This window comes from Vibrio sp. THAF190c (assembly GCF_009363355.1).
Classification (GTDB): Bacteria; Pseudomonadota; Gammaproteobacteria; order Enterobacterales; family Vibrionaceae; genus Vibrio; species Vibrio fortis_A.
Genome location: NZ_CP045342.1, coordinates 57,672 through 99,578, shown reverse-complemented (window position 1 = coordinate 99,578; position 41,907 = coordinate 57,672). Strand labels below are relative to the sequence as shown.

Genomic DNA, 41,907 nt, shown 5'->3' with positions numbered 1-41,907 from the left:
GGGGTATGAAGCCCAACGGTACGAAAACGTACGCTAAGCAAAATCCTCTTGGTCAGTTGGCTGTTTTAATGGCCTAAGTTCCCCGTTTATCACTTGTTCGGCCAACGTAAATGAGTAATGACCTAACATGTTCACGTGTTTATAGCTGAGGGGAGATAGACGCGCCATATCTTCATCTTTCAGATCTGCTCCCTGAATTTCTAAATGGGTTATAGCTGCTTGCATGTAAATTGTATTCCATAACACGACGGCATTGGTTACCAGTCCTAGTGATCCTAATTGATCTTCTTGCCCTTCACGGTAACGTTTCCGTATCTCACCTCTTTGACCGTGACAAATTGCTCTCGCAACGGCATGGCGACTTTCGCCGCGATTAAGCTGTGTCAGTATCCGTCTGCGATAATCTTCGTCATCAATGTAATTGAGCAGATATAACGTTTTGTTGATGCGACCAGCCTCTATGATGGCTTGAGCTAAGCTAGATGGACGGTCACTTTTGAGCAGAGAACGAATAAGCTCTGATGCTTGTACTGTCCCCAGTTTAAGAGAGCCAGCTATACGCATCATATCGTCCCAGTGTTGTTCTATTTTGTGGGTATTAACACAGCTTCTGGCAAGCTCTTCAAGAGCGCCATAATTTGCTTCTTTGTCCACTCGCCAGAATACGGATTCTCCTGCATCAGCTAATCTTGGTGAAAACTGATACCCCAACAACCAAAAAAGCCCAAACACCAGATCGCTTGATCCTGCGGTATCTGTCATAATTTCTACTGGATTGAGACCCGTCTGTTGTTCCAATAGACCTTCAAGAACAAAAATGGAATCACGTAAGGTCCCGGGAATGACTATTCCGTGAAAGCCTGAAAACTGATCCGAGACAAAGTTATACCAAGTTATTCCGCGACTAGAGCCGAAGTATTTTCTGTTCGCACCGGAATTGATTGTGCGGGTTGGAGTGACAAACCTCATTCCATCTGCTGAAGCCACTTCTCCGCCTCCCCATTGATGGGCGAGTGAGAGTGACGATTGATAGTCAACCAACTTAGCGTTAGCTTTAACGAGAGTTTCAGCTCGAAGATAATTTTGTTTAACCCAACTGAGTCTATGTCTTGTCAAAGCGGGAACGTGAGATTTTATTAGCGGTTCCAAACCGATATTACACGCTTCGGCCAGTAGCACTGCGCAAATGCTGACTGTAATGTCGTTGGCTCGAGCGTTGGATTCACTTATATGTGTGAACTCATCGGCAAACCCTGTGTGAGCATTAATCTCAAGTAATAGCTCCGTCAAATCAACACGGGGAAGCAATGCTTCAATTTGCTTCGAAAGATGCTGTAAACTCGGTGGGTTATCCAGCTTGTCTATGTGTGTAATAGTTAACGTTGGGCGTTTACCCGAATCATCGATTTTTACAGCTTGGTTGTCATCAAAGTGTTCCGAGACTTGTCGATAGGTTGCATCAAGTTGTTGAGTTAAAGCGGTAATAGCTTCTTTGGGATTAATGGGATGCCCTAATGAGCGGCACACCTGAATGCGATTTATTTGCCACTCGTGACCTTGCAGTAGCTTAGCTCTTGGATCTCCCCAGCGATCGCTATTTGCTACAAAAATGTCACGACGACGCAAGCTATCTTGTAACTTATCTAAAAAGCATAGGGTATAACCACGTTTATTAACTCGCCCCTCTTTGTCCATTACAAGGCGCTTCCAAGGATTAGACACAATATCCATGGGTGCACCGTCGAGAATTTGTTTACGAGAGTCGAGTAATTGACTCAAATAATCATGAGCCTCTAATGTCATAACGCCAGCAGGTGCAGCTTCAAAGTCGATATCTTTGAATAACGAAGGTAAAAATCGTCTTACACGACCATACTGTTCAACCATTTCTTCGTGAAAGTTATCATCGTAGGGGCGAGCCAACTCTTTGATGGTGGTGATGGACTTTTCTAAGCTTTCACGGGAAAGTTTCTGGAAAATAGCAGATCGTAGATCCTCATCTTCCACGGTATCATTGAGTAACAGGACACAAACATTGGCCAGTGTAAGTGCGGATTTGTCCAGGTCTTTAAGCGTTCGTAATCGCTTTTTCTGACCTAACTTTTTTGCCTCACCTGCGATTTGAGTGATGAGCATATCCAATACGTCTAGCGCTTCATCGAGTGCAATGATTTCATACGCTTTGACGAACGCCACTAAGATAGCTTTCCGCTTATTGGTTGGCATACGCGCGATTTTATAAGCCGAAATCATCCCAGCGTAACGGGCAATATGCTTAAATCGAATCGGAGGGATCCCTGTGAAATCGAGGGACTGTATCCCAAAGGATTTAAGCGCTTTATAACGACCTACCGACTCGTTAAACGCAGGACTACTTATGTTGACTGGCCCTTTTCGATATCGGTCAAAATGTGTCGTTCTTGATGTATCTGAGAGCTGGAGTAAGCAGTCTAACTGCTCACCTTGCTCACAGTCAGGTAATGCTGCTAAGCGCTCCCATAGACGGTTTTCGGAACGCTCTCTTATTTGGGAGATTAGCCGAGTTAAGGTAGACGCTCCAGGTAAAAGAATTTTGTGTTGGATTAACCATCCCGTTGCCAGGTCAAAAAGCAAACTAGGACGTTCATTACTTATCCAGCTCCGCGTGTACAAAAGACGGATAAGCCTAAATGACCAAGGCCAAGAAAACTCGCGATAGTGATATTGGGTGCGAATAAGGCTAGCATGCTCCCTTCGGGTCGTTTCCCGATGAGCATAATCATTGAGGATCGCAATATTCGTGATACCAAGTTGTCTTGCTACAAACCGTTGCGTATTTTTCGGTACTTGCGTTAAGTCGGTCAAAAAAGTGCCAAGAAAACGTGCACAACCTAATTGTAGGGCAACCCCAAAGCGATTATGTTCACCACGCCGCATTCTGATAAATACTAAATCTGCTTCATCTAAGTGGAAATATCTAGCGAGTTGGACATCATTCGGTTCACCTTGAAACTGCCCGTAACTACTTTTTTGTTCATTGGTTAAGAAATCTACGGGCATTTCAATCCTTATCTGTATAGGCCAAACGAAAAGTACAAACCTTCGTCAGCCAAATCACTAAAATTTCCGTATAAATAATAACCGTGTCTTAGCCTGCACAACAAGAGAGTGATTTCACATCCTTGCTAAAGGTCTGAGCACATAATTTTAACCCTTCAACCATAGTGAGATAAGGGAACAACTGTTCAGCCAAGTCTTTAACCGTCATTTGATTGCGAATGGCTAACGCGGCGCTCTGGATGATCTCTCCTCCTTCGTGGGCGAGAAGCTGTGCACCAATGAGTCGCTCTGTATCGGCATCGATGACTAGCTTGATAAAACCGTCCGTTTCAAAATTTGCCAATGCCCTTGGAACGTTTTCCATCTCCAAAACTCGAAAATCGGTAATGATCCCTTGAGCTGTGGCTTGTGCCTCAGTCAGTCCTACGATTGCCACTTGCGGATCGGTAAATATCACTGACGGCATGGCGGATAAATCCAGGTTAACATTACCGCCTGTCATATTAATGCCTGCACGGCTGCCAGCCGCGGCGGCTACATAAACAAATTGCGGCATGTTACTGCAATCACCCGCTGCATAAATGTGGGAGACAGAAGTTTCCATTCGCGAATTCACTTTAATGCAGCCATTCTTATCTGTTTCAACACCTGCTAAATCAAGGTTGAGTTTGGCAGTATTAGCGTGACGTCCAGTGCTCACCAGTAATTTATCACTGCTTAATTGACCATTGTTGGTTTTCAGCTTGAACTGTTTTCCATCGAAACGTATCTCACTAGCCTGGGTATGAGTCAGCACACGGATACCTTCTTTTTCAAATGACTTAGCTAACTGTTCACCCAATAAGGGATCTTCTTTGTATAGCAGGGTATGTCTTGCCAATAGAGTCACTTCAGCACCCAACCGTCGGTATGCTTGGGCAACTTCTAGTGCCACTACTGATGAGCCGATGACAATTAAATGCTCAGGTGTTTGCTCTGCGAACAGAGCTTCGTTTGATGTCCAGAAAGGTGTATCTGCCAACCCGTCGATTGGAGGAATAGTAGGTGTAGAGCCTGTTGCTATAAGGAATCGGTCAGCAATCACTTCCACCTCTTGACCATCAGGTTTGCTTACCACCAATGTCCGTGCATCTTTAAAGCTTGCATACCCCTTTATGAGGCTCAGTGCGGGGTTGTTATCCAAAATATTCTGGTATTTAGCAGCCCTTAACTCATTAACACGAGACGTTTGTTGTTTTGCCAACAAGGAACGACTAAGTAATGGAGCATGATCTTCCAACCCAGCAAAAGGGTTGCTGCGTTGTTGTTGGGCTAATTGTGCCGCTCGAATCAGTATTTTTGATGGCACACACCCTACGTTCACGCAGCAGCCGCCAATAACCTCATTGGCCTCTATAATCGTCACCCTAGCACCGCCTTCAGCAGCTTTAATTGCGCAGGCAAAAGCGGCCGAGCCACTACCAATAATGGCAACGTGAAGTTGATCACTTCCACTACACTTAGCTTCACCACCACTGCAACAGGATGATTTGGCTTGATTTACTGTCACTTCTTCAGCGTCAAAGGCAGATTGCTCATTATTCATTTATTCTATCCTGTTGGTTAGGAGGGCAACAATCGGACTTCTGTTGTTCCCCTTTATTTCGGTATAAGGCGTAAGCGGTCAGGCCAACAAAGAATGCCAACGCAGGAAGCAACGCATAATCCAGATAACCCAGTAACCCAGATAAACCAATCGCTCCCAGCAATATGACCAGTACAGGGGTAAAACAGCACAATGCGGCAATAACCGTTCCTGCTATACTCAACCTCAATGACTTGCGCTGTCTATTCATGGCAATCTACTCTTTCACTAGCGAGGGATAACCTGCATTAGTAGTGGCGTCGATTAAGGCTTTTGTATTGGTCATCTCATCGTCAAAGGTGACTTTTGCCAGTCGTTCCTCGAACTTCACCTCAACATCGATGACGCCATTCACCTTCTCCAGTGACTTAGTCACTGTGATGGGGCAAACAGGGCAATTCATGGTTGGCACTTCCAGGGTGATAGTCTGTGGTTTGGCAATGACACCGAAAGTAGTCAGGAGCAGTCCTGTCGTAAGTAACAGCTTTTTCATTTTAATCACCTTTTCCTTTTCTATTTAAACTATCCATAAGACCCAGTAATTACTGGTCACTAAAATCAGCGCCACTAGTGCTGCCAGCCAAAACATTACTTTTCGGCGCTTTTGCACCTGGGGGACAGCACAAGCTTCCCCTGGCTGGCATTCTGATTGAGGACGATAGAGCTTCCAGCCTGCCCAGCCAAATAAGCTAACGACAGCCAGAATAAAGAAGGGGCGATAAGGTTCAAATAAAGTTAGGTTTCCGACCCAGGAGCCACTGATACCGAGCAATAGTAATACCAAGGGGCCTGCGCAGCATAAACCTGCGCCGATAGAGGCTACCACGCCCCCGATGAGGGGAAGGTTACTCGCCTTATTTTCCATGACTTACTCCATATTTTCTCTATCTATGAAGTAAGTCTAATCTCCGTACCTACATACGGAGTCAAATTTATTTTTTATCTTTTGGTAGAAGTGTTTCGACAATGGGGCAAGATGATTCAGAGGGATTGCACTTACATTGTGTTACTAGGTTATCAAGTACGCTTTCAAGACGGCATAGATCCGCTATCTTTCCCCTGACACTGACCAGTTTATTTTCAGCTATTTCTTGTACCGATATACAATTGTCATCTCCTAACTTAAGCAGGTTGGCAATTTCCTCCAGTGTGAAACCCAGCTCTTGTGCACGTTTGATGAACAGAACTCGTTCTAAGGTTGTCTCAGGATAGTCCCGATATCCTTGTTCAGGTTTTAACGGCTGTGTGATCAACCCCCGACGCTCGTAATAGCGAATGGTTTCAACATTGACATTTGCACTTGTGGCTAAGTCACTAATCTTCATACTAGCTCCGGCGAACTTCATTTATACGCCCTTTGAGTATACCCTACGATCACAGATAAAAGGTGGCAGTTTTTATATATTTGTCATAACCTATATGACACACCAAATAAGATCATAACTTAAATGTCACTTAGGGCAGATTATGTACATCTTTGGCTATCTTAGAGCATCAACAAGCGACCAAAATGCAAAACGCGCACAGAGCACCTTACAGAAATTTGTGCAGGATAAAGGATTTCGTATAGCTGGATGGTACATTGAAAATGAATCAGGTGCTTCGTTACAAAGACCCGAGCTTCTTCGTTTACTTGATGATGCAGCGAAAGGCGATGCAATCATCATTGAACAGATAGACAGGCTTTCTCGTCTGGATGAGAAAAGCTGGTTCACATTAAAAGAAATGCTGCACGAGAAAGAACTCAAAGTGATTAGCTTGGATCTGCCAACCAGTCATATCGCGTTCTCTCCCCAAATTACCGATGAATTTACCGGATCGATGATCAAAGCAATAAATAGCATGATGATGGATATGCTAGCTGCTATCGCAAGAAAAGATTACCAAGATCGCCGCCGCCGTCAGGCTGAAGGAATAAAGAAAGCCAAACAGGAAGGGAAATATCGAGGACGGCAAGCCGATTCGGAGCTGCACGAAAAAATCTATCAGCTACGAGTTATCAATAAGCTGAGTATCAGTGATACCGCGAAACTCACCAATGTTTCAGATCGTACAGTCATTCGCGTTGCTAAGAAGTTGGCAAGTGAGCGTTCTGCGGAATAAGAAGCTTAGCGTACGTTTTCGTTCCATTGGGCTTCATACCCGGTACCTGAGCTGTTCGCGCTCGTAGCGGTAACTTTCATTTGCTCCGAAAAAATGCCATAAACATCGGCATAGAAGCTCGTTTTTCTATGGTTTGGATCTAAAGATTCTGAAAACTTAACTTCAGAAGGTGCTTCTACTCTGTGATACTCCGGCTCAACTATCACGACATAATTAAAATTAACGGTATTATATTGACGTGCAGGAACGCCCGAAGATCTGTGATAGAATGCGCTCCAATTTAATGAATTAGTCCCCGTATAAGTGCCAGGCTCTGGCGTACCGTTGGGTGTTTCAAGATTAATGTAGTAGTGAAGCTTGTTGTCTACGGTATTTGTGGTTGAACTCGAGTCGAATAAATTACCTGAATACTTTCGTCCTCTCCCTCTACCTCTGCATGACGGAGCGTTCTCATCCCAACCAGGGTCTATGTAGTGTGTTTGCTCACCGCCCGTTCTGCCAGCCGATGAGAAATAAGTACCGTGATAGCGGCAATGTCCTGTGTTTGAATTATGACTCGATATGACTTGTAATGTGGTGTGGAAAGAGCTGCCACTATTGTAATATTTTCCATAATTAATTCTATTAGACACCTTGTCGATTTTAACCTTCATAACGAACGAATCATTAGAATTAGATTTTGACATTCGAACCGCAGTTATAGGTTTATTCAGAGTATGGGCAACTCCCCAGTATAGATTAGATGAAGGCTTAAATTGATGTGGCGACGTGACCATACTTTGAGAATCGCTCGAAGAAATCACAGAGCCATCTTGCTTTTTAAGCTGGTTCAGAGATGGGTTATAAATAAAAACATTGTTAGGAGCGTTATCGACAACATCGGCATTAACGCCCATTGAAATTGTCATCAACGACAAAAGTATCAGCTTTTTCATACGATTTCCTAAATTACCGGTTCAAACATCAGAGTTAACGTATCCTCGTAGCTCAAATCAGTAGCAACAGTCGTTGTTGAATCACTTCTGTCATACTCAAGTTCAAACCTCACTTTCGCGATGCCATCGCCACCAAAGAAGCCATTAGCGTCTCTAGCAAGATCAATCGTGGTCGTAACACCGCTTTGCAAAGAATGCGTCCCATTAGCACCGACAATGCTAGCCTCAACTTCATAAACAATGTCTTGAATGTCGGCAATCCCAGGGTAGCTACCTAGACATTCGTTGCAGTTCATCTTAAATTCAGAACCGGCACCGTTAGTGCTCGTCGCTGTAACCATCATCTGAGGTGAAAAAATGCCATAAATATCGGCATAGAAGCTTGTTTTTCTGTGGTTTGGATCTAAAGATTCTGAAAATCTAACTTCAGAAGGAGCCTCTACTCTGTGATACTCAGGTTCAACGATAACGGTATAGTTGAAGTTAACGGTATTCACGCGATGAACAGGTTCGGCCGGGCTATTTCGAATCCTTGTTCTCCAATTAATTTGTCCTTGTCCCGTATAGGTGCCAGCTTCTGGTGTACCATCGGGCGTTTCAACCATTATTACGTGTGAAAATTCATTAGAAACTGTATTGGTGTATTTATTGCTATTGGTTAAGGTTGTATAGGAGCTCGCCCTCGTCATCCTGGCTTGGCCAGTACACGCTGGGGCAGTTTCATCCCATCCAGAATAGTTATATGTGGTCTCGGTACCGAATGTACCGTTGCTTGAAGACTGTTGTATCGCGCCTACGCAATTACCGGTATTAACATGATGCCCATCCAAGTTTTTAGGATTAGCGAACCCACTCCAGGAACTATAGTAGGGCTTATGAGCAATGATGTTCTTTGCAGTACGAATTTTTGCTTTCAAGAAGAAACTGTCACCCGAGCCCGGCTTGGTCATACGAATACCAGCCACCGGATTATCAAAAATATGACCTATTCCCCACCAATATGAGCTAAAGGGGTTTCCTGGGTTAAATCTATGTGAACCAGTAGTGTGTGTGAACACATAAGAAGGGTTTACCTCTGTACCATCTTGGGTTTTTAATGTCCCAGTTGATGGTGTGTAAACAAATAAAAAATTAGGCAAGTTGTCAGTAACATCTGCTAATGCCCCGTATGATGTTATTGCAAGTAGCAAAAAGAGTGCTTTCTTCATATTGAGGCCTCTACAAGAAATGATGCATGACCACGACAGTATGCTCCGCTTAACCCTGAAAGGTCTTTAGTTGCAGCAACGCTGATCTTGCCGCTTGTTTTTCCTGTTAGCCCACTTGTGCTCAGATTTGTCAAAGACACAGTGTCGTTTAGGCCCATTTGCTGCCCATTGAGCACAATCTCATAATCAGTTTCTACGACGAAATCAATGATGTCAGAGGACTCCGGACCATCTATGCACGAAAACCCCTCGTCAACGAGTGTTATGTCCAGTCCATATGTAATTACTGCCGATTCAAAAGTGCTTTCTATATCGTAGCTGTACAGATTTGGCGAAAACTTTTTTGTTTTGCTGTTGTATCTCATCGCCGCATACTGATCTATAACAACATTCATCGACCAATTTGTTTCGCTCGCAGGAATGACATTTTTTACAGTAACGTTTGTAGACACTGGCCCTGCCGCTGAGACAGACAACGCCGCTGTAAGTGGTATTAGACTAAATAAGTTTCTTAATTTCATCGTCAGACATCTCCACTTTCCAATCTGGGTTGCTAGGCGCCGTTAAAATGAGCTTAGTTGCGCTTTCAAGTATGTTTTTAGGCACGCTAAAGGTTCTGGTGTGATGAACTCTAAAAGAGGAAACACATTTTTTATCACTTGAATCGCATTTATGAATTTCGCCTTTTATAACGCTGTTGCCGGTATTTTCTATTTCTACTTCGTCTTTTAGTGAAGTGAATTCGAACGACAATTTAGGGTCTTTTGGCATGACGGTAACGATACCCCCAATTCCGACCATCAGTTTCATCGTGTTTGGTTCGCCAGGGACGCCAGATGGTACGTATGAGACGCTATACAACTTGTCGGTTTTCGCACTGCACGAGTTCTCAAACAAATTAAAATTTACACGTCTTTCTTCTTTAGGCCCCAGAATCCCCTTAGATGGGCTCACAATCATGCCAACATTCTTAAATTTTCCATCTTTGTAGCTGCTTTTCTTGCCTGTTAGTTTTCTTGAATCGTCATACAGGTATTCTCCCGACTCGATAGTTAGGAAAACTCGGTCATTGGTTTCGTTTAAAATTTTTGTATAAGTATTAGGCTCGTCGCAAGAAACAAACAGTTCAGTAGTGTTGACCTGAACAGCAAATGCAGAAAATGCGATTTGAGAAAGCACAGTAAGGCATGCGGCTTTGATTATTTTTGACATATCACTTCTCCAATATTCTTAATGAATTCACTGTATTCAAGCTTTTCTGTTGAGCAGGTTTTGTCTGCTTTAAGGTCAAATTCTTTTCCTACTCTGGCTTTACCAAAGAAGTATCCAAATTCATCTACCTGAAATTCAGAGCAGCCATCGCACTCAATCGCTTTGTCGTTCGAGTTTCCATAAAACATGCTAACCGTATAAGCATCTGGCTCTATTTCAAAAATCCCGTACTTGCCAGAGGTGAATAAGAACGACGTCGGGGAGTTGAGCATCACCTTGTCAGTTCCCGACGAAAGTTTAAATTGGTATTCCGTGTATTCATCTATTGGATGGACTAATGTTCCTTTAATTTCTCTTTGAGAAGTCATCGAACCTTCTTGGAAAGCAGAAACGACAATTTGATTTTTCTCTTCTTCAGTGGCAATTAAAAGCGTACGAGAGTTTCGACTCGTCATACCAACATTGTTTTTTGTGGCGTATAAAGAGCCTGACATGTTCAAGTTACTACTTGTTCTTTCGCTGTCGTGATACACCGATAAAGTACCGTTAGAGTAATCATTCGATGATGATGTAGACATTCTAAAAAATGCGCCGTCATTCGATGACTGGCTTCCCCTATAACCAGCGGAAGCATTTACGGACATATTTTGGGCCGGCTTAAATGAAGAGTTATGCTCTGCACTGAAATCTTCATAGTTTTTGGACCTTGAGTAATAAAGAGTGGATGAACCGTAATCGCCAAAAGGTATGTTTACCGAAGTGTAGACACTATAATCGTTGTAACTTCTTCCACTAGAGTAATCAAACTCGCTATATCTGCCACCAACGGTAAGATTGAAATGGTCAAATCTATTTGAGATGTTAGCGTTCAACAAACGAGTTTCATCGCTATCATTTATGGAGCGAGTGTACGATATCGACCCGCCTGCCTCCTTGAATCTGAATGAAGCTGAGGCGGTCACGCTCTGCCCCTTTTGTTTAGAGTAATCTGATAAAAACCCGTCTTTTCTCTCAAGAACGGTGTCTGTATAGCTCAACCTTAGCCAATTCATTAATGATACATCGGCAGAGTAGGCCGAAAGCTCATTGTTAACGAGCGAATAATCAATGCCACCGGACACATCTTCGTTGTAGTAATAGTCGATGCCATTTAAGTAAAGAACATTTTCAAAGTCAGTGGCTGCCAATGTACTAATAGCCATCGACTCATATGGACGATATATGGTGTCAACACCATAAACGATTTCATCTCCGACGGTGTTTTTCGAATCACCGCGATCTGAGTCGTTCTCAAGATCCTCTTTTTCAAACCCATAGGAGAAAACTGAATAATAGTGGTCTCCAGTTTTAATATTATATTTTGAGTTATTGATTACCGTTCTTACGTTTTTTTCGTAAACTCTTTGTCCTACTTTGACTTCAAATGTTGCTTCGTATCTACCAGTTGGTAGTTTTTCAAGACTAATCTCATTAGTTCCTGAATCCAGTTCTGTTTGGTATACGACTTTGTCTTCCACCGTGACAACAAGAAGCGATGAGTTTACTGGTGAGAAAACGTCAATTGTTCCGAATTTCGATTTGTTTTTAGAAAGGCTTTGGTTTTTAAAAAAAGATACGCCGTAGTATGAGTCGGAACCATGCCCAATAGATGAGTATTTTGAAAGACTAGGAACAAGATCTTTGGTTGATATGTATCCTGCAATTGCAGAATGTGTATCAAAATCTCTTAGAAGATATGCGTCTTCTAATTCGGTATCCGATTCATTAAGGTAAAGGCTTGAAACCAATGCGGTGTTGCCAATAGATAGAGCAGTGTCAATATCTGCTGAATAAAAGTCGCTACTTTCCTGATCTTTTACATCATCTCTATTATAGTAGAAATTGTAGTTTGTAATTAAAGACGCATCAGTGCTTGATACTCTTATATTATCTCTTACTAGGTCTCCACCATAAAAATTCTCACCAAGATAAATGGTGGCAGTTTTTTGCATAGTATCAATTTGAGCGACAATTTCGTTATCGCCAACGATACAAACTCGATCTAGATATTGGCACTCGTCTCTAACGATAATACCTTTCTCAAGCGATTGAATAACATTTCCTAGACCGTCTTCACTAATTGAATCAGAAAAAAGTAAAGTTGAATTTTCCAGATCGTCTTTTTCTTCAATTTTCAGGTAGCCTTTGTGGTATATAGCATCAACTTGAATACTAGAACCCTCAAACTCTACCGTAATTTTACCTCTGTTTGGTTCAAAAAATGACTCAAAACCTTCTGGTATTTGTTCTGCAACTGCACCTTGAGAGTATAACGCTAACGCAATCATTGCATACAAAGCGTTGATCTTCATATCTACCCCCCTAGTAGTATATAAAAATAAACAAATAGGCCCATAAAGAGCCTATTTTTATAGCATTAACTGACAAATTTAATTTTCAATTTAGACTTAAAAATTAAATGCCGGCTGTGATTACGAAAGAGGCAGAGATAGAGATGTTTGTATCGTTGTCTTTGTCCCACTCATCCGCTTCTACTGTGCCCGAAAGAGAAACATTGATGCTTTCTGTTGTAGTAGCACCTGAAGCTTTAATAGTCTTGACGTAAGAGTTACCTTCCTCTGTCTCAGTGATGTTTTGCTCACCAACTTTAAAGGTAAGAGACACTGGGTCTGCACCAACGGATGGAGTTAGACCACTAACTGAAACGTCTGACATGTATACTTCTAGTGAGTCAAGATTGTCAGTGCCGTTGTCACTTGCAGCCGTAAGAGTAAACGCAGGCGATGACAGGTTAAGCTGGTCAGCAACTGACGTGTCCTTAGTTACACTAAGTGCCTTAGTTAGAGAACCAACAGCGCTGCTACCATCTTTAAGAGTCCAAGTAGTCGACGCAGTTGGTGCCGTCACTGGAATGTTACCAGTCCATGTTACAGAAAAAGATTCACTAGAAGGTGCTGCTAGTGCTGCGCTCGAAACGATTGATGTTGTTAATAGTGCTAATAGTGTTTTTTTCATAATGCATTCTTCCTTATTGAAAATATCTTCTAGGGCTCAGATAAATTTCTATCTCAATGTTTCTGAGCTGTTTGAATGCTATTAATAAAAAATCTTTGGTTCAAGCTAATGAATAAGCAAAAAACACCCAAAAACGTCCAAAAAAAAGGCAGTTGTTACAAGTTTTTTAACTGTTTGTCACATCTTCTCATTTTTTAGAATTATTAATATAGATCTATATTTGTCTATCTTTTGTGAACTAATACAGTGTATTGATGGCTATTAATATTTGTATTCATAGTAAATGAGACGTGGTGCGATGTTGTTATTTATAAGCAAAGACTAAACTAGCGTGCTAGTACGGTCTGTCAGTAACAAATCCTTACTAGTGCATAAAATGTGATATTGTGCAGTTATTTATTTTTTTATTGGAATGGTCATAACATCCGATCATTAAAATGACCATTGTCATGGTTGTTTTTTATACTTAAAAATAAAAAAACGCCCCTATTTTGGGCGCTTCGGTTCATCACAATACTATCTTTTAGAGGCATCCTCATTATCATCTATTTTTAAGCACAAAACTCCTGATATGAGAACCATAACTAAGACCCAAGATAGGGGATTGGCTAAAAGCCTAATTAACATTTCCATATGCCGCCTCATATGATCTAGATATATGTTTTTATATCAGCGAATAGTATTTAGCCGCTTATTATCCGACCACAAGTGAGAGCAAATGCAATGAATTATAAAATAAAAGTCCCTTTTAATTATTGGAATTACTATTACAACGCACGGGGTCACATTTAGGGGGCTTTAGAAGATATAAGTTAGCGTTGTAACATCTAAAACAAAAAAGCATCTCGTGGACGCTCTGTAGAGCTCGAGATGCTTTGTGTTCCGCAGGTTGAGGCGAGGGGAGTTTTTACTTTTCTATCATATGTTATACGAACGACAATTTGAGCCTTGCCTTATTTTAAATAGGGTCTGAGTGATACCTTCTTATCTTTTTAACTTCGGAGATAGCACTAAAAAATGCGTTAACCACTGCCGGATCAAAGTGCTTTCCGGAGTTGTCTCTTATAAAGTCAAAAGCCTCCTCTTCCGGCCATGCTCTTTTATAGACTCTCTCTTGAGTCAGCGCATCGAACACATCAGCAATCGCAACTATTCTTGCAGAGAGCGGTATTTTTTCTCCCTTAAGCCCATATGGGTATCCAGTTCCATCCCATTTTTCGTGGTGAGACAGAGCAACTTCTCTGGCCATCGTTAGAAGCTCAGAGTCAGGGTGGACCCCAATAATTTCAGCGCCAAACTTGGGGTGGCTTCTCATGACTTTCCATTCACTGTCATCCAGCTTTCCTGGCTTACCAAGAATGTGATCTGGGATACCAATCTTACCTATATCGTGCATCGGGGCCGCATCACAAAGAATCTCAATCCACGCTTTTGATACTGGTAACTTTTGGCCAATTACACGGCTATACAAACTTATTCTTTGGATATGATTTGCTGTCTCATTGTCTTTGAATTCAGCCGCATGACCCAATCTGCTGATTATCTCATATCTTGAGGCTCTCACTTTTTCATTGGATTTTCTTCCAACATGCAACGTTAAGAGGGTGAAAGGGATATTAAACGATAACATCGCAAGCATTACTGCCGATACGCTAAATCTAAGACTATTGACGTCGTAATACGCTTCGCTCAGGTCCACGCTCGCTGCTATGCCGATATTTGCCTCTTCATACCATCTCGACATCAATAGGGCTTCATTTCCATCGTAACCAGTAATCTTGTTTAGTTGCCCTTCGTGAAACGAATTCGAATGGATTACTTGTTTTCCAAAAGACAGCAGCTGTTCATCTGACGCTTCGAATCGCGTCTCAGACAAGATTTCGCCTTCACTTGAAAAGAGAAGAACCTCGCCGGTCTTACCGAAACTATGCTCTCTTGATATAAATACATTTCCCAATTCAGAAGTCACTTCGACGTAATAGACGGCGATGACGTTATTGTGCTCATCGAAAATAGGCGAAACATTGAAGAAGACAGTGCTATCTTCATAGAACAAAGCAGTAATACTCGTGCGCTCTTTACCCAACGCATCCATGAAAGCGCCATTGGCAGAACGATCGATGACAACATCTTTTGCTGATATATTGCTGTCGAACATCGCGACACCGGTTCTATCAAAGATCATTCTTACCTTATTGTCTTGGCCGACTAAACGCTCTATCTCTTTTCTTCGCTCAGTTCGTACTGCAGGTTTTCTTGCCTCAACATAGCCATACAGTTTGTTGGAGAATGATGGTGTTCTAACTACGTCATCGAATTGCATTAAAGACTCATTGGCTTTGAATCTTAAATCGAGAAAAGCTGAGCTTAGAAAGCCATCCATCATTTCGTTAAGATGTCTTTCTACATTGATCTTGTTTTGGTCCAGTACCGTCCAACCACCAATAATACTAACTGCTGAAAACGTAATCATTGCTGACATGACAGCATAAGAAAAACTCTTCTTGCCAAATCTAAGTGGGTTGTCATCGGACCGACTTTTTTTAAATAGGGTGATGATGATCGCTATCATTATCACGAATAAAGAACCAAACAGAACCAGCAAGAATCTTATCTTGTATTCAAAGTCTTCCTCAATTGTGTTCTGCAGTTCAATTCCATAAGAATTATCAACATACACTTCTACCTTTCCTATCAAGATACCGTTGAAAACTACATTAGATGAGGCATGCGGAAGAACAGTGATTACTTGTGGAATTGACGAATCGTAAAAGGGTTTATCGTTGTGAGAATAGTATGAGAAAAAATCTTCATCGGTATCGAAGTCTATGACTCTAACACCTCTTATCTCTTTCGTTTTTAATACGTCTGCTTTGAGTATTTCAGCAAGCTGAGGCTTGTTGAGAGTGTACAAAAATGAGGCGCTTATGGTTGCTAATTTTTCCGAGACAAATCTAGGGTCTATTCTTTGACTACTTGGGTTATAAGAGCTAGAAATTAAAGCAAATGCGACAATCGGCACGAGCAAGCTTAACAATAAAATTTTTCTTCCTGTGCCCATAGTCAATCCTTATATGAGTCCATGATTCTCTGTATGTCCCCTCTATCCTTAATCGTTTGGATAGCGGAGTTAATGTCGCCAAGCAAATGTTGTTTTTTTTTCGACAACCTCAGCTTGAGTTGATATGTGCTTATTGGCTTAGAGCTAATCAAGTATCCATAATCCAACTCTTTTTGTATGACATCGATTGGAAATATCGCAAAGTCACATCTGCCCAGTTTCAACTGCATTATCATTTGCTGTTCGGTGATTGCTTTGAAGTAATCGGTTGACTCGTAACCTTTGTGTTCAATGGTGTCAAAACCCAAAACAGAGCAGGGCCGATCATGCTCAAAGTCGTTTAAGCTCAATTCCAATTCGGGAGAGCGCAATCTGCTTGGCAGGTACGCGACGACTTCTTTTGACGCGTAAAAAGGGATGGAATAGACACTGGATTCCGCTTCACCCGGTTCGGTTCTCCACGTATCGTCTATCCCTGGTTCGATATCGATAACTTGATTCAGCATGTATCTTCTTAACCTGGCTTGCGGTGCAAATTTATAGGAAAAAGAGATGCCAGTTATCTTGGATACCTCATTAAGAATGTCGATATAGGCGCCAGTCGGTTGCTCACCCTTTTTGGGCAGCAGCCAATACGGCTGTCTATCTTGCTCTATAAGGCCAACTGTTAGGTTTGTTGATGCGTCCATAGCGAAAGATGGTGCAGACATTAAGACAGACAGTTGTGTCGCTATTATAAGATTTTTCATTGTGCGCTCTGTAACTTTGAAGGGTTGTGTTGTGTTCACGTTTTGTATAAGCAGTAACGTTTTCTTATAGTACGAAAGATCGTAAAGGATGGCATCCCTTATTTTTACGAAGTTAATATTAAAAATATCATTAGTAGGCAGCCATCACATAAAGAGGATAAGTGTGATTGATTCTGGATTTAGCCCCGCTGAATTACGCAACAAAACGGTATGGAGGCAACGGTAAAAACAAGCATCAACTTCATAGATTGATAAACAGTAACAAAACCGAGTTAATCACAACTCGGCTTTGTTTATCTCGTCTATGCAATCACATGTTTGACTGTATTTATTTAGTTAACAATAAACTTGCTACCTGAACTAAACGTCCAGTCAGAACCATTGAATGCTTTCATTGAGGCTGCATCTGATTGGCAACGACGCTTGTTATAGCTATAGCCTACACCAATGAAGCGGCCGTCTTTTCGATAGCACAAATCAACCACAGAGCCATCTTGTAGCAAAGTGGTAATTTGTTTACTTGGTGGAATTAAGCTCGAGTCAACAACTTGATAATCTGAGCTTTTGTAGTCAACTATGCCTTCAACGCTATTGTTTACACCGATAGCACAATGACCATCGTCAGCAAAACCAAAAATGTCGTAACCTTTGTAATGCGAGCGACAAACTGTTCGTTCTTCACCGCCAATATTCACAGCAAGCGGTGCTACAGCATTACGATGAGCCGTCCAAGCTTCATCTTCAGGGAAGGTGTAAGGAATGGGTTTCTTAACAGATAGCATCTGGTTTCGACTTGAGAAAGACCAAGGTTTACCATTCGATGCCGTCATATTCCCCGAGCAGCGACGACCATTTAGGCTATAACCGACACCCGTCCACGGACTTTGATGACGAAAACACAATTGACCCGTCTCACCCAAGCTTGGCAGAGTTACCAAAACATCACCATTGATTTCATTTTTGGTTAAATCAATAACCTGAAAATTAATGGATTTCGCATTCTGTTGGCCATGAAGAGAGTTGTATTCGCCAATTTGACAGTGATCATCTTCAACAACACCAAATACGCTGGTAACAGAAGAGGTCTCTTGGTCAACGTCGTTAAAACGACATACCGGCATTGGCTCGCCATCGATAGTAACGGTTAATAAATCAGAGACATCGTAATTGTCAGCCATGTCGTGACGGTAAGTTGTCCAACCAACGTCTGCAGGGAAGGTCGTCGCCAAGTCATTGATATGGGTTTGGTTTTCATAAGTATCTGGGTTGAATACATAGCGCGTGTAGTTGATGTCTTCAAACAAGTACTGCACAGGTATAGTCGGCTCGTCATATTGACTACTGATTAGCTCTCGAACTTCATCTGAAATAGCAACGCCCCAATAATCCATAAAGCCAACTAAGCTATAGCCTAAAATTGGAGAACCATATTTCACCATAAAGTCAGGTGGGGTTAAGCGATTTCGGGTTGTTTTCTCATTCGGGTGAATACCCATGCGTTGTAAAATTACTTCTTGATTCAGTTTTTTGAAAAAATCAGGATCAGCGAGTTGCAATTGACGATATAGAACTAAGCGCACACCGGCAGCAGCCTTATCGCCATATTTACTTCCTGCTTTTATAACATTATAGGCATCGTAAAAGCGGTCGATATTGTCGAACACTAAACGACTATAATGAGCAGTGCCTTCAGCATAGGCGTGTGCATAATGGTTTGTAGAATATAGGTTATTTGAAACTTCGGTACTTTTGCCTTTTTCAATTTTCCAACCGGTATAACCAGAATGGAAGTTGTGGCCAAGCTCGTGATTGATATGCCATGCGTTATCTTCTACAGGCTTGCCGACTAACTTCTGTTTAGGGCCTGCCATAATGGGATAGCCCGAGTGCCACGATCCAATTTTAATCTGGATATCAGTAACAAAAATGACTTGTAATGCTGGATCTAGCGCAGCAAATTCAGGCTGGGAGTCATCAACCCCTTTGTGCTCAATGGAGCGATTAATTACTTTACTCCACACTTGCTGTCTTTGCTCTAATGCGTCAGCTGCGCTGTACAGTTCATGCGCAGGCACGACCGCTGAGACATGTTCAGCTTCCAAAATCCCCCAAGGAGCGCCACTGTCCATTTGATCAGCAAACTGCTCAGTGGATGTAAACTCTGATTTGTAAACCGGAGCCTCAATAACACCGCCCTCAATGGTTATTCGCGTTTTAAAATCACCAGCATTGTCATATTGATGATTCTGTAAAGAAATCAGGCCACCGTATGCTGAGCTGATTGTAAACTCACCCGGTGTTAGAGCTTGCGATGCACTAACTATAGGTGAACGCATTAGACCATCACGTGCAGTTAAATTATCTTTGTGCTGATTGACACGTATCGTGGCCAATGATTTGCCATTCCATTGTCCAGATACTACCTCGACTTTGATCTTAATATTTTCGCCAGGGACGGCATAAAGCCCCGGTAACTTATAATCAATAAACGACGGAATCTGTGACGAACGAATGGTATGGTCCAGATCGATTGACTTGGGTTCGCTAATACGTGGTGTATCGGGCTTAATTAGCCCTGGTACCGGTACGTACTGACCTTTGTGGTCATCAATCGGTTCAAGAACTATATCAGGCATCGCTCGTTGATTTGCACGCAATTGATTTAGGTTGTTATAGATCGCAAGCAAGGCGAATTGATAAGAGTTGTCTGCGTTTTTAGTCAGCGGAAATTGAAAGTCTTGTGCGTGAATTTCGTCAGTTAAAAACGCAAGAAACTCATCGCTAGCCCCTCCCGCGGTTGCATAAACCAGCGTATTTATTTCCGAGCTACCTGCATTGGTTGGGTTTGATTTGATAGCAGAAAGCAAGTCGTACAACTCGCTATCATTGTTGGCAAGGGCTCCGCCACTCATCAATATAGATGGCATGGCAATTATCGTTGCCAAAAGAGTTTTAGATATTTTACTCATTGTTTTCCTAACTTTTACCAAATTAAAGAAAAACAAAGCCAATATTCCGGGCTCTACGAGAGAAAATAATTCGGTAGCAAAGTAAGTACAGAGCTAAGAAAATGACTTTGTTTTGTGTCCTGTAACAAATAATTACGAGGGGTAACGTAGCACTGCTATTAGTCAGATTCCCAGATGATTTTAATAAAACCTAGGCATGATGCATGTTGGTTTTTTCACCTTCAAATTGTTGTTAGTTGTATTCTATGTTAAACGTCAAAGGTGGCCTCGTTCTAAGTAGAGCTGCGCCTCCTCATAGAAGAACAAACGTAGCAATTCGCTTAATCTTAAAACTCTGTTTCGTACACTCTTTGGTGATAGCTGAACCCTTGAATTGAGTTCCGTTGAAGTAGCAATAAAGCCATTCGAATCTGCGTAACCGTGACGAAAATACATGCCTTAACGCACACAAAACATCTTGAAATCATCAATTGTCAATTATCGTAATTTAACTTGCTGTTAAATATCTGCACAATCAAGCCCATTGAACTGGGGAACTTTTTGTGCGGGAACTCGAATGAACCCCATAGCATTCATTGGGCCGATGCACAGCCGCTTCATCTTGAGAAAGGGGAGCATGAGGCGGCAATTTTTTTACCTCACTCAGATATTAATTGTTCATAGATAAGTCTAGCCACTTACATTTTTGCTCAAGCATTCGCTTGAGCTTTTTTTTGTCTACAATCAGAAAAAAGGCCTCTCAATTGAGAGGCCTTGTTTTATTTAAAGAAGGATAGTTCCTGCTTTTGTTGTTCAGATAAGCAAGATAGCTCATCGGCTGTTTGAGAAATCTGATTGATACCAGCCACATTCTCACTTACAAGCTGCAGTAGGGATTCAATACTAACTCCGACTTGCTCTGTAACCGCTCTTTGCTCTTCAGCGGCTGCGGCTACCATCGAGTTGGCCTCGTTAATCTTGTCAATGGAGAGAGCAATGCCATTAATTGAATGACTTGCATCTAGCATCACCGTTCTATTATTTTCCATCTCATGTAGGCTTTTCGACATGCGCTCATTGGCATCGTTCGCTCGATTTTGAAGTGACTCGATAATGCCTTGAATCTCTTCAGTGGATTTTTGTGTTCGGCTTGCTAGTGTTCGAACTTCGTCAGCCACAACCGCAAACCCTCGACCTTGTTCGCCCGCTCTGGCCGCCTCAATGGCCGCATTTAGAGCCAGTAGATTTGTTTGATTGGATATGTCTTCGATAACGCTAATCACTTCGCCAATTTTATCGGACTCTTTAGCAAGAACCTCAATAGTACCCGCCGTTTCTAAGATAGCCTTGCTCAAATCAAGGCTGTTTTGGTAACTGCTTTCGAAAGCCATCTTGCCATCGTTTGATAACCCGATCGCTTCTTTCGCCGCACTTTCCGCACTGGCTGCATTTTCAGAAACATCTTTTGCTGTACACGATAGTTCGCTAATCGAGTGCGAGATTAAGTCAGCTTGGCTATTTTCTTCTGCTGCATTTTGTGTTGCTTGAAGCATTACTGTTGATAACTCAGTAGAGGAAGACGCTACACTGTCACCAACAGAGATGAGTGACTCTGATATCTCGCTCAGTTTGTCTATGGTTAAGTTAATGTCGTTGCAAAGAAACCCAAGCTCGTTTTTTTGGTCAACATTCGCCCTGACATCAAGCTCACCATTCGATACTTTTTTCATTGTTGAGCGAATGATGTCTATTGGTGAGGTGATAAGCCTTGAAACAAAGTAGGGGATGAATATCGTCATCACCAACAGTGAAACAACAAGCATTACGCCAAACGGCGCGCTTTCGCGTTCAATATCCCTTCTTTTTTTAATCGCCAGCTGTGTCTTTGCATGATAGCTGTCAAATAAACGATTGATTGCCGTGCTCGCTGCTTCTGTCGCGCTTTTCATACGATGTCTAGCTGCATCGTCTCTGATCATTATCAAGTGAAGGTTTTCGTTGCTTACAGACTCAATCAGAGACTCTATCGATTTCTTAACCAAAAGCTCGCTTTCCCCTTCAGCATTAGTCAAAATTGAGCTTATTAACTTTCGTTGCTTATCGATTTCTAACTTTGCTTCAGATTCAGTTTCCGCCGTCAGTACCGCGGTCTTAATACTGAATATCGATAAGTTGAGCTTAGAAACGGCGGTAGAGTTATTTGATGAATTGAGAGTCAGTGAAATTATCTCTTCTATTTGTCTACTCATGTCAACGACGGTGTAAATGATCGCCGAAAAGAGAGTGAAGCCGGTTAGCATTGCAGGCAACATCACTTGCGATCTTATCGATAGGTTTTGAAAGTACTTTTTCATTTTACACTCCATAGTCATAAAAAAAGCGCTCAATAGAGCGCTTTTTATTTTTTAATTCGGCTTAGGCGTATACGCCCTCAGCCTTTTCCTTTGGGGTAACAAGTGAGCCTAACTTCCCGCCACGCATTGCACAGGCGTTAGCTAGAAGCACAGCATATGCGGTTTTGATAAATACAAAGTGGTCGACTGGGATACCAGCATCACCGTAAATATAGTGACAAAGAGCAATCACCGGGACAGCGGTAAATGCTGTGTACTTGAAATACATCAAAAAGAACTCAGCCAGGGGATGACGAGTCATCGCCTTTTTTAATCCTTTGTGCATCACCTCATCGAAATCGATAGGTTTAGCGTTGTTCTTCTTACGCCAGTTTACGATATCAAGTCGACTAAAGATGAATACAAAGAAAATAAGGAATGTATTCATAACTAAGAAGTCTTGAACCATGCCGCCAACTTCGAAGATCTTAACCATGCCGCTCATCGTCGCAGCTGGAACAAGTGCGTTGATTATCGCGTTGATCAGAACTTGGTTTCTAGCGCCTTTCAAAATCAACGCTTCGTATTGCGATTTTAAATCCATATTGTTTTACCTAAAAAGCGCAGGGCTAACCCCATGCTGTTGAACAAGATTAGAAGTTTTCGCCAACATTGAAGAATACAAGGATGTTGTCTTCTTCTTGGTCGTTGTATGTCACGTCAAGACGCATAGATAGCTTATCTTCAGGAACTAGCATGTAACGAAGACCACCACCAAAAGAGAAATGAGCAGAATCGTCACCAGTGTCAAGAACGTCAACCGCCTTAGCAACGCCAGCCATGCCCACTACACCGATTTTATCAGTAATCCAAGTACGAACTTCCACATCAGCACCAACAGCAGAGCGACCTGCGATCTCCATTGTGAAGCCGTTAGCTACGCGGTTAAGCTCGGCGATAGTCTCTGGTGCATCATCACCGTTCCACTCAACACGCTGACGTAGCGCTACCGTTGTAGAGTCAGTAACAGGCATGTAGTAACGAGCATCGGTGTTAATATTTAAGTACTCATCTGTGCCGTTTAAAGTGAACAGAATCGGGCCGCCACAAGGTGCCAATGGGTTAAAGTGACACATCTCAGCATCTAGGCCATTTGTGCTTTCCGCTTCAACGTTACGCGCAAAGCCTTTGAAGTAAAAACCGTCTGTCGGAGTCTGTTTGTTGTTACGGAAATCAGATGTGATCTGGGCGCCATATGCCATGATTTTTTTATCTGGAATGACTTGCAGGGTTAAATTGTCCGCAGCCATAGTAGGGCGTTCAAACTCAGTGTTTGCGTAGAAAAATGATGGACCAACATAAGTGTTTTCAAAGATTTTGTATTGGGGTGCAAATTCAAACTGTAGAGAGGTTTGCTCTGCTTCCACTGTTGGGTTAGGGCCTAAAAAGTCCATAACGTCTAGTTTGGCATATGTGTACGTAAGGTCGCCAAACACTAGCCACTCGCTGTCAGAACCAAAATAGTTGTTTGAGTTCGCCTTGATTACGTAGTTGCCGTTAGTACCGTAGATGCCGTAAAGACTAGTTTGAGAAGTTTCTGCACCTTCTGTTGTTTCATAGAGGAATGTCGGAATTACAGAGCCTGCCAAGTCAAAAATAGGGTCGTAGAATGGGCCGACAGGAACAGTAAATCGAACGCCTTCTTCTTTTTTAGACTCAGTATCTTCGGCTGCTACAACAGCTCCTGAACATACACTAGCAATCAGACCAGCAAGTAGTAGTTTTTTCATTATTAGATTTTCAACCTATGTTTGTTTACACAAAGCTAATCGTGCGCCTTTTTGAGCTATTACTAAATTACGATATTTAACAAATAACATCCGTTATATTGTTTATGTGTTTAATGTCTCGTTTCATTTTTGAACAAAAAAAGGCGTTCAATGTCGAACGCCTTTTGTCTGTGAATCCTGTCACAATTGACTTGCTCTATGACACCCTTTCAAATATTGACGAATATCACTAAATTGTCGAATTTGGGACAACATAACCCTACAAGGATCACATTGCATATGGTGTATCGTCGTCTTGACTTATCATCAAACCTTGTCATGTTAGGCATCAATTAGGTTTATATTCAGAAAAAACGAGCATCATTTAATAGCGTTTCTCTACTCAAAAGGGTGGTCTTTTTTGTCATCATAGAGGGTGAGCGCAGTTAAACGTTACCACTTTACACTTGAGGTGTTCGGCAACTATGGCAGTGATTCATTTATTATTCCGCAGACCGTTAGATAAAAATAAAGCGACAATTCTGTCGCTTTATTAAAGGTATGCTGTCGTTCAATTCGATTACGGGTTTCCACCTTGACTAGAGAACCTCAGACCCAATGCTTTATTGAGTTCTTCTTCTGACAAATCTTGGTAGTGACGATCAAGTCGCATCTCAATGTACTTCGATGCCACCTGAGAGGCGTCGGAAATGTCGTCTTTTGCAACATAACCGCCAACGGCAGAACCAAGTGCTGTTGCTGCTGCCAGCCCACCGGCCAGTAGTTTGCTCGCTATCATCGCCATGGTTGTTCTCCTTAAATGTCGTAGGGTAGATTATAAATACATCATCCGCTATTTGGATGTTTATTTTTTAGTCACACGTCAAAAAGTTGCATTTTTATCAAGTTCAGGGGGATTACTTCTTATATCGTATGCTCTTTGAAAAAATATACGAAAGCCATTGTCAGGGTTGCTATCCATATCCATAGCAACTTGATGCCATCATTTTTTTACTTTCCCATCATGCATATCCCCTTTGTCGAATTTAATTCTCGTATTTAATTTAAAAGTTATCACTTACGATATTTAACAAATGGCGTCTACTATTTTGCAAAGTTGCGCAATGTCTATTTTTTTTACATGGATATCGTTCATTGTTCTTCGGGACAATAACTGACGAGGAAAATACCGTGAAAACAAAACTTATTGCTATAGCAACTATCGCTGCTCTTTCTTCTTCTATTGGGCATGCCGCTACTTTTGGCGTTGGGGACTCTATCCCAATGGCAACAGTTGAAGATGGCGGTTTGGCCTCAGTGAGTGGGGATAGTGTTGAATACAGCAAGTGGTCAACTTCTGACATCAAGTCAAATGGGACACTGGTTATCGTTGCTAAGGCTGGCCGCGCAGGTGTTGTCGACCTAGTTAGAGACGACTTTACTGCTGAGCTTGGCAAGAAGACTGACCTATTAACCATCGTCAACAAAGATGATTCAGCATTTGGCACAGGCATGTTCGTTGAAGGCGCAATTGAAGAGGGGATGCTAAAAAATCCTTCTTCTATGGTTGTCCTTGACCGCGAAGGTGACCTTTTCTCTGAGCTTGAGCTTCAAGAAGAAAGCGCGGCTCTTATTGTCGTAAAAGACGGCAAGGTTGCATACCTCAAAGAAGGTCTTATCGATGCAGCCGAAGAAAGCAAAGTCTTTGATTTGATTAAATAAGCGTTCAAGTAACAAATCATTGAGCAGTACTAAGCAAAATTTATTTGCTGTTGAAAAAACGGTTTTACAGCCACAAAGCAAAAGTTCTGGAGAGCCAGAGCTTTTGTTTTTAAAGGAACAAAAATGGATAAAATTAAACAAAAAATTAGAATGCTAATGGCTGCAGGCTATGCAATCGCTATGGTTCTTGCGTTCCTCGGCGGCATGTTGGACGGCTATTTTGCTATCGCCGCTTACGTCGTTGCCGCTATCCCAACTCTATTCGCACTTTTCCTAACCACAATTGGTCTTCTGGGTAAATTTAATCCTGTTTTGCTATCTAAGCTTTGGAACAAGTTCATGCAGCGTGGAGACTTGCCAGAAGCAAAACTGCCTAATAAAAAGTCTGACGATTGGAAAGAGTGGTTTGAAGCTCAGTCAAAGAATGGCTGGGAAATGGATGTTAGTAATGAAAACCATATGACTCCTTGGACGTCTGAAGCACTTGGCGAAAAATGCCCACTTCCAGAGTACCCTCGACCACAAATGGCTCGTGAGCGCTGGATGAACCTCAATGGCCTATGGGACATCAACGTTCTTCCAAAAGAGAAAGACGTTAACCAAGACTTCCCAGGCAAAATTCTTGTTCCTTACCCAGTAGAGTCTAAGTTGTCAGGTATCGGTCGCCCTGTGTACGGTGGCGAAAAGATTTGGTACAAGCGTAACTTCTCTATCCCTTCGGACTGGAAAGGTGAGCGTATTGTTCTTAACTTTGGCGCAGTTGACTGGAATGCTAAAGTTTACGTAAACGGCCAATTCCAAATCGAGCATACCGGCGGTTATACTCCATTCTCTGCAGACATTACTGATTCAATCAGTTTCGTTGGCGAAAACGAAGTAGTTGTGGTTGTGTACGATCCAACTGATTCAAACGAACGACTAGACGAAGCTCGTCAAAAAGGTAAACAAACGCTTTGCCCAAGTGATATCTCATACACAGCAAGCTCAGGTATTTGGCAAACAGTTTGGATCGAGCCAGTATCTGATTGTCGTGTTGAAAGTGTTCTTGCCAACTCAAATATTGAGAAAGGCTACGCTGTAATCGAGACGAAAACGAACATTACTACTGCTGGTATTAAAGCTCGCATCACAACGCTTTGCGATGGCAAACAGTTTGTTGGCGAACCTGGCGCTCCAATCACTGTTATTGTTGATGAGAAAAAACTATGGACGCCTGAAAACCCATACCTTTACACGATTCGTGTAGAGCTACTTGATGGCGATAAAGTTGTCGACTCTGTAGACAGTTACTTTGCTTTGCGTGAAGTGGGTAAAACGCGTATTAACGGTGAGGTAGTTCTTACTCTTAACGGCAAACCAGTCTTCCATCAAGGTCCCCTAGATCAAGGTTTCTGGCCAGACGGTCTGTACGCTCACTCTTCTGATAAAGCGCTGATATTCGACATCGAGCAAATTAAAGCTATGGGTTTCAACATGACTCGTAAGCACATTAAGATCGAATGTGCTCGTTGGTACTACCATGCAGACCGACTAGGCCTAATGGTATGGCAAGATATGCCTAGCGCCGGTAGCTTCACATCTGGCTCTTACTCAATGTGGCTCGATTACATTCAACATCTGGCTCCATTCGGTGCTAAGCACGTAACTGTACGCGACAACGACTACAAAGGCTGGAATCGTACCGAAAACTCCAAAGCTCAATTCTACAAAGAGCTGGAAGAGATGATCGATCTTCTATACGTAAACCCATCTGTTGTATGTTGGATTCCATTCAACGAAAACTGGGCTCAATTCGATGCAGCGGCAGCGACTGATTTCGTTAAGAACAAAGATGCAACTCGTCTAATCAACAACGTATCTGGCGAACAAGACCAGAACGTTGGTGACATCTACGACTGCCACATCTACATGCAAGATTTATGGTGTCCTAAAGACCCAGCAAACTACCGTGCTAACGTTATTGGCGAATTTGGTGGTAAGACTTGGAAAGTAGAAGAGGAAGCGTGGTCTGACGGCAAAATCTTCAGTTACGGCAAAACTGACTCAATCGAAGATTTCCGTGAACAGTACAAAGCTTTGATCATTGGCGAAGTTAAGCCGCTTGTTGAGAAAGGTCTGGCTGCGACGGTATATACTCAGATCACGGATGTTGAAGGCGAAATTAACGGCCTGATGACGTACAACCGTAAGGTTGTTAAAGTGAATCATGATGAAATGACTGAGACTCACCAAGAAATTTACGATGCGTTCGAGAGACGATTACAGTAAATAATAACGAGAGTTAAAAGAAAGCCCCTCAATTGAGGGGCTTTTTTGTATCTGTACAAACGAATTAAGCAGTCACTTTAAATACCGTTGTAGACACAAACGGGTTCGCAGAGTCATAAACGCATTCTTCAGCTTTCTTCGTGTTGATCTGATTAGGGAAGTGCTGCGTTTCCAAGCATAGACCGTAGTTTTTACGGTATATTTCGCCATCACGGCCGACTTCTTCTTCTAAGAAATTGCCGCTGTAGAACTGTACACCTGGAAGGTCTGTCTTAACTTCAAGGCATATGTCTGTAATGTGACTGTGGACACTTATTGACCATTCTTCGTCGTTTAGCTCCCAGCAATGATCAAAGCCACCCGCGATATTGAGTTGGTGATGCTTTTTAGTCAATGACTCGCCAATACGCGTAGAATTGCGGAAATCAAATGGCGTACCTTGAACGTCACTAAAACCAATTGGGATTAGCTTTTCGTTCACCGGTAGGTATCTGTCCGCATTGATGCGCATAGAATGTTCTAGAATGTCGCCACCGCCGTTTAAGTTAAAGTAAGCATGTTGGGTTACGTTGATAGGGCAACGTGACACCGGGGTCGCTTTATAGCGAACCTCAAGCTCACCATGAGACGATAGAAAGTAAGATACCTGGAATGTAATGTCGCAAGGGTAGCCTCCTTCGCCTTGATTGGTATTCGTAGTAAGAATGATACTTTTATCGTTGTGCTCTAATATGTCCCAGTCTTTGTTGTTTAGCTCCGCATTACCACCATGAAGATGATTCGTTCCATCATTTTGAGTAAGAGCGTACTTTTTACCATCTAATTCGAATTCGCCCATATCGATGCGATTGGCAACAGGGCCAACAACAGCCCCAAAGTAAGTGCCATTTTTTCGGTACTGCTGTTCATTGTCGTAACCCAATACGATATTCGTTTCTTTGCCGTCAGCCCCTATAACAAAGAAGTTTGCGATAGTCGCTCCAATAGGCGAAATATCAACCTTAATGTTGTTATTTATTAGTGTGTAGAGCTTCATTTTGTGACCTTTTCTTGTACTCTTTGGGAGTAATACCTAATGATTTTGAAAAAACAGAATACATATACTGAAGTGATGGATATCCACACATGCTGTATATTTCATTGATGGGGTGATTTGAGCTCTCTAGTAGCGAGCAAGCTAATCTGAGTCTCGTTTCGTGTATCTCGTTGTGAATTGTGTATCCAAGCTCTTTCTTGAACCGGCTCTCAAGGTTCGATCGTGACAACTTCAATTCGTCAAGTACGTGATAAACCTTGATACCTTCTTTCGCTCTAGTTCTGATAAAGTGCAGTGCGTTTATCACATGGGGATCTTTTACTGGTCTGTAATCACTGCTTTCTCGGCAGTGTATTTTGTTAGAGGAAACGACCACATGTTTCTTCTTTGGTGTCTTATTTTCGATGATTGAATGGAGCATTTTAGCCGCAACAAACCCCATCTCTTTACACGGTTGGTCAACCGAGCTTAAAGGTATTGAGCATAGGTTCTGAACGACTCGCTCATTGTCAGCACCAATTATTGCAAGTTCGTCTGGTACAATGACGCCGGCGTTGTCACACGCCTGAATGAGATGTCTCGCTCGAGAATCAGTCACAGAAATAATCCCGGTGCCCTTTGGCAACTGCTTAAGCCAATCAGCAAGACAGTCCATGCCATATTCCCAAGTCTTTGTCGTTGTTTTCTGACCACGATATACCCAGTAGTCATAATCATTTTTTTCCATGATCTCACGGAAAATAGACTCACGTTCTAATGACCACCTTTTCTCATCAACATGAGGCAAACCATAGAATGCAAACTTGTCTATGCCTTTACTTTTCAGATGCTGGAATGCGTTGTTTACTACCGCATAATTGTCGGAGGCAATATAGGGAGTAGAAGGGTATTTCGATGGATCACGGTATGAGGTGCCAACGCCAACGACTGGAATGCTTCTGTTAGACAAGAGATCAGCCAGCTCCATGTCTTCGAAGTCTGCAATGATCCCGTCGCCTTGCCAATTGGCCGCGACATCTTTAGATACGATAAACTCATCTTCTATATAAACATCCCACTTCTTGTGCGAATGGCGAATGTATTCACCAACACCTGTGATTATGTCTCTGTCATAAACCTTGTTGGCATTTAAGAGAAGCGCGATTCTATAAGTACGAGTTTGCATAGCCTGAGCAACCTAATAAAGTAACGTGTCCTTTATTTTAGTTATTAAAAGGCCTACGTAATGAGACTTGTGATCGAAAATTGAAACGTCACATATGAATTTTTGTGATGCAGATAAAAGTTTAACCGAAATAAATCGGGATCGGGGGCATGTCGAGTTTCTGTGTTAGCGACTCATCTAACACTCCGACCAGTTCATTTTTTGAGAACATGTTCGGGAAGCTTCTTGAGGATAAGCGTATAAACTCTGCGCAACATAGGTCACATAAATCTTTCAGCGACTCGATTGCCTTGCGTATATGATTAACGATAAGGCACTCATCGTGGCAGAGGCAAAGCTCAGCATTTGTTCCCGTTACGGATATTCGATCCCCTTCGTCGTATAGAGCAGCGGCTTTCACAAAAGACTTTTCTACTTCAATTTCTACTATCATATCTGCATTCTCAAACGTTTAGATCTTTACTATCTATCACTATTTCAGTCTATACAATTACGATATTTAACAGAAACCACCCGTTAAGTGGTTTATGTGACGAAAACAAAAATGCCACCTACCTTAAAAGGTCAGTGAGAGTAATGCAGACTGTAACTTATATATTGTTGATTGATGCAAGTACTCATTGGCTCAGGAGATTTGCCACTGAATATAGGCCACATAGCCTATCGGCCCACGTACGCATAGACTATAGATATGCAAACGGCATGTTTGATGTCATAAGAACATGGCGACTTTTACTCATCTTTTATGAATTTAGCGATCACAACTGACCTGTACCCAAGATCGACAACACCTTCAATAAAAGATACTAACCTTAAAAATCAATGTGAATTTTTATGCCTTATCAGTGTACAAGCCCCTTTACTTTGCCTTTTCGACAAAAATACAACTACTGCCTTTTATAGAAACGTACAGCGATTCGTTAAATAGGGATAAAAAAGCCAATTACTGCAAGAAGACGTTGTTACCACCACTTCAAGTGACCCAGTAACTTTAAATTGTAAAGACAATCTTAGGGAATATCTTGGCGTTATTTTTAGATTTTAACATCGACAATTCATGACATTTTTGGGGTCGAAATCTCCGAGCTCTCGACTCACCAGAGCTCTCAATATCGGCAAACAGCCCCATTCAAAAGTGCAAAATATCTACAAATGCACTTTTGAGATTCCCTGTATTACTGGCTTGTAGCCACCAAAAGGGCTAATATTATGTGCGAATTTTAGTATTTTGTTTTTTTGCACTTTTGCACAAAGAGAGCGTTTATGGCGAAAGTAGACGGTTGCCAAAGCCTGGCTGAGAGTAATGCCGTTGCCCGAGCACTTATGAGAAATCATGGTGAAGATATGGCAGATATCTGGATTTTCGGTTGTCAGGTAGCTTTAAGGGTTTCAGACTTGATGGCGATTAAGTTTGAGCATTACAACTACCGAAATAACACAATCGTTCTCATTGAGTCTAAAACAGGAAAGGAGAGGGTAATCAGACCTAATAAGAAAGCTATGGCAGTTTTCAATAGGCGATCGTCCAAATACCCAACAGACACATACTTATTTCAGTCGAAAGGGACCAACCGCGTTAAGAATAGGGTCGCATCGTATCATCGAAACACCGTTTTAAAAGCTTTCTCTGATGTCGGGAAGCCGTTAGGCCTCAAGCTAGGAAGCCATAGCATGCGCAAAACAAAGGCAACAATATTGATATTGGAGAGGGGGATTCCAATCGAAAAGGTGCAGGCATTGCTTGGCCATAGTTCAGTGCACATAACACAGCGATACTTAACGATTAACAGTAAGGACATTGATGATTTGTACGATGAAGAGGTGTGACAGTTCATCAAAAAAACCCAGGTTTGTTCAACAACTTATGCTTTAAAAATCAGTTAATTAAAAACAATAGTTAAGCTAAGTTGCCCAGTTCCCCTCCTACCATGACAACAATCATGAAGTAGTACCGATTCGCTTGCTTAAATTTCATTCGAATGTTTAATATTCCGCATAAAAATAAAATCAACCGGCCTTTAATTGGTTAAGTTTGGGAGCCTTCTAGTCGCTATCATAGCAATAAAAGCACAGATTATTGTTGGAAATCATAGACAATCGGCTTGTAGGAAACCCAACACTATAGAGAAGCTTTTAGAGGTATAGTCATTTTTATCCGCTATTTTTTAACGCAAATTTGTATATAATAGCGTTTGATATGTGTAGCATAAGTTTCCCAAAATGGAGATGGAACATGCCAAGAGTCAGCCAAGCCGTGGCTAAACAAACTAGACAGAATATTATCGACGCAACAATCAAGATCATCACTCTTGAAGGCGCTGAAATGCTTACCTTTTCACATATTGCTAAGAAAGCAAACATTAGCCGATCAGGTATTAACTGTCACTTTAAACGAAAAGAAGATCTTCTTGCGGAAGTTGAACCTATACTGGCAGAACGAGTTAGCCAAGCATTAGACTTTTCTAGTCCAGAAGCATTCTTCGCAAGCTTCAAGCTCGCTGTTGATGAAGACCGAATGTTTAGAAATTTAATAAAAAATACCGGGCAGGTATTTGAAAAAAGCAAGGGTCATGGGGAACTGCTTGAAATAATTAATGGCGACCCAGAAGAAGTGAAAAATGCCGTGTACATGGCGATTGGATATGCGGTAGTGCATGCGTAAAAGCAGATTCAACAAAGAAGAGTAAGGTGCTCACATCCTCCTTGCTTTAAAAACGTTTAAGAAGACATATAGACAAAAAAAGGAGACCGAAGTCTCCTTTTTTACGATACTACGACTTAAAATGACACAATATTATGCTTTTTAAAGATCCAAGGAGCTCCATTTTTCGCTTTCTTACCTGACTTTTTAGACGCTACTTCGCCGCAACGACTGCCTATTTTAGTAGAGACACCGCCGTAACCATTTCCTGATACAAAGCACACCTCAGCACTCTGACCATCATACATAACAGTAATTGGCAAGCCGCTTTCACCAGACAGGGAATCTACAACCTGGTAATCATCTGTTGTTAGGTTCTTGATCTCGTTTATGCTGTTGTTTGCGCCAATGGTACATTTGCTTTCGTCGTTTACATATCCGAATTCTTGAATGCCTTCTTCCACCATAAATCTGCATACGCTTCTCGAGTCACCATCAATGTAGATTTTTGCAGGATATGCAACATCTTCGGGGAAATTCCAACCATGATGCTCTGGAAGTTTAGTTGGGTCTGTAGTGTCAATCACAATCGTTTCAAAGTTCTTTCCCATTCCCCACCCACGACCATTAAAGGCTGTCATCGACGAACTACATTTCCCACTCACTGACTTGAATCCAACGCCATGAAGAACTGGGGTACTTTCGTGTGCGTAGAAACACACTTCAGCTAGTCGATCTTGTTGGGTAACAAAAACGTTCAACTTACCGTTTTCAACGTTTTCGTTATCTAGCGATACAACTTGATAAGCCCCAGGAAGTGAAGAGTAGTTAAAAGTACCTTTGTACGAGTTCTCATCACCAATTGAACAAACATCGTCTCTAACCATACCTAAGAATGTCGTGGTCTTAAGACCTTGCATAATATGGTTAAACTTACATATGGTTTCGTCTGCACCTTTGTACTTGAACTTAACAAGTTCATGGCCAATAGCGTCAGATGCATTTACCCATTGAGTTGACTCTGGGAATTGGTTCACCAATTCTGCGCGTTTTTCTTGGTGAAGCTGCTCTTCTTGCTCGTAATTGTTGAATGTAGGATCGATATGGTTTGAGAACTCTTCTTCGGTCTCTGCAACATCGATAGCGTCACCATAAATGAGTAAGTTTACTGATGTAGGGTGATCCTTTAGCTTGGCATTAAGAACGATTGCTGAATTTTCATCGTTCGTGATTACTGGCAGTGTCAGTTGATCAAAACTTGATGTAACAGTGTTCATTCTGACCTTATTCGTGTCATACATGAAGTCTACACGCTCAAATCCAGAAAACTCAGCACCTTGCTTTTTGAATAGGCGAATCGTATTGGTTGACTCGTTATGGTCCCAGAAAAAGTTATTGGTTTGAGGTATGATTTCAGCGTTCTTGTATAAGCCCATCTCAATGTGCTTTGATGCTAACGCTCTAGCCTGATCATCCCAGCCATACGCCATCCCAGAACCATGTTTGAAACCCATAGAGTGAGCGTTTTCATGGCTCAATGTGCCATACATGCTTGTATACTCTGGGAACTGCATTACTCTATCTAGGTATTTCTTTCCGATTGCATGCCAATAGCCACCAGATGTGCCTCGTTTGTTGTGAGCACGATATTCTTTCGGCACTTTGTACGTAACAGATCTATGCCACTTAGACCATGAATCTCGTCTTGTTTGATCAAATACATTGGTAAATGTATCCATGTATAAGTCGTAGGTCTCTGCCTGACCATACTGTACCTTTAGACCATTCTGTAAGCCGTGAAATGCCTGCAAGTGATACTCTGAAACAGAATCAGCATAGCCATTTGCATTTGGTTGGAAAAGTGGGTTTGGATCTAAAAATTCAACATCGCTTGGGCTATCAAGAATGATGCCTTCAACTTCAACTTCAATTTTCATGAATTGATCGAGTGGGGTGTCTAGCGTGAAACCGGTTCTTCCCAGACTGATGTTGATATCAGAGAACTTTCTCATCGTGTGGTTGGTGATCAAGAACTTTGTCGAATCTACATTGTTTTCCAAGACTTCTACGGTGATGTTGTTCATAAGCACACCGTCGTTCAACCCTCGCTCTAATTTTTGCGAGCCGATAATTTCGTAATTAACTGAATCTAGAGATGTGTAATACATGTAGTTAATTTCAACATCTTTCTTAACTACCGGTTGTGTTGTGTACTTCGCGTGTACGCAAAATGATGAAAGAGCTAATCCGATGCATATGGCCGTTTTACGTAATTTCATTTTCCCCACCTCTTGTTAATTGCAGATCTAGTATGCTATTTACAGGGAGAGCTATCGATTGGCACTATTTGTTTTTGGGGGGAAATGCTATTTATCTAACAAAAATTCGATAAATCTGTGATCAATTGCAATGGTTGGATGATTGCATCACTTTGTTGGCTTTACTTATTTCGAAAAACCACAGCTATCAACTAAGAATTTCAAAATACAAATAGAAGATAACATACTTTATTGTTAACATTGCCGCCAATTTATGCAATGAGAAATTTAATGAAAAAACTAATCCTAATAGCTGCGCTCTTGACGCCACTATCTGCAAACGCTAAATCTCCAAAAGAAGTAGGCCGTCTTTTTGCAGATGTTGTTGCATGCACAATTTCTGGCGAGTACACAAAAGGACAAAAAGCTGAGATAGACATTGCCATTATCCAAGAATACAACATTGTTCAGAAGGGTGAATGGTGGAAAGGTCAAATGGAAAAAGGCAAACATAAGGAATTTGCCCGTCTTGAGGGACTTGGTGAGTTCGAAAAGAAACTCATGTGCGCAGTGATCAAGGGTGAATGGTTGTAGAAAAATATAGGCCCCTCAATAGAGGGGCATTTACTGTTTGTAATCAAGAAACCACGCACTTCCTGTAGACACTGGACATAACATACAGGCGCTAATGACAACACAGAAAAACAAATCCGCACGTTTTGTTCAAGATAGTGTTAGCTGATTACAAGAGGGGGTTAATAGTTTCGATAATCCAGTAGCGGAAAGTGTTGCTCATTCTCAGGAGCATACATCACCGCAGTTTGAGAGAAGCGGCTACCTTCTAAACGATTTGCAACGCGAGGTTTGACGTATTCAAAGAGTTCAAGGAATGTCACAACATTATCACCGTTTGCATCTGCTGGAAGATTATTAGCATTGAAAGCATCTGCTCCTTCGCCAATAAAATATGTGCTGTTACCCATATGATACTGGCCGGCAGAATCAGGCTTTAACGAAGCTTTCGCTAAATCACTGCCCTCAACTTCTTGAGTGTAATTTTCTTGCCAGCTAGGCTCATTGACGCTCGAAGAAGCCATAGTTAAATAGCTTGAGTCATTCTTGAAGTGCTGGATTGCACTCTCACTGCCACATGAGTCATAGAATAAAACGACCCGCCCTTTGAAACGATCTAAACGTTCTTTAATTTGTTTTGCTGAAACCTGTTCGTCGTTAAGAGAAAACTGACCTGTTCCAGACAGGTGGCCTGACAGAGAGACAAACAACGTACCACCTGGAGATGTTTCTTCTACTGCTTTATCCAATTCGTTGATAAATTCTTTCTCACTGACGCTGTCACGGTAGTTTGTGTCATATCCGGCGTTAGTCATAACCTGATGCATGATTTTACCGTCATTGTATGAACCTACTAGCTCACCATGATCTTTATAATCTCCATCATTGTTCAAATCACTTACGGATATTGAGAGAGCTTTGAGTCTTGATGTGCCGTTGATCTTGCGAATCGAAATATCATCCAATTTTACTAATGCGTTATTAAGGTAGAGACCGTTAATTAGTTCTTTTCCCGATACATTGAACGCAAAATGCTCCCAAGACACTCCAAATAGTTCATCACCGCCATACTTGTGAACAAGGCCTTTGTAGGAAGTTAAAGACAAGTTTATTTTACGGTAATTTCTGGATTTGCCAGTTGCGGAGCCGGCCATCATTTCAATTCGGTATGTTGCTTCTTCATCAATATCTTTGGTGTCAAACGCTTGAATATGGTATTTGGCATTGGTATTGCCGTAAGTAAACGTTTGTTGGTTGTGAGTCCCAGCTCTCTGGTTGATAGGAGAAAAGCCGATTCCTTTACTCTCTTGGTAGGTATTATGAATTGAGCCATGTTTAAGTGACGAGATATGTTCGAAGTCAATCAGCTTGGTTTTTGTATCGTCTTTTTGGTAGAGATGAATTTCGTCAATGGCGATATTGGTGTTGACAATTTTGAGACCATTTTTAAGCACTTGCCCTGTGACGTCGAACTCAAGGTATTCTTTCTTACCAAAGGCATTGCGCTTATAGAGCGTCTCAATTCCGTTAGAACGGTCAAAGTGAAGCAACTCTAAGTTGGTTTTGTCTTTGGATTTTGAATCAAACTCCCACACTTTTATACGTACAGTATAGGTCTGATCAAAGCTAACTTTCCCTCGAGCTAACCAAGAATCAAGTTCAAGAAAAATAGAACCATCTTCCTCGGTTGAGTAAGTGTAAGGTGAATCCGCGTTGTTGTTCCAACGTTGCTTCCACGGACGTATTTCAACAATCCCGTCGACGATGGATGTCCAAGAACTGCCGGGAGAATAGTAACCCGAATACTGTTCAAGCTGGTTAAAGCTGATCCTGTCGATGAGCTCTGTTGACGCAAAAGAATTTGAAGCTAAAGCGGCCATAATGACCGCAACGCTTTTTAGTTTCAATGTCATGTGCGTTTCCTTTATTGTTGATGACTGAACTGACTGCCATGTCTTTAGGCGGCATCAAAACAAAGGTTATATTTCTATGGGGGAAAAATGACATGTTTTTTATTGTTGCGTCTGACTTACAGTGCAATGTGAGATTCAATGCTATGTGCTAACCTGGATAGTGGATAATCCCGGACCTTATCAGTTAGCCCAATGCCACAAAATATTGTAATTTAACATAATTTATATAATACGAAGTTCTGTTAAATTGCGAAGCTACCATCAATTTAAACCTTGTATTACCTCTATGGAATAAGTATATCCAGTGACATCGAATGATACTTCCATACCTTTAATGAACGAATCTTCTTCATTTGGTGTTGCATTGATTCCCTCCGTAAGAACCTCAAAGTTTTGGTAATATTCAATACTTCTGTGTCATCTCATAACGGAACTCATAAAAACACACATCCCCTATTAAAAAACAAACATCAAAAAAACCAAGAAAGAAGATTTCTTCAAAACACCAATGCCAGCCTTTCAAACTTGCTCGCCCCAATAGAGCAACAACCTCAAAAAAATAAAAAACCCAATATATTCAACAATATAAACAAAACAAATCCGTTCAAATCCTGATCAGAGAACCAAACGTGTCTCAAAACTGGGAAAACCTCCCTCTCACAAACATAATTGTTGAAATATCCATCAAAATAAATAAAATACGTCGTCCTTAAAGAAGTAAGAGGTTAGAGACGGTTTGAGCAAGGCTTACGAGGATCAATTTGCACTCCAAGATTTCTTGATAAATCGAAGGCAAGATTGTGGACAGTACCATTTCAATGGTAAGAGCTACACCACTCTCACAGAGCTAATTGAAGATAACAAATTAGCAGAACTCAGCTGCGCACTGGTCAACAGACGAATAAAAAGTGGGATACCAATACGCGAAGCGTTACATACACCACGTTGTGTCGGTGAATTTACACATCCTAAGCGTTGCAAGCACCACTACGGTGGTAAATGTTACAGCAGTTATAAAGCGATGATCATCGATAACATGCACGATTCACTCTCTTACAGCGCCGTCTATACACGACTACGAAATGGTTGGAGTTTAGATAAGGCTCTTAAATCACCCAAATTAGAGATATTCAATAACCTTAATGGCGCAAAGCAACCTCCTCCCGAGTAAAAAGCCATCGTCAATACGCAAATTGAATCACCAGCACGCCAATCGGATACGACAATGAGACTAAACCTTTATGCACCCCAATTTCAAAATGACTTGAGGAATGCTGCACAATTTATCGACAACAACACCAATCTTAGTGCCAAGTTGAATAACCATAACCAGATCGAACTTAAAACTGATAAAGGTTTAACAGTCAAGCGTTTGAATGGTTCTGATGTCATCAAGAAAATGAATCGAAACACCATCAGTACCTACGTTTAAACGGTGTAGCAATCAAAAAATCAAGAGGGTTATTCTGAATGAACTGGTCGTGGTCATTATCATCTTGGGTTACTAGCTTACCTAAGCCAAACGCAAAATATGCCGCCATCGAACAGCGAAATAAAACGGACAAGGATGACCTCGTACTTCTCTTTCTCATGCTCAACCTTAAAACGGCAAACTAAATTATGAATGATGCATATATATTCGCAGACTTTTTAGAAGACAATCGCCATTGGACAAACCAACAAGAGGCCGATATCAAACAGATAGAAGCCACTTTTATCACTTCCTTGTTCGATCATGAGTTTAGGTTGGAACCGCTGGATGGGGCCGCATTTACACACCAACAAGGTATTGATGTTTTACTTGGTGGTGAGCATGTGTTTAACAAACTCAAGGATACTCACATTGAATATTGGATCGGCACACTCAACGCCATCATACAAGGCGAACGCACGCATAGAGGGTACATCAAACAATGTATTTCCAACGGTGCCCTCAAAGCCGTCTTACAGAAATTTGATAGTGATGAGTACTACAAGATCTTTCCGGAAGAGCTCGACTTCACCCTAGATAATAAGCAAGACTCCGCACTTAGGGCGCGAGGAGTCAACCCTGCCAGTACTCAATACGTTGATTCCGTCAACGAAAGACGAATTGCTCTCGGTGTTAAGCCCTATATGCCGAAAGAAAGCTCGCCCGAGCACCACATAAATACGCCCTCAAGCATGCATCTTTTGACGTCACAAGAGTACATGCTGCAAAAAGTCATCATGTAACTCGTAACAAAATGGACGCTCTTTTATGGACCAACATCAAAGGAGTCGCTCTTCATTACGTAAAAAGGAGTGACTCGCAAAAGTTGATTTCGATAACACGGTTGGAGAGATACATCTCCCAATAATTAATTTTGATTTATAGATAGAGGTTATTTTGAAAAAGCTTATTACTTGGACTTTAATATCGGTTATCGCTGTTTGGTTTACTTTGTTTTTTATTGGAAAAATTGAGCAAGATAAGATTAAGCGAGCAGAAGCAAAAAGAGTCGCAGCTCTTAAAGCCGACTTCAATACGGGTCTACTTAAAAAGGAATACATCGGCCGAGATTGGCCTCTCACTTTGGACAGTATCAACATTAGATGTGAGAAAGAAACAAACGATGCTGTATCCGATGTGAATGACGAGGTTATAAAGCTTAATATTCTGTCTGAGGGGCTTGATAAATATCGTATTGAGGGGCGTTCCCTATTGCCAATATATAACGCTGGCTTGGATTTTTGCGGACCGAGCTTTGAATCGATCAGGCTGGAGAAAGAACTAAAAGCGGCGGAAGAACGAAAGGCCAAGATTGAGTCACAATTTAGTGTGTGGGACGGCGCTCACCATAGTTTGGAAAGTCTGGTCGAAATGAACCTTAAAGATCCAAACAGTTACGACCACATTTCAACAAATTACTTTGATATGGGCGATCACCTTGTTGTAAACATGAAGTATCGAGCACGGAATGGGTTTGGTGGAATGGCCATCGGGTTTGTTAAAGCTAAATATTCAATTAATGGCGATTTGATAGAAATAGTCGAGCAACGATAAAAACTGTTAACATATTTGATGTTCAAGGCTCGGTTATAGCTGTATGCGCCAAATCGTCAATCTGCACTGGGTAACATCATACAACATTTCAAATCCATTAGAGTTCAACGCTGATGACCATGTTGCTAATTAAAGAACATGGCTCATCTTTTTTAGCTATATTCACCTTCCTCTGCCAACGTAGGCAAAAAGGGCGAGTACCAAACCAGCATTCGCCCTCTTCCATCCCCAGTCTTACGAGGCCTTCTTCTCTAGCGGCTCTTCGCTGTAGGTTTCCATAATGTGCTTAACCTGTAAGGGATTCAGCAGAAACTAAGACCAATTCAGCATCAAGGCACCTCAAACCACTCAAAGGAATTAAACGCCCTTGGGCGAACGGTATAGATACAAAAACTATGTTCCAGATACCGAGTGGAAGTAAGCTTCTGCTACATAAATGTTCTGACAAACAATAACATAAACCCATGTCACGCATAGTAATTCTCAACGAGAACTTAATTCAAATATATGTTACAAGACTCATATTAAATTCAAATTTTAAGAACAGTAAAATAGAGATAACGTATGGACACGTCTGCCATCTTAGAAAAAGCGCTTGATACATGGGGCACACTTGCTGGATATTCACTAGCTCCAATTTACTACCTAATCGAGTTTACAACTAAATACCTATTAAATATTCCAGGAGCGATTGGGGCCACCCTTGTCGTTTATGCAAGTTTCAAGCTTTACGTTAACTACAGCGGCTTCAATATAAAGCAAGTTTTATCATGGAGCTCATTTCTATTGGTTGTTGGATTGGGTTTAGGCACCTTCCAAAATGGGCCAATAGTTGCGCTTGAAACCCTGTTGATTGGCCCTGGCTTCTTGTTTGGTCTAATGATCGCCATTTTCGTATGTTTCGGTCCGATTGTGTTCCCGTATTTCGTTTTTAAGGGCGGCATGCGGATTATTTTCGATCTTATTACACATAACTGGCTGACAATTGTCGCCTCTATCATCCTCGCCATCTCCGGTTTCCTTTATGCAAGAGCAAACTTCGAGGAGGAACTGAATATTGTTTACAATGTAGTCATGTTTGCTCTATTTGGATACGTGTTAATCGGAGGGTTAGTTTTTCAAGCAGAAGTCGACTCTCGAGTCAGAAGTAAAAAGAATACTTTTTCAGGACTGTTTAAAAATCGAGAGCAGTTAGAAGACGAAGCTAGAGAGGAGCTTGAGCAAGAAAGAGCTCAACGCTGATAGCCGTGCTGCAAATTAAAAAAACATGGCCAACCTTTTTAGCCATGTTCACCTCCCTCTACCAACCT

At 41.7% G+C, this 41,907-nt stretch carries 34 protein-coding genes; 11 read left to right on the top strand and 23 right to left on the bottom strand.

From position 1 onward, the window contains the following. Nucleotides 1-33 precede the first annotated feature (33 nt). The 6 genes from FIV04_RS26580 to merR form a co-directional block, all read right to left on the bottom strand. Nucleotides 34-3,039, bottom strand: coding sequence for a Tn3 family transposase (locus FIV04_RS26580; protein WP_152468856.1), 3,006 nt, complete (start codon nucleotides 3,037-3,039; stop codon nucleotides 34-36). Nucleotides 3,040-3,127: 88 nt separating this feature from the next. Beyond that, nucleotides 3,128-4,624, bottom strand: a complete 1,497-nt coding sequence (gene merA, locus FIV04_RS26575) for a mercury(II) reductase (RefSeq protein ID WP_152468857.1) — start codon at nucleotides 4,622-4,624, stop codon at nucleotides 3,128-3,130. Further along, nucleotides 4,617-4,874 (bottom strand): mercury resistance system transport protein MerF, encoded by a 258-nt coding sequence (gene merF, locus FIV04_RS26570; protein ID WP_099166195.1) that lies wholly within the window; start codon nucleotides 4,872-4,874, stop codon nucleotides 4,617-4,619. Before merF ends, merA begins: the two co-directional genes overlap by 8 nt. Nucleotides 4,875-4,880: 6 nt before the next feature. Next, entirely contained in the window at nucleotides 4,881-5,156 is a 276-nt protein-coding gene (merP, locus tag FIV04_RS26565; protein WP_099166196.1) for a mercury resistance system periplasmic binding protein MerP, read from the bottom strand. A gap of 24 nt (nucleotides 5,157-5,180) precedes the next feature. Beyond that, the gene (locus FIV04_RS26560) at nucleotides 5,181-5,528 is read right to left on the bottom strand and encodes a mercuric transporter MerT family protein (RefSeq protein WP_099166197.1); all 348 of its coding nucleotides are present in this window, start codon (nucleotides 5,526-5,528) and stop codon (nucleotides 5,181-5,183) included. 67 nt (nucleotides 5,529-5,595) lie between these two features. Continuing rightward, a complete protein-coding gene (merR, locus tag FIV04_RS26555; RefSeq protein ID WP_099166217.1) occupies nucleotides 5,596-5,988 on the bottom strand; it encodes an Hg(II)-responsive transcriptional regulator in 393 nt (130 codons plus the stop codon). A 142-nt stretch (nucleotides 5,989-6,130) separates the two neighbouring features. Here merR and FIV04_RS26550 point away from each other — a divergent pair, with 142 nt between their 5' ends. After that, on the top strand, nucleotides 6,131-6,766 hold the full coding sequence (locus tag FIV04_RS26550) for a recombinase family protein (protein ID WP_099166198.1): 636 nt from the start codon (nucleotides 6,131-6,133) through the stop codon (nucleotides 6,764-6,766). A 5-nt stretch (nucleotides 6,767-6,771) separates the two neighbouring features. Here the strand turns inward: FIV04_RS26550 and FIV04_RS26545 are convergent, their stop codons facing one another. From FIV04_RS26545 to FIV04_RS26485, 13 genes are all read right to left on the bottom strand, one after another. Beyond that, complete coding sequence (locus tag FIV04_RS26545; protein ID WP_152471411.1) at nucleotides 6,772-7,701, bottom strand: hypothetical protein; 930 nt, start codon at nucleotides 7,699-7,701, stop codon at nucleotides 6,772-6,774. A gap of 8 nt (nucleotides 7,702-7,709) precedes the next feature. Further along, nucleotides 7,710-8,909 (bottom strand): hypothetical protein, encoded by a 1,200-nt coding sequence (locus tag FIV04_RS26540; protein ID WP_152471410.1) that lies wholly within the window; start codon nucleotides 8,907-8,909, stop codon nucleotides 7,710-7,712. Further along, on the bottom strand, nucleotides 8,906-9,430 hold the full coding sequence (locus FIV04_RS26535; protein ID WP_152471409.1) for a hypothetical protein: 525 nt from the start codon (nucleotides 9,428-9,430) through the stop codon (nucleotides 8,906-8,908). The genes FIV04_RS26540 and FIV04_RS26535 overlap by 4 nt, the downstream gene beginning before the upstream one ends. Continuing rightward, nucleotides 9,408-10,121, bottom strand: a complete 714-nt coding sequence (locus FIV04_RS26530; protein WP_152471408.1) for a hypothetical protein — start codon at nucleotides 10,119-10,121, stop codon at nucleotides 9,408-9,410. The genes FIV04_RS26535 and FIV04_RS26530 overlap by 23 nt, the downstream gene beginning before the upstream one ends. Further along, the gene (locus FIV04_RS26525) at nucleotides 10,109-12,472 is read right to left on the bottom strand and encodes a hypothetical protein (protein WP_152471407.1); all 2,364 of its coding nucleotides are present in this window, start codon (nucleotides 12,470-12,472) and stop codon (nucleotides 10,109-10,111) included. Before FIV04_RS26525 ends, FIV04_RS26530 begins: the two co-directional genes overlap by 13 nt. Before the next feature lie 103 nt (nucleotides 12,473-12,575). Next, nucleotides 12,576-13,136 (bottom strand): hypothetical protein, encoded by a 561-nt coding sequence (locus tag FIV04_RS26520; protein ID WP_152471406.1) that lies wholly within the window; start codon nucleotides 13,134-13,136, stop codon nucleotides 12,576-12,578. Between the two features lie 958 nt (nucleotides 13,137-14,094). Beyond that, a complete protein-coding gene (locus tag FIV04_RS27290; protein WP_253895690.1) occupies nucleotides 14,095-16,197 on the bottom strand; it encodes an HD domain-containing phosphohydrolase in 2,103 nt (700 codons plus the stop codon). 2 nt (nucleotides 16,198-16,199) lie between these two features. Beyond that, a complete protein-coding gene (locus FIV04_RS26510; protein WP_152471405.1) occupies nucleotides 16,200-16,946 on the bottom strand; it encodes an ABC transporter substrate-binding protein in 747 nt (248 codons plus the stop codon). A 332-nt stretch (nucleotides 16,947-17,278) separates the two neighbouring features. Continuing rightward, nucleotides 17,279-19,915, bottom strand: a complete 2,637-nt coding sequence (locus tag FIV04_RS26505; protein WP_152471404.1) for a M60 family metallopeptidase — start codon at nucleotides 19,913-19,915, stop codon at nucleotides 17,279-17,281. 758 nt (nucleotides 19,916-20,673) lie between these two features. After that, nucleotides 20,674-22,248 (bottom strand): methyl-accepting chemotaxis protein, encoded by a 1,575-nt coding sequence (locus FIV04_RS26500; RefSeq protein WP_172974348.1) that lies wholly within the window; start codon nucleotides 22,246-22,248, stop codon nucleotides 20,674-20,676. A gap of 61 nt (nucleotides 22,249-22,309) precedes the next feature. After that, entirely contained in the window at nucleotides 22,310-22,831 is a 522-nt protein-coding gene (locus FIV04_RS26495; protein WP_152471402.1) for a hypothetical protein, read from the bottom strand. A gap of 49 nt (nucleotides 22,832-22,880) precedes the next feature. Continuing rightward, a complete protein-coding gene (locus FIV04_RS26490; protein ID WP_152471401.1) occupies nucleotides 22,881-24,017 on the bottom strand; it encodes a BamA/TamA family outer membrane protein in 1,137 nt (378 codons plus the stop codon). Between the two features lie 559 nt (nucleotides 24,018-24,576). Further along, on the bottom strand, nucleotides 24,577-24,801 hold the full coding sequence (locus tag FIV04_RS26485) for a hypothetical protein (RefSeq protein ID WP_152471400.1): 225 nt from the start codon (nucleotides 24,799-24,801) through the stop codon (nucleotides 24,577-24,579). 386 nt (nucleotides 24,802-25,187) lie between these two features. Here FIV04_RS26485 and FIV04_RS26480 point away from each other — a divergent pair, with 386 nt between their 5' ends. Beyond that, nucleotides 25,188-25,718: a YtfJ family protein gene (locus tag FIV04_RS26480; protein ID WP_152471399.1), complete on the top strand. Its 531-nt coding sequence runs from the start codon at nucleotides 25,188-25,190 to the stop codon at nucleotides 25,716-25,718. Between the two features lie 123 nt (nucleotides 25,719-25,841). Then, nucleotides 25,842-27,986 carry a glycoside hydrolase family 2 protein gene (locus tag FIV04_RS26475; RefSeq protein ID WP_152471398.1) on the top strand — a complete coding sequence of 715 codons (2,145 nt, stop codon included), beginning with the start codon at nucleotides 25,842-25,844 and terminating at the stop codon, nucleotides 27,984-27,986. 64 nt (nucleotides 27,987-28,050) lie between these two features. On the opposite strand, the gene FIV04_RS26470 is transcribed toward FIV04_RS26475, so the two are convergent. Together FIV04_RS26470 and FIV04_RS26465 are read right to left on the bottom strand one after the other, a co-directional pair. Further along, on the bottom strand, nucleotides 28,051-29,022 hold the full coding sequence (locus FIV04_RS26470; protein WP_152471397.1) for an aldose epimerase family protein: 972 nt from the start codon (nucleotides 29,020-29,022) through the stop codon (nucleotides 28,051-28,053). Then, a complete protein-coding gene (locus FIV04_RS26465; RefSeq protein WP_152471396.1) occupies nucleotides 28,997-30,187 on the bottom strand; it encodes a DNA-binding transcriptional regulator in 1,191 nt (396 codons plus the stop codon). Before FIV04_RS26465 ends, FIV04_RS26470 begins: the two co-directional genes overlap by 26 nt. Before the next feature lie 1,263 nt (nucleotides 30,188-31,450). On the opposite strand from FIV04_RS26465, the gene FIV04_RS26460 reads away from it, so the two are divergent. After that, on the top strand, nucleotides 31,451-32,014 hold the full coding sequence (locus tag FIV04_RS26460) for a tyrosine-type recombinase/integrase (RefSeq protein ID WP_152471395.1): 564 nt from the start codon (nucleotides 31,451-31,453) through the stop codon (nucleotides 32,012-32,014). A 406-nt stretch (nucleotides 32,015-32,420) separates the two neighbouring features. Further along, a complete protein-coding gene (locus FIV04_RS26455; RefSeq protein WP_152471394.1) occupies nucleotides 32,421-32,849 on the top strand; it encodes a TetR family transcriptional regulator in 429 nt (142 codons plus the stop codon). 116 nt (nucleotides 32,850-32,965) lie between these two features. Here the strand turns inward: FIV04_RS26455 and FIV04_RS26450 are convergent, their stop codons facing one another. Next, the gene (locus FIV04_RS26450; protein WP_152471393.1) at nucleotides 32,966-35,107 is read right to left on the bottom strand and encodes a hypothetical protein; all 2,142 of its coding nucleotides are present in this window, start codon (nucleotides 35,105-35,107) and stop codon (nucleotides 32,966-32,968) included. Between the two features lie 270 nt (nucleotides 35,108-35,377). On the opposite strand from FIV04_RS26450, the gene FIV04_RS26445 reads away from it, so the two are divergent. Continuing rightward, entirely contained in the window at nucleotides 35,378-35,680 is a 303-nt protein-coding gene (locus FIV04_RS26445; RefSeq protein ID WP_152471392.1) for a hypothetical protein, read from the top strand. A gap of 161 nt (nucleotides 35,681-35,841) precedes the next feature. Here the strand turns inward: FIV04_RS26445 and FIV04_RS26440 are convergent, their stop codons facing one another. After that, nucleotides 35,842-37,572, bottom strand: a complete 1,731-nt coding sequence (locus FIV04_RS26440; RefSeq protein ID WP_152471391.1) for a caspase family protein — start codon at nucleotides 37,570-37,572, stop codon at nucleotides 35,842-35,844. A gap of 736 nt (nucleotides 37,573-38,308) precedes the next feature. Between FIV04_RS26440 and FIV04_RS26435 the strand changes: the two genes are divergently transcribed. The 5 genes from FIV04_RS26435 (at nucleotide 38,309) to FIV04_RS26415 (ending at nucleotide 41,839) form a co-directional block, all read left to right on the top strand. Continuing rightward, nucleotides 38,309-38,743, top strand: a complete 435-nt coding sequence (locus FIV04_RS26435; RefSeq protein ID WP_152471390.1) for a hypothetical protein — start codon at nucleotides 38,309-38,311, stop codon at nucleotides 38,741-38,743. A 54-nt stretch (nucleotides 38,744-38,797) separates the two neighbouring features. After that, nucleotides 38,798-39,004, top strand: coding sequence for a hypothetical protein (locus tag FIV04_RS26430; protein WP_152471389.1), 207 nt, complete (start codon nucleotides 38,798-38,800; stop codon nucleotides 39,002-39,004). A gap of 188 nt (nucleotides 39,005-39,192) precedes the next feature. Further along, on the top strand, nucleotides 39,193-39,786 hold the full coding sequence (locus tag FIV04_RS26425; protein ID WP_152471388.1) for a hypothetical protein: 594 nt from the start codon (nucleotides 39,193-39,195) through the stop codon (nucleotides 39,784-39,786). A 154-nt stretch (nucleotides 39,787-39,940) separates the two neighbouring features. After that, on the top strand, nucleotides 39,941-40,597 hold the full coding sequence (locus FIV04_RS26420; RefSeq protein ID WP_152471387.1) for a hypothetical protein: 657 nt from the start codon (nucleotides 39,941-39,943) through the stop codon (nucleotides 40,595-40,597). 564 nt (nucleotides 40,598-41,161) lie between these two features. Next, nucleotides 41,162-41,839 (top strand): hypothetical protein, encoded by a 678-nt coding sequence (locus tag FIV04_RS26415; RefSeq protein WP_152471386.1) that lies wholly within the window; start codon nucleotides 41,162-41,164, stop codon nucleotides 41,837-41,839. Nucleotides 41,840-41,907 lie beyond the last annotated feature (68 nt).

Coding starts and splice junctions, on each gene's coding strand:
- FIV04_RS26490 (WP_152471401.1), bottom strand. CDS start 24,017: ATGAAAAAACTACTACTTGCTGGTCTGATTGCTAGTGTATGTTCAGGA.
- FIV04_RS26440 (WP_152471391.1), bottom strand. CDS start 37,572: ATGACATTGAAACTAAAAAGCGTTGCGGTCATTATGGCCGCTTTAGCT.
- FIV04_RS26475 (WP_152471398.1), top strand. CDS start 25,842: ATGGATAAAATTAAACAAAAAATTAGAATGCTAATGGCTGCAGGCTAT.
- FIV04_RS26540 (WP_152471410.1), bottom strand. CDS start 8,909: ATGAAGAAAGCACTCTTTTTGCTACTTGCAATAACATCATACGGGGCA.
- FIV04_RS26425 (WP_152471388.1), top strand. CDS start 39,193: ATGAATGATGCATATATATTCGCAGACTTTTTAGAAGACAATCGCCAT.
- FIV04_RS26430 (WP_152471389.1), top strand. CDS start 38,798: ATGAGACTAAACCTTTATGCACCCCAATTTCAAAATGACTTGAGGAAT.
- FIV04_RS26580 (WP_152468856.1), bottom strand. CDS start 3,039: ATGCCCGTAGATTTCTTAACCAATGAACAAAAAAGTAGTTACGGGCAG.
- merA (WP_152468857.1), bottom strand. CDS start 4,624: ATGAATAATGAGCAATCTGCCTTTGACGCTGAAGAAGTGACAGTAAAT.
- FIV04_RS26500 (WP_172974348.1), bottom strand. CDS start 22,248: ATGAAAAAGTACTTTCAAAACCTATCGATAAGATCGCAAGTGATGTTG.
- FIV04_RS26520 (WP_152471406.1), bottom strand. CDS start 13,136: ATGAAAAAAACACTATTAGCACTATTAACAACATCAATCGTTTCGAGC.
- FIV04_RS26560 (WP_099166197.1), bottom strand. CDS start 5,528: ATGGAAAATAAGGCGAGTAACCTTCCCCTCATCGGGGGCGTGGTAGCC.
- FIV04_RS26530 (WP_152471408.1), bottom strand. CDS start 10,121: ATGTCAAAAATAATCAAAGCCGCATGCCTTACTGTGCTTTCTCAAATC.
- FIV04_RS26415 (WP_152471386.1), top strand. CDS start 41,162: ATGGACACGTCTGCCATCTTAGAAAAAGCGCTTGATACATGGGGCACA.
- FIV04_RS26455 (WP_152471394.1), top strand. CDS start 32,421: ATGCCAAGAGTCAGCCAAGCCGTGGCTAAACAAACTAGACAGAATATT.
- FIV04_RS26445 (WP_152471392.1), top strand. CDS start 35,378: ATGAAAAAACTAATCCTAATAGCTGCGCTCTTGACGCCACTATCTGCA.
- merF (WP_099166195.1), bottom strand. CDS start 4,874: ATGAATAGACAGCGCAAGTCATTGAGGTTGAGTATAGCAGGAACGGTT.
- FIV04_RS26450 (WP_152471393.1), bottom strand. CDS start 35,107: ATGAAATTACGTAAAACGGCCATATGCATCGGATTAGCTCTTTCATCA.
- FIV04_RS26525 (WP_152471407.1), bottom strand. CDS start 12,472: ATGAAGATCAACGCTTTGTATGCAATGATTGCGTTAGCGTTATACTCT.
- FIV04_RS26470 (WP_152471397.1), bottom strand. CDS start 29,022: ATGAAGCTCTACACACTAATAAATAACAACATTAAGGTTGATATTTCG.
- FIV04_RS26505 (WP_152471404.1), bottom strand. CDS start 19,915: ATGAGTAAAATATCTAAAACTCTTTTGGCAACGATAATTGCCATGCCA.
- FIV04_RS26535 (WP_152471409.1), bottom strand. CDS start 9,430: ATGAAATTAAGAAACTTATTTAGTCTAATACCACTTACAGCGGCGTTG.
- FIV04_RS27290 (WP_253895690.1), bottom strand. CDS start 16,197: ATGGGCACAGGAAGAAAAATTTTATTGTTAAGCTTGCTCGTGCCGATT.
- FIV04_RS26460 (WP_152471395.1), top strand. CDS start 31,451: ATGGCGAAAGTAGACGGTTGCCAAAGCCTGGCTGAGAGTAATGCCGTT.
- FIV04_RS26510 (WP_152471405.1), bottom strand. CDS start 16,946: ATGAAAAATCTTATAATAGCGACACAACTGTCTGTCTTAATGTCTGCA.
- FIV04_RS26495 (WP_152471402.1), bottom strand. CDS start 22,831: ATGGATTTAAAATCGCAATACGAAGCGTTGATTTTGAAAGGCGCTAGA.
- merP (WP_099166196.1), bottom strand. CDS start 5,156: ATGAAAAAGCTGTTACTTACGACAGGACTGCTCCTGACTACTTTCGGT.
- FIV04_RS26545 (WP_152471411.1), bottom strand. CDS start 7,701: ATGAAAAAGCTGATACTTTTGTCGTTGATGACAATTTCAATGGGCGTT.
- merR (WP_099166217.1), bottom strand. CDS start 5,988: ATGAAGATTAGTGACTTAGCCACAAGTGCAAATGTCAATGTTGAAACC.
- FIV04_RS26465 (WP_152471396.1), bottom strand. CDS start 30,187: ATGCAAACTCGTACTTATAGAATCGCGCTTCTCTTAAATGCCAACAAG.
- FIV04_RS26550 (WP_099166198.1), top strand. CDS start 6,131: ATGTACATCTTTGGCTATCTTAGAGCATCAACAAGCGACCAAAATGCA.
- FIV04_RS26485 (WP_152471400.1), bottom strand. CDS start 24,801: ATGGCGATGATAGCGAGCAAACTACTGGCCGGTGGGCTGGCAGCAGCA.